The 56,991-nt window shown below is 66.6% G+C and carries 54 protein-coding genes (2 of these 54 cut by a window edge); 10 read left to right on the forward strand and 44 right to left on the reverse strand.

The window, feature by feature from the left end:
* Positions 1-979 carry the 5' portion of a DNA repair protein RadA gene (radA, locus tag BLR29_RS01450; protein ID WP_092134056.1) on the reverse strand. Its footprint begins 389 nt before the window's first position, so only the first 979 of its 1,368 coding nucleotides appear in the window; it begins with the start codon at positions 977-979; its stop codon lies beyond the left edge, outside the window.
* Between the two features lie 39 nt (positions 980-1,018).
* Positions 1,019-2,128, reverse strand: coding sequence for an alanine racemase (alr, locus tag BLR29_RS01455; protein ID WP_092134058.1), 1,110 nt, complete (start codon positions 2,126-2,128; stop codon positions 1,019-1,021).
* 464 nt (positions 2,129-2,592) lie between these two features.
* Here alr and lplT point away from each other — a divergent pair, with 464 nt between their 5' ends.
* On the forward strand, positions 2,593-3,912 hold the full coding sequence (gene lplT, locus BLR29_RS01460; protein WP_092135364.1) for a lysophospholipid transporter LplT: 1,320 nt from the start codon (positions 2,593-2,595) through the stop codon (positions 3,910-3,912).
* Between the two features lie 178 nt (positions 3,913-4,090).
* Here the strand turns inward: lplT and BLR29_RS01465 are convergent, their stop codons facing one another.
* From BLR29_RS01465 to tsaB, 4 genes are read right to left on the reverse strand one after another with little or no spacing between them, the layout of a single operon-like run.
* The gene (locus BLR29_RS01465) at positions 4,091-5,203 is read right to left on the reverse strand and encodes a DUF1853 family protein (RefSeq protein WP_092134060.1); all 1,113 of its coding nucleotides are present in this window, start codon (positions 5,201-5,203) and stop codon (positions 4,091-4,093) included.
* Positions 5,184-6,161: a uracil-DNA glycosylase gene (locus BLR29_RS01470; protein ID WP_092134062.1), complete on the reverse strand. Its 978-nt coding sequence runs from the start codon at positions 6,159-6,161 to the stop codon at positions 5,184-5,186. Before BLR29_RS01470 ends, BLR29_RS01465 begins: the two co-directional genes overlap by 20 nt.
* Positions 6,158-6,643 (reverse strand): ribosomal protein S18-alanine N-acetyltransferase, encoded by a 486-nt coding sequence (gene rimI, locus BLR29_RS01475; RefSeq protein ID WP_092135365.1) that lies wholly within the window; start codon positions 6,641-6,643, stop codon positions 6,158-6,160. Before rimI ends, BLR29_RS01470 begins: the two co-directional genes overlap by 4 nt.
* Positions 6,644-6,696: 53 nt before the next feature.
* Positions 6,697-7,461 (reverse strand): tRNA (adenosine(37)-N6)-threonylcarbamoyltransferase complex dimerization subunit type 1 TsaB, encoded by a 765-nt coding sequence (gene tsaB, locus BLR29_RS01480; RefSeq protein ID WP_092134064.1) that lies wholly within the window; start codon positions 7,459-7,461, stop codon positions 6,697-6,699.
* A gap of 167 nt (positions 7,462-7,628) precedes the next feature.
* Between tsaB and BLR29_RS01485 the strand changes: the two genes are divergently transcribed.
* Positions 7,629-7,898 carry an acyl-CoA-binding protein gene (locus BLR29_RS01485; protein WP_092134066.1) on the forward strand — a complete coding sequence of 90 codons (270 nt, stop codon included), beginning with the start codon at positions 7,629-7,631 and terminating at the stop codon, positions 7,896-7,898.
* Positions 7,899-7,949: 51 nt separating this feature from the next.
* On the opposite strand, the gene BLR29_RS01490 is transcribed toward BLR29_RS01485, so the two are convergent.
* The gene (locus BLR29_RS01490) at positions 7,950-9,419 is read right to left on the reverse strand and encodes a DHA2 family efflux MFS transporter permease subunit (RefSeq protein ID WP_255371099.1); all 1,470 of its coding nucleotides are present in this window, start codon (positions 9,417-9,419) and stop codon (positions 7,950-7,952) included.
* A 137-nt stretch (positions 9,420-9,556) separates the two neighbouring features.
* Positions 9,557-10,027, reverse strand: coding sequence for an SRPBCC family protein (locus BLR29_RS01495; RefSeq protein ID WP_092134070.1), 471 nt, complete (start codon positions 10,025-10,027; stop codon positions 9,557-9,559).
* A gap of 97 nt (positions 10,028-10,124) precedes the next feature.
* On the opposite strand from BLR29_RS01495, the gene BLR29_RS01500 reads away from it, so the two are divergent.
* Together BLR29_RS01500 and BLR29_RS01505 are read left to right on the forward strand one after the other, a co-directional pair.
* Complete coding sequence (locus BLR29_RS01500; protein ID WP_092134072.1) at positions 10,125-10,853, forward strand: SGNH/GDSL hydrolase family protein; 729 nt, start codon at positions 10,125-10,127, stop codon at positions 10,851-10,853.
* Between the two features lie 116 nt (positions 10,854-10,969).
* A complete protein-coding gene (locus BLR29_RS01505; protein WP_092134074.1) occupies positions 10,970-11,380 on the forward strand; it encodes a VOC family protein in 411 nt (136 codons plus the stop codon).
* 102 nt (positions 11,381-11,482) lie between these two features.
* On the opposite strand, the gene aceB is transcribed toward BLR29_RS01505, so the two are convergent.
* A complete protein-coding gene (gene aceB, locus BLR29_RS01510; RefSeq protein ID WP_092134076.1) occupies positions 11,483-13,069 on the reverse strand; it encodes a malate synthase A in 1,587 nt (528 codons plus the stop codon).
* 49 nt (positions 13,070-13,118) lie between these two features.
* On the reverse strand, positions 13,119-13,820 hold the full coding sequence (locus BLR29_RS01515; RefSeq protein ID WP_092134078.1) for a haloacid dehalogenase type II: 702 nt from the start codon (positions 13,818-13,820) through the stop codon (positions 13,119-13,121).
* A gap of 84 nt (positions 13,821-13,904) precedes the next feature.
* Here BLR29_RS01515 and BLR29_RS01520 point away from each other — a divergent pair, with 84 nt between their 5' ends.
* Complete coding sequence (locus tag BLR29_RS01520) at positions 13,905-14,933, forward strand: LysR family transcriptional regulator (protein ID WP_369804544.1); 1,029 nt, start codon at positions 13,905-13,907, stop codon at positions 14,931-14,933.
* Between the two features lie 134 nt (positions 14,934-15,067).
* On the forward strand, positions 15,068-15,502 hold the full coding sequence (locus BLR29_RS01525) for a universal stress protein (protein WP_092134082.1): 435 nt from the start codon (positions 15,068-15,070) through the stop codon (positions 15,500-15,502).
* 132 nt (positions 15,503-15,634) lie between these two features.
* On the opposite strand, the gene aceA is transcribed toward BLR29_RS01525, so the two are convergent.
* From aceA to BLR29_RS01695, 34 genes are all read right to left on the reverse strand, one after another.
* The gene (gene aceA / locus BLR29_RS01530) at positions 15,635-16,930 is read right to left on the reverse strand and encodes an isocitrate lyase (protein ID WP_092134084.1); all 1,296 of its coding nucleotides are present in this window, start codon (positions 16,928-16,930) and stop codon (positions 15,635-15,637) included.
* A 603-nt stretch (positions 16,931-17,533) separates the two neighbouring features.
* The gene (locus BLR29_RS01535; protein WP_092134086.1) at positions 17,534-17,959 is read right to left on the reverse strand and encodes a gamma-glutamylcyclotransferase family protein; all 426 of its coding nucleotides are present in this window, start codon (positions 17,957-17,959) and stop codon (positions 17,534-17,536) included.
* 3 nt (positions 17,960-17,962) lie between these two features.
* Entirely contained in the window at positions 17,963-18,463 is a 501-nt protein-coding gene (gene rraA, locus BLR29_RS01540) for a ribonuclease E activity regulator RraA (protein ID WP_092134088.1), read from the reverse strand.
* Between the two features lie 89 nt (positions 18,464-18,552).
* Positions 18,553-19,377: a LytR/AlgR family response regulator transcription factor gene (locus tag BLR29_RS01545; RefSeq protein WP_092134090.1), complete on the reverse strand. Its 825-nt coding sequence runs from the start codon at positions 19,375-19,377 to the stop codon at positions 18,553-18,555.
* A 171-nt stretch (positions 19,378-19,548) separates the two neighbouring features.
* A complete protein-coding gene (locus BLR29_RS01550) occupies positions 19,549-20,712 on the reverse strand; it encodes a sensor histidine kinase (protein ID WP_092134092.1) in 1,164 nt (387 codons plus the stop codon).
* Positions 20,713-21,107: 395 nt separating this feature from the next.
* Positions 21,108-22,055, reverse strand: a complete 948-nt coding sequence (locus BLR29_RS01555) for a CysB family HTH-type transcriptional regulator (RefSeq protein WP_092134094.1) — start codon at positions 22,053-22,055, stop codon at positions 21,108-21,110.
* Positions 22,052-23,170 carry a sulfate/molybdate ABC transporter ATP-binding protein gene (locus BLR29_RS01560; RefSeq protein ID WP_092134096.1) on the reverse strand — a complete coding sequence of 373 codons (1,119 nt, stop codon included), beginning with the start codon at positions 23,168-23,170 and terminating at the stop codon, positions 22,052-22,054. The genes BLR29_RS01555 and BLR29_RS01560 overlap by 4 nt, the downstream gene beginning before the upstream one ends.
* The gene (gene cysW, locus BLR29_RS01565; protein ID WP_092134098.1) at positions 23,167-24,087 is read right to left on the reverse strand and encodes a sulfate ABC transporter permease subunit CysW; all 921 of its coding nucleotides are present in this window, start codon (positions 24,085-24,087) and stop codon (positions 23,167-23,169) included. Before cysW ends, BLR29_RS01560 begins: the two co-directional genes overlap by 4 nt.
* A gap of 1 nt (position 24,088) precedes the next feature.
* A complete protein-coding gene (gene cysT, locus BLR29_RS01570; protein WP_092134101.1) occupies positions 24,089-25,039 on the reverse strand; it encodes a sulfate ABC transporter permease subunit CysT in 951 nt (316 codons plus the stop codon).
* A gap of 152 nt (positions 25,040-25,191) precedes the next feature.
* The gene (locus BLR29_RS01575; RefSeq protein ID WP_092134103.1) at positions 25,192-25,872 is read right to left on the reverse strand and encodes an RBBP9/YdeN family alpha/beta hydrolase; all 681 of its coding nucleotides are present in this window, start codon (positions 25,870-25,872) and stop codon (positions 25,192-25,194) included.
* Positions 25,869-26,741, reverse strand: a complete 873-nt coding sequence (locus BLR29_RS01580) for an EAL domain-containing protein (protein ID WP_176860856.1) — start codon at positions 26,739-26,741, stop codon at positions 25,869-25,871. Before BLR29_RS01580 ends, BLR29_RS01575 begins: the two co-directional genes overlap by 4 nt.
* A 52-nt stretch (positions 26,742-26,793) precedes the next feature.
* The gene (locus BLR29_RS01585) at positions 26,794-27,009 is read right to left on the reverse strand and encodes a TOBE domain-containing protein (RefSeq protein ID WP_092134105.1); all 216 of its coding nucleotides are present in this window, start codon (positions 27,007-27,009) and stop codon (positions 26,794-26,796) included.
* Between the two features lie 90 nt (positions 27,010-27,099).
* A complete protein-coding gene (locus tag BLR29_RS01590) occupies positions 27,100-28,083 on the reverse strand; it encodes an ATP-binding cassette domain-containing protein (protein ID WP_092135368.1) in 984 nt (327 codons plus the stop codon).
* A 17-nt stretch (positions 28,084-28,100) separates the two neighbouring features.
* Complete coding sequence (gene ssuC, locus BLR29_RS01595; protein ID WP_092134107.1) at positions 28,101-28,928, reverse strand: aliphatic sulfonate ABC transporter permease SsuC; 828 nt, start codon at positions 28,926-28,928, stop codon at positions 28,101-28,103.
* Between the two features lie 15 nt (positions 28,929-28,943).
* Positions 28,944-30,107, reverse strand: a complete 1,164-nt coding sequence (gene ssuD, locus BLR29_RS01600; protein ID WP_092134109.1) for an FMNH2-dependent alkanesulfonate monooxygenase — start codon at positions 30,105-30,107, stop codon at positions 28,944-28,946.
* Positions 30,108-30,139: 32 nt separating this feature from the next.
* Complete coding sequence (locus BLR29_RS01605; RefSeq protein WP_092134111.1) at positions 30,140-31,261, reverse strand: sulfonate ABC transporter substrate-binding protein; 1,122 nt, start codon at positions 31,259-31,261, stop codon at positions 30,140-30,142.
* Positions 31,262-31,535: 274 nt separating this feature from the next.
* The gene (locus tag BLR29_RS01610; RefSeq protein WP_092134113.1) at positions 31,536-32,543 is read right to left on the reverse strand and encodes a sulfate ABC transporter substrate-binding protein; all 1,008 of its coding nucleotides are present in this window, start codon (positions 32,541-32,543) and stop codon (positions 31,536-31,538) included.
* A 677-nt stretch (positions 32,544-33,220) separates the two neighbouring features.
* Positions 33,221-35,809, reverse strand: coding sequence for an ATP-dependent chaperone ClpB (gene clpB, locus BLR29_RS01615; protein WP_092134115.1), 2,589 nt, complete (start codon positions 35,807-35,809; stop codon positions 33,221-33,223).
* Between the two features lie 260 nt (positions 35,810-36,069).
* Positions 36,070-36,987, reverse strand: a complete 918-nt coding sequence (locus BLR29_RS01620) for a MaoC/PaaZ C-terminal domain-containing protein (RefSeq protein ID WP_092134117.1) — start codon at positions 36,985-36,987, stop codon at positions 36,070-36,072.
* Positions 36,987-39,131, reverse strand: a complete 2,145-nt coding sequence (locus BLR29_RS01625; RefSeq protein ID WP_092134119.1) for a 3-hydroxybutyrate oligomer hydrolase family protein — start codon at positions 39,129-39,131, stop codon at positions 36,987-36,989. Before BLR29_RS01625 ends, BLR29_RS01620 begins: the two co-directional genes overlap by 1 nt.
* A 107-nt stretch (positions 39,132-39,238) precedes the next feature.
* Positions 39,239-40,792: an acyl-CoA synthetase gene (locus tag BLR29_RS01630; RefSeq protein WP_092134121.1), complete on the reverse strand. Its 1,554-nt coding sequence runs from the start codon at positions 40,790-40,792 to the stop codon at positions 39,239-39,241.
* A 19-nt stretch (positions 40,793-40,811) separates the two neighbouring features.
* Positions 40,812-41,870 (reverse strand): branched-chain amino acid ABC transporter permease, encoded by a 1,059-nt coding sequence (locus BLR29_RS01635; RefSeq protein WP_092134123.1) that lies wholly within the window; start codon positions 41,868-41,870, stop codon positions 40,812-40,814.
* 19 nt (positions 41,871-41,889) lie between these two features.
* Entirely contained in the window at positions 41,890-42,951 is a 1,062-nt protein-coding gene (locus BLR29_RS01640; RefSeq protein ID WP_092134125.1) for a branched-chain amino acid ABC transporter permease, read from the reverse strand.
* Between the two features lie 9 nt (positions 42,952-42,960).
* Positions 42,961-43,716, reverse strand: coding sequence for an ABC transporter ATP-binding protein (locus BLR29_RS01645; protein ID WP_255371062.1), 756 nt, complete (start codon positions 43,714-43,716; stop codon positions 42,961-42,963).
* Positions 43,709-44,488 carry an ABC transporter ATP-binding protein gene (locus tag BLR29_RS01650; RefSeq protein WP_255371063.1) on the reverse strand — a complete coding sequence of 260 codons (780 nt, stop codon included), beginning with the start codon at positions 44,486-44,488 and terminating at the stop codon, positions 43,709-43,711. Before BLR29_RS01650 ends, BLR29_RS01645 begins: the two co-directional genes overlap by 8 nt.
* A 13-nt stretch (positions 44,489-44,501) precedes the next feature.
* On the reverse strand, positions 44,502-45,689 hold the full coding sequence (locus BLR29_RS01655; RefSeq protein ID WP_092134127.1) for a substrate-binding domain-containing protein: 1,188 nt from the start codon (positions 45,687-45,689) through the stop codon (positions 44,502-44,504).
* Positions 45,690-45,758: 69 nt separating this feature from the next.
* A complete protein-coding gene (locus BLR29_RS01660; RefSeq protein ID WP_092134129.1) occupies positions 45,759-46,373 on the reverse strand; it encodes a TetR/AcrR family transcriptional regulator in 615 nt (204 codons plus the stop codon).
* Positions 46,374-46,496: 123 nt separating this feature from the next.
* Positions 46,497-46,877: a fluoride efflux transporter CrcB gene (gene crcB / locus BLR29_RS01665; protein WP_092134131.1), complete on the reverse strand. Its 381-nt coding sequence runs from the start codon at positions 46,875-46,877 to the stop codon at positions 46,497-46,499.
* 16 nt (positions 46,878-46,893) lie between these two features.
* Positions 46,894-47,370 (reverse strand): molybdopterin synthase catalytic subunit MoaE, encoded by a 477-nt coding sequence (gene moaE, locus BLR29_RS01670; protein ID WP_092134133.1) that lies wholly within the window; start codon positions 47,368-47,370, stop codon positions 46,894-46,896.
* Between the two features lies 1 nt (position 47,371).
* Positions 47,372-47,629, reverse strand: a complete 258-nt coding sequence (gene moaD / locus BLR29_RS01675; RefSeq protein WP_092134135.1) for a molybdopterin converting factor subunit 1 — start codon at positions 47,627-47,629, stop codon at positions 47,372-47,374.
* A 26-nt stretch (positions 47,630-47,655) separates the two neighbouring features.
* Positions 47,656-48,897: a molybdopterin molybdotransferase MoeA gene (gene glp / locus BLR29_RS01680; protein ID WP_092134137.1), complete on the reverse strand. Its 1,242-nt coding sequence runs from the start codon at positions 48,895-48,897 to the stop codon at positions 47,656-47,658.
* A gap of 160 nt (positions 48,898-49,057) precedes the next feature.
* Positions 49,058-50,503 (reverse strand): threonine synthase, encoded by a 1,446-nt coding sequence (gene thrC, locus BLR29_RS01685; RefSeq protein ID WP_092134139.1) that lies wholly within the window; start codon positions 50,501-50,503, stop codon positions 49,058-49,060.
* Between the two features lie 12 nt (positions 50,504-50,515).
* The gene (locus BLR29_RS01690) at positions 50,516-51,826 is read right to left on the reverse strand and encodes a homoserine dehydrogenase (protein ID WP_092134141.1); all 1,311 of its coding nucleotides are present in this window, start codon (positions 51,824-51,826) and stop codon (positions 50,516-50,518) included.
* A gap of 51 nt (positions 51,827-51,877) precedes the next feature.
* Positions 51,878-53,107, reverse strand: coding sequence for a pyridoxal phosphate-dependent aminotransferase (locus BLR29_RS01695; protein ID WP_092135373.1), 1,230 nt, complete (start codon positions 53,105-53,107; stop codon positions 51,878-51,880).
* 302 nt (positions 53,108-53,409) lie between these two features.
* Here BLR29_RS01695 and BLR29_RS01700 point away from each other — a divergent pair, with 302 nt between their 5' ends.
* The 4 genes from BLR29_RS01700 to BLR29_RS01715 form a co-directional block, all read left to right on the forward strand.
* A complete protein-coding gene (locus tag BLR29_RS01700; RefSeq protein WP_092134143.1) occupies positions 53,410-53,793 on the forward strand; it encodes an Mth938-like domain-containing protein in 384 nt (127 codons plus the stop codon).
* Between the two features lie 163 nt (positions 53,794-53,956).
* The gene (locus BLR29_RS01705; protein WP_092134145.1) at positions 53,957-54,418 is read left to right on the forward strand and encodes a peroxiredoxin; all 462 of its coding nucleotides are present in this window, start codon (positions 53,957-53,959) and stop codon (positions 54,416-54,418) included.
* 418 nt (positions 54,419-54,836) lie between these two features.
* Complete coding sequence (locus BLR29_RS01710) at positions 54,837-56,534, forward strand: PhoH family protein (RefSeq protein ID WP_092134147.1); 1,698 nt, start codon at positions 54,837-54,839, stop codon at positions 56,532-56,534.
* Positions 56,535-56,709: 175 nt separating this feature from the next.
* Positions 56,710-56,991, forward strand: partial view of a hypothetical protein gene (locus tag BLR29_RS01715; protein WP_176860857.1) — the 5' portion only. 198 nt of this gene lie beyond the right edge of the window; only the first 282 of its 480 coding nucleotides appear in the window; its start codon is at positions 56,710-56,712; its stop codon lies beyond the right edge, outside the window.

Consider the following 56,991-nt stretch of genomic DNA (forward strand, 5'->3'; position numbering starts at 1 on the left):
GGCCCACGGCCAGCCGGCGCGGGTTGGGCACGTTGGCGGTATCGACCAGCGCCTGCACCTCCACCAGCAGCGGCCGCGTGCCTTCCTGCGTCACCAGCACGCAGGAGCCGGCCACCATCTCGTCGTGCTGGGACAGGAACAACGCCGACGGATTGCTGATGCCGCGCAGGCCGCGCTCGGTCATCGCAAACACGCCCAGCTCGTTGACCGCGCCAAAACGGTTCTTGAACGCGCGGATCAGCCGGTGCGACGAATGGGTGTCGCCCTCGAAGTACAGCACCGTATCGACGATATGCTCGAGCACGCGCGGGCCGGCCAGGCTGCCTTCCTTGGTGACGTGGCCGACCAGGATGATCGTGATGCCGGTGCTCTTGGCCACGCGGGTCAGCTGCGCCGCGCATTCACGCACCTGCGCCACCGACCCCGGCGCGGAGGTCAGCGCTTCCGAGTACAGCGTCTGGATCGAGTCGATCACCGCGACCTCGGGTTTTTCCGCCTCCAGCGTGGCCTGGATCTTCTCCAGCTGAATCTCGGGCAGCAGGCCCAGCGACGGGCTTTCCACGCCCAGCCGCTGCGCGCGCAGCGCGATCTGCGCCGCCGACTCCTCGCCACTGACATAGAGCACGCGGCGCGTGCCGGCCAGGTTGGCCAGCGTCTGCAACAGCAGCGTGGACTTGCCGATGCCGGGATCGCCCCCGATCAGCACCACCCCGCCGGCCACCAGGCCGCCGCCCAGCACGCGGTCGAATTCGTCGATCTCCGTGGAAAAGCGCGGCACATCGGCGGCGTCGATCTCGGACAGCTTGCGCACCACGGCGGAGGACGCCAGTGGCTGGAATCGCCGCGCGGCCGGTGACCCGGAATCCGCCACGGTTTCCACCAGCGTGTTCCAGGCATTGCATTGCGGGCACTGGCCCGCCCAGCGCGGTGCCGTGCCGCCGCATTCGGTGCACGTATAGACAGTCTTGGTCTTGGCCAAACCCAGTTCCTTTTTCTTGTGAGGGCGCCGGGTCCGGCGTCAGGCCGCGTCGTCGGCCGTGGTCAGCGTGGCCACCGAGGTCGGCACACGCGGCGCCAGCGCGCACATCAGCTCGTAGCCCACCGTGCCGCTGGCCTCGGCCACATCGTCGATCGGCAGGCCGTGGCCCCACAGCGTGACCGGCGTGCCGACCCTGGCCTTCGGGCAGGGGGTCAGGTCCACGCAGATCATGTCCATCGACACCCGGCCGACCAGCGACGTGCGCACGCCGTCGACCAGCACCGGGGCGCGCTTGTCGCCCCAGCCCGCCGCATGGCGCGGGTAGCCGTCGGCGTAGCCGCAGGCCACGACGCCGATGCGCATGGCGCGGTCCGCCGTGAACATCGAGCCATAGCCGACGGTATCGCCAGGCTGCAGGTCCTGGACGGCGATCAGCTCACTGTGCAGGGACATGGCCGGTTGCAGGCCGGTCTCGGCGATATCCGCCGACAGGCCCGTCGGCGAGCCGCCATACAGGATCACGCCCGGACGCACCCAGGCGCGATGGGCCTGCGGGTGCCAGAGCACGGCGGCCGAATTCGACAGGCTGGCCTCCCCCGGCAGGTTGGCGGTGGCGGCGTCGAAGGCCTCGATCTGGTGGGCGATGCCGCGCGGGCTGTCGGCATCGGAGAAATGCGTCATATGGACAATGCTGCCCACGCAGGACATCGTGCGGGCGCGCTCCCAGGCGGTGCGGTAGTTGTCCGGCCGGAAGCCCAGCCGGTTCATGCCGGTGTTCAGCTTGAGCTGGATCGCCAGCGGCCCCCTGGGGCGGGCCTGCTCCAGCATGCGAAGCTGCTCCTCGCAATGAATGGCCGTGGTGAGTCGATATTGTTCCAGCAGGGGAATATCCTGTGCCTGGAAGAATCCTTCCAGAAGCAGGATGGGGCCCTGCCAGCCCAGGTCGCGCAGCAGCACGGCCTCGTTGAGGTCCAGCAGGCCGAAGCCATCGGCGGCACGCAGGCCGGCAAAGGCGCGGCGGATGCCGTGCCCGTAGGCGTTGGCCTTGACCACCGCCCAGACGCGGGCGTCCGGCGCGTGGCGGCGCACCACATCGAGGTTGTTGGCCAGCGCGGGCTGGTGGATAACGGCGTGAATCGGTCTGGGCATGGTGTGGCTTCTTGGGGGACTGCCGATCCGGTCTTGCACCGGATCAGGGAAAGCCCGGTCGGCAGCCCGCGAAAATTGGGCGTTGATGCTGCAAACACTGTGCCGGGGCCGGCACGTGAGCGGTGGCCGGCAGCCCGCGCGCGGCAGCATCGCGCAGATGATATTTGAACACATCCGGGTACGGGTTCCGGGAATCCCCCGGGACGCGGACTGTCGAACAGCCCGTCCGCCGGTGTGCTGAAATGTCGCTGTTTCGTGATATAAAGCCGGACGCTCCGGCCATGTTTTAAAAGTGAAGCAATATGTCAATGACGGTCAGGCAAGCCGAAAGGCGCGCGAAAGTCGCGCAACCGCCCCACTTTGACAAGGCCGTCGCGCCAGGTTCCCTGCAAGCCGCGATGCTGCCGGCCGGCGCGCCCCTGCCCGCCGTGTCGGGCGTCCGCGATGGAGACAAAGTCGACAGTATGAAGAAGGGTTTCTATACCATCATGGCCGCGCAGTTTTTTTCGTCGCTGGCCGACAATGCGCTGCTCATCGCAGCCATCGCCCTTCTTACCGAGTTGCATTCCCCGCAGTGGATGACGCCGCTGCTCAAGCTGTTCTTCGTGCTGTCGTACGTGGTGCTGGCGGCCTTCGTGGGCGCCTTCGCGGACTCGATGCCCAAGGGCAAGGTCATGCTGATCACCAACGCCATCAAGATCGTTGGCTGCGCCATCATGATGTTCGGGCTGCACCCCCTGCTGGCCTACGGCGTGGTGGGATTTGGCGCGGCGGCCTACTCGCCGGCCAAGTACGGCATCCTGACCGAACTGCTGCCCCCCGAGAAACTGGTGATGGCCAACGGGTGGATCGAAGGGCTCACCGTCGGTTCGATCATCCTGGGCACGGTGGTCGGCGGCGCACTGATCTCCGTGCACATCTCCGAGATCCTGCTGCGCTTCGACATCCCCTACGTCGACACCGGCATCAACACCCCGGCCGAGGCCGCGATGGTCGTGATCATGATCTGCTACGTGATCGCTTCCGTCTTCAACCTGTTCATCCCGGACACCGGCGCACGCTATCCCCAGCAGGAAAAGAACCCCATCAAGCTGATTGCCGAATTCGGCGACTGCTTCATCGCCCTGTGGCGCGACAAGCTGGGCCAGATCTCGCTGGCCGTGACCACCCTCTTCTGGGGCGTCGGCGCCACCCTGCAGTTCATCGTGCTGAAGTGGGCGGAAAAATCACTTGGCCTGAACCTCTCGCAGGGCGCGTTGTTGCAAGCCGTGGTGGCCGTGGGCGTGGCCGTAGGCGCCATCATGGCCGCCGCCCGGATTCCGCTGCGCCGCTCGTTGTCCGTGCTGCCGTTCGGCGTGGCGATGGGCGTGACCGTGATGCTCATGGCGTTCTATACCAAGGACGCCATGCCTGCCGTGACGCTGGATCTGCTGGGCATGCACATGCCGCTGTACATGGCCATCGCCTATGTGTTCCTGATGATCGTGGGCGCCATGTCAGGCTACTTCGTGGTGCCGATGAACGCCCTGCTCCAGCACCGTGGGCATGTGCTGCTTTCCGCCGGCCATTCGATCGCCGTGCAGAACTTCAACGAGAACGTGTCGGTGCTGCTGATGCTGTGCCTGTACGCGCTGCTGATCAAGCTGAATGCGCCGATCGGTTTCGTGATCGTCGCGCTCGGGCTGTTCATCGCCGTCACGATGCTGCTGGTGATGCGCCTGCACAAGCACAATGTGAAGATGTACAACTCGCTGGCCATGATCGGCGAGGACAAGCACCACTGAGGGATGTCGACGGCGGCCGGCCACGGGCCACGCTGCCTTCTGGAGCACCTTCTGGAGCAAATCGGACTGCTGCGGACCACACCGGACCGCACCGTCCAAGGCAAAGGCAAAGGCCACCCTCGGGTGGCCTTTCTGCTGTCTATCTGCTTCTGATTGCTGTATTCGGAATCCGGGACGTTCAGGGCACCCGTGCCCGCTCTCTCGCGCGGTCTTCCCACCCCTGCGGCACCACGAAGCCGCGTGAGCGTTCCTGCCAGATGCCGGGATATGCGGGCCCGGCCGGCTCGAGTTCGCACAGCATGACCGGGGCCTCGCGGCGCCAGCTATGGGCCTGGTGCGGATCGGCAAAACGCTGCGCCAGGGTGGCCTGCAGCGATTCCGCGGTCTCGGTGTCGGCCTCCGCAACGCGCGCCCCGGACAGCCAGTTGGCACGCGGCAGGCGGCACCAGCGCACGGCCCCCGGATCGGCCAGATGCGCGCTGCGCGCCGCCCAGTCATCGAGCGTCGACCACCAGCCATGCAGATGGTCGGGGGCGATGCCCAGCGTATCCAGGCCCGCCGGCAACCGGCCATCGCGATAGAACAGCCAGCCCAGCAGGTAGACCTCGCTGCGATCGATCGCGTGGCCCAGCACGGCGCGCGCCTCGTCCGTGCGGCCAAGCGGAAGCTGCCGGCGCACGATGTGCTCGAGCTTGTCGCCCAGCCGGTCCACCAGGTTCGGTCCGACGAAGGCGCGCCGGTCGGGGGCCCCAGACTGCTCGCTTTGGGGATCGACCATCAGGTAGAACTTGGCGGCCATCTCCCAGTGGACAATCTGGCCCCTGGCCGGATCGCGCCAGATCACATCGAGTTCGCCCAGGGTCTGGATGCCGTGGCCGTTCGCCCGCCGGATCGGGACATTGGCGGCCAGCAGCTCGATCCCCTCCGCCCGTTGCAGGGCAAAGTGCAGCAGCCGCTCGGCATGGCGGCCCAGCCGCAGGCTGCGGCTGCCGGTGGGGTCGGGGTGGCCGCTCAGTTCGGCGATGGTTTCGGGCAGCGTGGCGGGATCGGCCGTCTCCAGCCAACGCTGCCATGCCGCGCGCGTGCCGGCCGGCCACTGCGCCAGCCCGGCGGCGGTGCCATATTCATCGGGAAGGCGAGATAACAGCGGCGGGGACAGCGAGCACCACGCGAGGTCGCGCGCGCGTTGCGAGGCGGCGCGGCACCACGGCGCCGCCTGCCCGTCGGCGCCGGTCAGGACCGGCCCGCCCGGACGGATGGCTTGCGCGGGGTCAGGCTTGAGCTCCCGCACGGTCGTGTACCTCGCGCGCCAGGCAAAGATCTTCCCAGGCGCGTGCCTTGTCGGTCAGCGTTCGCAGCAGGTAGGCCGGATGGTAGGTCACCACCACCGGGATGCCCTCGTACGCATGGACGGTCCCGCGCAGCTTGCCGATCGGCGTGGTCGACCGCAGCAGCGACTGCGCCGCGAAACGCCCGAGCACCACGATCACCTTCGGCTTGATCAGCGCGATCTGCCGGCGCAGGTAGGGTTCGCACTGCGCCACCTCGTCCGGCTCGGGATTGCGATTGCCAGGTGGCCGGCACTTGAGAACATTGGCGATAAAGACGTTGCGCCCGCGCGCCAGCCCCAGCGCGCCGAGCATGTTGTCCAGCAGCTTGCCAGCCTGGCCGACGAACGGCTCGCCCTGCAGGTCTTCGTTCTCGCCCGGCGCCTCGCCGACAAGCATCCACTCGGCTTGCGCATCGCCAACGCCGAAGACCGTCTGGGTGCGCGTCGTGCAGAGGCCACAGGCCGTGCATCCGGCGACGCTCGATTCCAGCGCCGGCCAGTCCATGGCGGCAATGGCAGCGTGGCGGGCGTCCTGATCCGGATGCGGCGCCTTGCGCAGCGGCGATGTGTCGGATTGAAAATCGGATGGAGAATCGGATGGCGGTTGGGAAACCTCGCGTGACGCCGGCCGGGCTTCCTGCTCCACAGGCGCAAATGCCTCGACCATGGCGACCGCATCCGCTGCCTCCGCCGCATCCGCGAGAGAGTCGGCATCGAAGGCTTCAGCCGTCTCGACCACCCCGGCCACCTTGACCGCCCCGACGGGCGCGTCGACAGTCGCCTGCGCCATCGCCTCCCACTGCGCTTCGGCAGCGGCAACGTCGACCGCTTCCGGCACCCCGGCTGGGTCCGGCATGCGGCGCGGCACCCATTCGGTCGGGATCCCGAGCACTTCCAGGAACTGGCTGCGGCGGTTCATGCGGACTCCTTGTCAGCTGGCCATGCGCGGCGCAGCACCAGCGCATCCTCTCGCCCGTTGGCGGGCCCCGGATAGTAACCCTTGCGCCGGCCGATCTCGATGAAACCCGCCTGCTGATACAGCACCAGCGCGCCGATATTGGACGGACGGACTTCCAGCAGCATCGTGTTCAGGTTGTGGTCATGCGCGGTGGCCAGCGCGATGGCCAGCAACAGCCGGCCGTGGCCCTGCCGTTGCCGGCGCGGATCCACGGTGATATTGAGCAGGTGCATTTCGTCGACCACCGGCATCAGCACGGCGTAGCCGACCAGATCGTTCGCGGGGTCGCGCAGCGTCAGCCCAAAGTGGCCGGCCTTGAGCGAATTCTCAAAATTGCCGCGCGTCCACGGATGGCTGTAGGCACGATGTTCGATCTCGGCCACGGCGTGCAGGTCCAGCGCGCTCATGCGGCCAAGCGTCCAGCGGTCCGGAAGCGCGGGCATCGCCGGCACCTCTGGCCAGGGGCGATCGTCCGGAAAGATCTCCGGTGCGGCGCTCACGCCGGGCCTCCTCCGCTGGCCAGCGCGGCAGCCTTGGCCGCGGCGATGGCTTCGCGTTCGACGATGGTCTGCGCAACCTTGTCGCGCACGTAGATCGGCATGGCGTGTGCGGCATCGATGGCCTCGCCACGCGACAGCGCACGCAGGCCGATCGCGACCAGCGCACGCGCGTCCGGCATGGCATCGGGCATCACGCGGCTGGCTTGCGCCGCGACGGACAGGCGGTCGCCGAACACCGTGGCCGCGTTGCCGGCCAGCCAGAAATCCCCCTCGGGACGCGCCACGGATTCGGGCGCGCTGACCTGCATCGGGCCTTCCATCACCCATTCGCCGGCCGCCGGGTCCCGACGGAACGTGGCGACATAGGCCTCGTCCATGCGCGCGTCGAGCGCGACCAGCACACGTGTGCCCGCGGGCAGCGGCGGCTCGCCGGAGGCGGCGCTTTCGGCACAGGCCATCAGCACATTGACGGGAATCACGGGCAGGCTGGCGCCGAAGGCCAGCCCCTGCGCCACGCCGCACGCGGTACGCAGGCCGGTAAACGACCCCGGGCCCGCGCCGAATGCGATGGCGGCACAATCCGCCAGGCGGATGCCGGCCTCGGCCAGCACTTCGGCGACGGCCGGCAGCACGCGCGCCGACGAGCGCGCGCCAGTATGCTCATGACGGGAGAAACACTCGACGGCGCCGTGATCGGCGGCGCGCCCGAGTGCGACGGAACACCACTCTGTGGAGGTCTCGACAGCAAGAATCCAGGACATGGCGCGATTGTATCCGGTGGCGGGGCAAAGCTGAATTGGTGTGCTGCCCGGAGCGACCCCATCTGGCGGCTTCGACCGAAGGCTTCTTCGGTTTTTTCCGGCGCAAACGGGCAATGCCGGCGGCTATCATCGCCACCTGACTTGCCCTTTGCCACACTGGAGACACCATGAGCGACCTGCAGGCCCGTTTCGACCAGGCCCAACTCGACGTCAAGACCTTGTCCGAGCGCCCCAACAACATGACCCTGCTGCGTCTGTACGCGCTGTACAAGCAGGGTGCCGAGGGCGATGCCCACGGCGACAAGCCGGGCATGACCGATTTTGTCGGCCGCTACAAGTTCGAGGCCTGGGAAGCACTCAAGGGCACCAGCCAGGACGAGGCCAAACAGAAGTACATCGAGCTCGTCGGCGAACTGCTCGCTGGCACCGCCAGCTAGGCAGCACCCGTCGCGAAGCCCCGCCCGCCCGGCAGCCGGCCAGCCGCGAGGTCAACCCTCCGGCGCCGGCTTCGGGCGGATCCGCCAGGCCGCGAGGATCGCGGTGGCAATCACCACACCCACCGCCAGGAACGTCTCGTCGAACGCGTGAATCCGCGCTGCCTGCGCGGCGGCGTCGCCACCCTGCCCCAGCACCGTGCCGTGCTCCGCCAGCCGCCATTGCAGCCCGACGCCGGCGAGGCTGACACCAATCGCCCCGCCCAGCTGACGCAGGAAGTTGATGCAGCTTGAGCCCTGCGCGATCAGCGAGAAGTCCACGCCACGCATCGACCCAAGCGTCAGCGATGGCAGGATGCACCCCAACCCGATCCGTCCGATCACCGCGAACAGCACCAGCAGCAGGTACGGCGTGCCCGCCGATCCCGTCGCCATCAGCAGGAATGAAGCGGCCAGCAAGGCCAGTCCGAACGAGACTTGGCGGTGCGGCAGGACGCGATCGGTCAGGCGGCCCGCCACGGCGATCGTCAGCGCCAGCACGATCCCGGCCGGCATCAGCACGATGCCGGCGCGCGACGGCGTATAGGCCAGCGCCATCTGCATGTAGACCGGCAGCAGGTAGGTGGACCCGAACAATCCCGCGCCATAGATAAAGGCAACGATCGCCCCGGCGGAGAACTGCCGGTAGCTGTAGAGGCGCATGTTCATCAGCGGGTGCGGCGCGCGCAGTTGCCAGGCGACGAATCCCGCCAGCACCGCCACGCCAAACCCGGCCAGCGCCAGCCCGGCCGGCACGCTGTTGCGCATCTCGACGAGTCCGTTGAGCAGGCTGACCGTTGCCACGCCGGCCAGCATCAGGCCGCGCCAGTCCAGCGGCTTGCGCTCGCCCATCATCGCGGAATCCACCGCCATGTAACGGCGCGCCATCCACAGGCCGATCAGCGTCAGCGGCACCACCACGAAGAAGATCGACCGCCAGCCGAAGGTCTCCACCAGGAAGCCGCCGAGGCTGGGCCCGATGGCCGGCGCCAGCACCACCCCGAACCCGAACAGCGACAGCGCCTTGCCCTGCTCGTGCTCCTCGAACACGCGCAGGATGAAGATACTTGGCAGGGGCTGCATGATGCCCGCGGCCACGCCCTCGGCCACGCGCATGGCCAGCATCACGCCGAAGGTTGGCGAGAACCCGCCGAACAGCCCGCCGCCGCCCAGCAGCACCAGCGCGCCGACAAAGGTCCTGCGCAGTCCGTAGCGGTTGAGCAGCCACGGCGTCAGCAGCATCGACAACGTCATGGCGATCATGAAGCTGGCCGCGACCCATTGCGCGCGCTCCTGGCCCAGGCTGAAATGCCGGCTGAGGTCCGGAATCGCCACGTTGACGATGGTGGACGACACGATGGACGACATCGTGCCAAGCATCAGCGCGACCAGGATCAGCCAGCGCAGGCGGTCGCCGTAACGCGCGCGCAGCTCGGCGCGGGTGGGACCTCGCGGTGTCGCGGGAGTCCCCGGCCCTGCCGCCACCGCGTTCACAGGTGCCGCCGCCGCAGTCTCAGGTGACGCCGCCGCGGCGTCGGGCACATTCCCGGCCGCGTGGCTGGCGCTGTCTCCTCCGTTGGCATCCCCGCCGCCGATACGTGCCGGCGCAGTGGATTCGCGGCTCACCCCAGCCGTCCGGTATGTGCGATTTCCCGGATCTTCCGCACCGTATCGAGGTCGGCCTCGTGATAGGCGGACTTGACGATCTCCGCGTAGCGGTCGTCCCCGCTGTCATCCACGGACGGCATCGTGGTCTCGTAGATAAAACGCACCAGCAGCGCCACGGGCGTGGGCGTCTCGATGATCATCGACAGCGTGCCGCCGGCGTGCTCGTGCGTGGCGGCCGTTTCATAGCGCACCGCGTGGCGCGGCTCGAAGACCACGCGATCCCGCACGCTGGCCGGCCCGAAATGGAGCACACGCTCGACCCAGCCATCGCCCCGATTGACGATCTCCGCGCTATCCAGCCCCAGGACGAACAGCTCGGGCGATTCGGCGCGCAGCACCAGCCCCTGCCAGAGTTGCTCCGGCGTGAGGGGCTCCAGTGCGGGGTTGCCTGGGTCATTGATTTCCACCAGGTGTTCGAAACGCAACTTGAATCTCCAGTCTCGTAAATATCCGTATTATGGGGGCTCGCACGCGCGACGCGCTGGCCCCGCCGGGCTTTTTCAGATAGCTCTCATACTCGCCATGCAGCCGATCGATGACCCTGTGCAGGTGCTGGTCTACGCCGATTCCTTGTCGTGGGGCATCGTCCCCGGGACACGCCGTCGACTCCCCTTCCCCACACGCTGGCCGGGCCGGCTCGAGCACCGCCTGAATGCCGCCCGCGGCGCCCCGGCCAATGCTGGCCGGCCGCCGGTACGGATCCTGGAGGACTGCCTGAACGGCCGCCGCACGGTCTGGGACGATCCCTTCAAACCCGGCCGGCGCGGGCTGGATGGACTGGCGCAGCGCATCGAGATGCATTCGCCGCTGGCACTGGTGATCCTGATGCTGGGCAGCAACGATTTCCAGTCGATGCATCCGCACAACGCCTGGCACGCGGCGCAGGGCATCGCCACGCTGGTGCAGGCGATCCGCGCCGCGCCCATCGAGCCCGGGATGCCAGTGCCGCAGGTGCTCGTAGTGACGCCGCCCCCGATCCGCGTGGTCAGCGGCCCGGATGTCGATCCGTGCATGGCGCCGAAGTTTGCGGGTGGCGCGGACAAGTGCGTGGGGCTGGAAGCCGCCTATGCCGAGGTCTGCAACACCCTGGGCTGTGCGCGGTTCGATGCCGGCACGGTGATCCGCTCGAGCGACGTCGACGGCGTGCACCTCGACGCCGAAGCCCATCTGGCACTGGGCGACGCGCTGGCGCCGGTGGTCGCCAGCCTGCTGACAGAGGCAGGCACAACAGGCGCATCGCATCACTCCTGACAGCTCTTGTCAGGAGCCTCGGCGCACAATGCCTGCCCGGTGTTTCAGTTGCGTCAGGAGCCGTCAGGAGCGGCGGCCTCGCCTGTCCCTCACCGGACAACGCTCAGGAGGCTCGCATGGAGTTGCTGATCAATATCGACGTCGATGACCTCGAACACGGCATCGGCTTCTACGAAGCAGGACTTGGACTACGGCTGGGCCGCCGGCTGTTTGACGGCACGGTGGCGGAAATGCATGGCGCCTGCGCGCCGATCTACCTGCTGGCCAAGGCGCCCGGCACGGTGGCCACGGCCCGGGCCGACGCGCGGCGCGACTATGCCCGGCACTGGACGCCGGTGCACCTGGATTTCGTCGTCGAGAACCTGGAAGCGGCGATCGACCGGGCGATGCGGGCCGGCGCCGAGATCGAGGACTGGCCGCAGGACTTCGACTGGGGGCGCCAGGCCAGGCTGTCCGATCCCTTTGGCCACGGGCTTTGCTTTATCGAATGGAAGGGAGAAGGCTACGGCGCGGCAATGCGGCCATAGGACCGGCGCCCCACTCCGGCAGCTCGCACAAACAAAAACCCCATGGCGCAAACCATGGGGTTTTCTCGTTGGCGACGGGCACCGGAAGGTGCCCGGTCAGCCTCAGACTTCCTCGTACAGCGGCAGCGTCAGGAATTCGGCGAAATCTTCCGACGTCGACATCTGCTCGAAGATCTGCGCGGCGCGGTCGTAGGTGCTGGTGTCGCCACCAACCTCTGCCTTCACCTTGGCCAGCTCTTCCGGAATCAGCGCGCGCACCAGCTCGGCGGTCACCTTGCGGCCGTCTTCCAGCTTGCCCTTCGGCGAGCGGATCCACTGCCACACCTGCGAGCGCGAGATTTCGGCGGTCGCGGCATCTTCCATCAGGTTGTGGATCGGCACGCAACCGTTACCGGCCAGCCAGGCGCCCAGGTAATGGATGCCCACGTTGATGTTCATGCGCAGGCCGTGCTCGGTGATCGGCGCTTCCGGCTTGAAGTCCAGCAGATCGGCACCCTTCACGCTGACGTCCGGACGTTGCTTCTCGAACTGGTTGGGCTTGTCGCCCAGCACCGCGACGAATTCCTTCATGGCCGGTTCGACCAGACCCGGGTGGGCCACCCAGCCGCCGTCGTAGCCGTCGGTGGCGTCGCGACGCTTGTCGCTGATGATGCCTTCCATGGCGATGGCGTTCTTCTCCGGATCGTTCTTGATCGGGATCAGCGCGCTCATGCCGCCGATCGCGGGCGCGCCGCGCTTGTGGCAGGTCTTCAGCAGCAGCAGCGCGTACGAGCGCATGAACGGCGCCGTCATGGTGACCTTGGCGCGGTCGGCCAGGCAGAAGTTCTTGTCCACCTTGAACTTCTTGATGCACGAGAAGATGTAGTCCCAGCGGCCGGCGTTCAGGCCCGCGCTGTGGTCACGCAGTTCGTACAGGATTTCTTCCATTTCGAACGCAGCCAGGATCGTCTCGATCAGCACCGTGGCCTTGATCGTGCCTTGCGGCAGGCCCACCTCCTTCTGCGCCATCACGAAGACGTCGTTCCACAGGCGCGCTTCCAGATGGCTTTCCATCTTCGGCAGGTAGAAGAACGGGCCGGCGCCACGGGCGATCTGCTCCTTGGCGTTATGGATCAGGAACAGCGCGAAGTCGAAGATGCCGCCCGAAATGCGCTTGCCGTCGATCGTGACGTGCTTCTCGTCCAGGTGCCAGCCGCGCGGACGCACCTGCAGCGTGGCGATCTTGTCGTTGAGCTTGTAGACCTTGCCCTTGGATTCCAGCGTCAGCGTGCGGCGCACGGCGGCCTTCAGGTTCACCTGACCCTGCATCTGGTTGTGCCAGTTCGGGGTGTTGGAATCCTCGAAGTCCGTCATGTAGCTGTCAGCGCCCGAGTTGAAGGCGTTGATCACCATCTTGGCCTCGACCGGACCGGTGATTTCCACGCGACGGCATTCCAGCGCCTTCGGCACCGGGGCCACCTTCCAGTCGCCTTCGCGGACGGATTTGGTTTCCGGCAGGAAATCGGGGATTTCGCCGGCATCCAGGCGCTTGGCGCGTTCCACGCGCGCGGCCAGCAGTTCCTGGCGGCGCGGCTCGAAGGCGCGGTGCAGCTTGTCGACCAGGGCCAGGGCTTCCGGCGTGAGGATGTCTTCGTAAGCCGGCAGGATTTCGCCGGTAATCTTCATGCCCGCGGGCAGCGTGATAGCCATCAGTCTTCTCCTGTGTATGCGATGGTGTGTTGAGGGATGGCCTGGCTCGTCAGACGGCTACGCCGGAGGCGGCAACGAAAGCGAGCAGGTCGTTCATGTCGTGCCCGGTGCCGGTGGGCGCCACGTCCAGGCGCTCCGCCGGATGGCCGGCACGGTTGATCCAGAAAGTGGTGTAGCCATACCAGGTGGCGCCGCACGCGTCCCAGCCGTTGGAGGAAACGAACAGGATGTCGCCCGCGGGCAGGTCGAAGGCCTGCGGCCCCAGCGCATAGGCGGCCGGCGCGGTCTTGTACTGGCGCACCGCATCGACGGACAGCACGTGATCGAACAACCCGTGCATGCCGGCGCTCTTGACCGAGATATCCAGCATCTCCGGGTTGCCGTTCGACAGGATGCCCAACGGCAGCCCCGCGCGGCGCAGGCGCTTGATCGCCCCGAGGTTCTCCGGAAACGCGGACAGGCACGCGTACTCCTTGAGCAGCTGCGATTCCGTGGTGTCGTCCAGGCTGAGCGCCAGCCGGTCCGCCGCGTAGCGTAGCGCGTCCACGGTCAGCGCCCAGAACGGCTTGTAGCGCGAGCCGTCCGGTGCGGCCATCGTGCGCAACCGCGTGTAGTCGATCTGTCGTTCGCGCCACAGCAGCGCGAGCGCCTCTCCCTTGCCCGGGAACAGCTGTTCCGCGCGCGCCGTCACCGAATAGACGTCGAACAGCGTGCCATAGGCATCGAAGACGACTGCGCGAATCTTGTTCATGGAAGGACTGAATAGGCTTGTACACCGTTGAATGCATCGGATTGTAGTCAGTCGTTGCAGTGCGGCAAAGCCGCGGTCAGTCACTTGATCTTTTACTTTTGCCCCACTAATCTTGCCCAACCAGACCAGGACTCATGTACCAACCGGCGAACATTCGTGGATCATTTCAAGCAATTGGAGACTTTTGTATCGGTTGCATCACGTGGCAGCCTGTCTGCCGCGGCGGCCGCCGAAGGGGTGGCGCCAGCGATCATCGGGCGCCGCATTGATGCGCTGGAAGAACGACTCGGCGTGAAACTGCTGGTGCGCACCACGCGCAAGATCAGTCTCACATTCGAGGGTTCCGCCTTCCTCGAAGATTGCCAGCGCATCCTCAACGACCTCCACAACGCCGAGGCCAGTGTGTCCGCCGGCGGCGTCAAGGCCAGCGGGCACCTTCGCATCACCGCGCCGGCCGGCTTTGGCCGCAAGCACGTGGCACCCGTGGTGCCGCTGTTCATCGAATCCCATCCCGACGTCACCCTCACCCTCGATCTCTCCGACCGCGTCGTCGACCTCGTCAACGAGGGCTTCGACTGCGCGATCCGCCTGGGCGACCTGCCCGATTCCAGCCTGGTCTCCATCCGTCTGGCGGAAAACCGCCGCGTGGTGGTGGCGTCACCGGAATACCTCGCACGGGCCGGCACGCCGAAGCTGCCGGAAGACCTGGCGCGCCACAACTGCCTGGCCTTCGGCGCAAGCGCCAACGTCCAGCGCGGCTGGGTATTCCAGCAGGACGGCCGCCCCGTCACCGTCAAGGTCGGCGGCACCATGGAATGCACCGACGGCGCCGTGCTCCATGCCTGGTGCCTGCAAGGCCATGGCCTGGCGTGGCGATCCTGGTGGGAGGTCGGCCAGGAAATCGCGAGCGGCCGGCTGGTGACCGTGCTCGATGACTTCCAGGCGCCGCCCATCGGCATCCACGCCGTGTTTCCGCAACGCAAGCACCTGCCACTGCGCGTGCGACTGTTCATCGATCACCTGAAGAACACCTACGGCAACCCCGCCTACTGGCGCCGCGCCGAACAGGCCCCGACGAGCGCGGCGGCCGAGGCCTCCGCAGCCATGGCGTAATACCGCCCGACAAAGTTCCGTGGTCCACCGCACGCGTTGATATTTCGCAATGACGGACACTGCACCCTGACTACAATCAATTCAGACAGGCGCTCTCCGGCCTGCCCCCGTCCACTCGTGAAAGGAGGTCCGGTATGTTCAAACACATCCTGCTGCCCACTGACGGTTCGGAGCTGTCCAAGAAAGCCATCGACGGTGGACTGGAACTGGCAAAGGTGATCAACGCACGCGTCACCGCCTACGTCTGTCTGGAGGAATATCCGTACACGCCCTTCAGCGAGATCGTCGTGGAGGCGCCGCAGGCCTTCAAGGACCGCATCGAGAACCAGGCCCGGCTCTATCTGAAGGAGATCGAGAACGCCGCCGTGGCGGCCGGACTGCCGTTCGATGCCGACATGACCACGTTCGCCGTGCCCTACCTCGGCATCATCGACGCCGCCGAGCGGCATGGATGCGACGTCATCTTCATGGCGTCCCACGGCCGGCGCGGCCTGTCCGGCCTGCTGCTCGGCAGCGAGACCCAGAAGGTGCTCACGCATACGGATATTCCCGTCATCGTCTATCGCTAGACATTCCTCGTTTCACGCTCCCGGCAGCATCTCTCCCAGTAAAAAACCGCGCCGTGTTCTGAAGAGAATACGGCGCGGCGCCTAAGGGGCAGCGCGTCATGGTCACGCGCCGCCAGATATGTACCCGGAGAGTCAGGCCACTTTCTTGTCGAAGAATTGCTCGTCTTCGGTCGAGCCCTTCAGCGCGGTCGTCGACGACTGGCCGCCTTCGATGGTCTGCGTCACGGCGTCGAAGTAACCCGTGCCGACTTCGCGCTGGTGCTTGACGGCGGTGAAGCCCTTTTCGGCAGCGGCGAACTCGTTTTCCTGCAGTTCCACGAACGCGCTCATCTGGTTGCGGGCGTAGCCATAGGCCAGGTTGAACATCGAGTAGTTCAGCGAGTGGAAGCCGGCCAGCGTGATGAACTGGAACTTGTAGCCCATCGCGCCCAGTTCCTTCTGGAACTTGGCGATCGTGGCGTCGTCCAGGTTCTTCTTCCAGTTGAACGACGGCGAGCAGTTGTAGGCCAGCATCTTGCCCGGGAACTTGGCGTGCACGGCTTCGGCGAACTTCTTCGCGAATTCCAGATCCGGCTTGCCGGTTTCGCACCACACCAGGTCTGCCACTTCCGCGTAGGCCAGCGCGCGGGCGATCGACTGCTCGATACCCGGCTTGGTGCGGTAGAAGCCTTCCACCGTGCGCTCGCCGGTCAGGAACGGCTGGTCGCGCTCATCCACGTCCGAGGTCAGCAGGTCGGCGGCTTCGGCGTCCGTACGGGCGATCACCAGGGTCGGCACACCCGACACGTCGGCAGCCAGGCGGGCAGCGGTCAGCTTGGCCACCGCCTCACGCGTCGGCACCAGCACCTTGCCACCCATGTGGCCGCACTTCTTCACGGAGGCCAGCTGGTCTTCGAAGTGAACGCCGGCGGCGCCCGCATCGATCATCGACTTCATCAGTTCGAACGCGTTCAGCACGCCGCCGAAACCAGCCTCCGCATCGGCCACGATCGGCGCGAAGAAATCGGTGTCGCCCTTGCCTTCGCTCCACTGGATCTGGTCAGCGCGCTGGAACGTGTTGTTGATGCGCTTGACGACCATCGGCACCGAGTTGGCCGGGTACAGCGACTGGTCGGGGTACATTTCGCCGGCCAGGTTGGCATCGCCAGCGACTTGCCAGCCCGACAGGTAGATGGCCTTCAGGCCGGCCTTGACCTGTTGCATCGCCTGGTTGCCGGTCAGGGCGCCCAGCGTGTTGACGAACGGCTCGGTGTTCAACAGGTGCCACAGCTTTTCAGCACCGCGGCGAGCGATCGTATGCTCGATCTGGATGGAACCGCGCAGGCGCACCACGTCTTCAGCGGTGTAGTGACGGTCGACACCCTTCCAGCGCGGGTTGGTATCCCAGTCCTTTTGGAGGGCATCGATTTGTTGTTGGCGCGAAGTCATGTTCACTCTCCTGGTAGCAATTGGCGATTGGCTTTGAAATTTGTGACACCGCCCTTTCGGGGACCGCGGCGCTGTGTTTCCGGCGTCTCAGGTCATGTGTCTTATATAAGAGTGTAGGGAACTGTCCCGCGTCGCAACAAGCAACGAATGCCATCCTGACTGAGTTTTTTATCCTTTACAAATCAATACGTTGCATAAAAAATTTCACGATGCGGCACGTGATCTTTCATCATGAGAAATGGCCGTTGTGCCACGCACCCATGCATTTTTGCGGATCAAAACGACTTTCCGCATCGTGAAATTTTGGCCGCCTCCGACGCTACACGCACCGCATCGCGGCGATTGGCGGCTGGGGCACCTACCGGATGGTCGACGAATCTGCACGGATTTGTCGCCATCGGCTGCGGAGCGGCGAGCGACATCGGCGAGCCTCGGCCAATGCCAGGGCTTCCGGTGCCTTTCGGGCGACTTGGAAACGGTGTACGGGAAATGGATGAGGCGCCGCGTGGCTGCCACACCGCGCGAGCGAACGTCGCGCCGCGGATCTCGCCGCCGCGATTCACGCGGCGGTGTTTGAAACAGGATCAGACGAGGTAGAACAGATCAGGCCGGCGTCCGGGCGGACGACTGGCGCGCGTGCCGATAGGCAACCCAGTCGCCGCCGTCAATGCGTTGCAGCCCGGCGACGGCCGCATCGGCCACCGGGTAAAGCAGGCAGTCGACCAGCGCGCCGTTGCAGGTGACCGCCCGGGTCTCCCGCACGAATAGCGTCGCCTGACCCGGATAGACCTCCTCGATCTCGTCGAGCACGGGCAGCAAGGCATCGGGGATGTCATAGATGTCCCCGATCACGTCCCCCGCCCCGGCGTCGAGCACCAGTCCCGGATAGGTCCCGAAGTCATAGAGCCGGCCGGCGATCGTCCCCGTGCCGACCAGCGCCGGCGCGGCGATGCCGTGGCGCGCGGCGGCGTGGTTGAGATCGTTCACCTCGCCGGCGCGCAGTGTGCCGTAGACAAATACGCGTGGCATCGCTCAGGCCTCAGGCAGCTTGTCGTCGGACACCAGCACGCCGTCCGCATCGGCGTAGATCCAGTTGCCCGGCCGCACCACGGCGCCCGGCATCTGCACCGACACGTCCTGCTGGCCGATATTGCGCTTCTGGCTTTTCTGCGGATGCACGCCAAGCGCGCGGATGCCCACGTCGCAGGCATTCAATTCTTCCGAATCGCGCACGCAGCCGTTGACGACGATGCCGGCCCATCCGTTCTTCTCGGCCAGCTCGCCCAGCAGGCCGCCAACCAGCGCGCACCGCATCGAGCCTCCGCCGTCGACCACCAGCACGCGGCCCTGCCCCGGCGACTCCAGCAAGGTGCGCACCAGCGAGTTGTCTTCGAACACCTTGAGCGTGGCGGCCGGGCCGGCGAATGCGACGCGCTTGCCGAAGTGGCGGAACCCCGGCGTCAGCACGCGCAGGGAACCGTCGGCCAGGCGCGGTTCGTTGGCGTCGCACAGATCGGTAGTGACGGGCTTCATGGGATGGCTCCTCAAGATGGGATCAGACGATGGAAACGAGGCAGCCATCTTAGAGGAAAACCGCCGGTTCGCAATGCCGGCGGGGACGTCTACATCTGCTTGAAGAGATGCGCGTACTGGCGCGCCACCGGCAGCGATTCCGGCCGGTTGCGCAGCCGCAGGGACAGCCTGCCCAGCGACTGATTGACCGCGCTGGCCACGCAGTCGATGTTGACCACCGTGCCACGATGGATCTGCCAGAAACGATCGGGGTCCAGTTGCTGCGTCAGTTCGCGCAGGCTGGTGCGGATCAGCGCTTCGCCGCTCGTGGACACCACGTTGACGTACTTGTCCGTGGCCTCCAGGTAGACCACCTCGTCCACCGGGATGATCCGCACTTCCTGGCCCACCAGCGCCTTGATGAAGCGCAGGTACTGCCCGGCGGCACGGGCAGGCTGCTGATGCTCCAGTGCTTCCAGACGGTTCAGCAGCTGGGCGAGGCGGTCGGTGTCGAGCATCGAGCCGATGCCCGGCTCGGCACCCTCTTCCGTCGTGGCGGCCTTTGCTTCCATGCGTGCCTTGAGCCGGCCGACGGTCGCTTCCAGACGTTCGTGCTGCACGGGCTTGAGCACGTAGTCGACCGCCGCCCGCTCGAAGGCCTCCAGCGCGAACTGGTCATACGCCGTGACAAAGACCACCAGCGGCGGGTTGTCGAGCTCGATGAGTTCGCGGGCCACATCCATGCCGCTCATGCCTGGCATGCGGATGTCGAGGAAGGCCACATCGGGCTGGTGCGTGCGTGCCGCCTCCAGCGCGGCCACGCCGTCGTGCACCACGGCCACGATCTCGGCCTCCGGCCAGAGACTGGTCAGTTCGGATTCCAGCACGCGGGCAAGCAGGAGCTCGTCGTCAGCGATCAAGAGGGTCGGAGACATGGGGGCGACTATCAGGGGCGTCGGTCGGAAGGTTATCGGATTCAGGTTGCGGGCGTTGTCCGCGGGCCTCGCTGTGGACCTCAGGTGCGCGCTTCAGGTCAGGCCGTCAGACGAGCGATGCGCGGGGCCTACATTTCAGGCACTCGATTCAGGCACTCGATCCGGTGGCCATCAGCCGCGTGAAATCGCCGGCGTGACCGCGGCAGGCGTCGGGCGCGACACTTCGGGCACCGGCCGCGCCGGCGCGATGGTCGGATCGTTCGGGCGCACCAGCGGCAGCGTCAGTCGGACTACCACGCCGCGCGGCGTGTTCTCTTCCATCTGCATCGTCGCCGCCGCGCCAAAGATCCGCGCCAGCCGCTCGCGCACGTGGGTCAGGCCCAGGCCGGAGCCCTTGCTGTTGCCCTGGCAGAAGCCCACGCCGGAATCGGTGATGCTGACCTGCAGCGTGTTTTCGCCGAGTTCGCGCGCGGACAGGATGATCTTGCCGCCGCGCATGCACGGCTCGATGCCGTGCGTCACCGCGTTTTCCACCAGCGGCTGGATCAGCATCGGCGGAATCTCGGCCTCCGCCAGCGCGGGCGGCAGGTCGATTTCGTATTCAAGCCGCGCGCCAAACCGCATGCCCTGGATTTCCAGGTAGCTGCGCAGCAACTCGAACTCCTGCTTCAGCGTGCAGTGCTCCGCACGCGTGTGGGACAGCGACATGCGCAGGAAGCCGATCAGCCGCTGCAGCAGTTTCCGGGCGGCACGCGGGTCGGTGGCGATCAGGCCATCGAGGTTGGCCAGCGAGTTGAACAGGAAGTGCGGCTCGATCTGGGCCTGCAAGGCCATCAGCTGGGCGCGGACCAGTTGCTTCTCGGCTTCTTCCCGCTGCAGCGCATCCAGCGCGGCCTGGCGCTCGAGGTAGGCCAGCTTTTCCCGCGACCAGTAGAAGTAGATCATGCTCGCCGACGCGAGCATGCCGACGATCAGGCACATGCGCAGCATGTCGCCGGTCTCGGCCTGCGACTTCACCGGCAAGTTCAGCAGTTCCCGGGTGCACCAGCTGCCCACTACCACGCCCAGCGGTACGGCCACCACGGCCAGGCACATGAATGGCCACCGGCGCGGGCGATCATTCCACCAGATCAGCACGCGCGGCACATCGATCAGGAACCAGATGGAGAGGCCGATGAGCTGGCTGTAGAGGAAGTTCTGGCCCAGCGATCCGCCGGTCTGGAATCCGTAGTTGAGACTGACCGCGATGACCGTGTTCATGCAGAGCACGAACAAGAGGTCACGGCCAAGAATATTGATCCGCGACGGGATCGCGGTAGAGAGGCAGCGCTTCATGGGCGGACCGGTTGCGTCTGCACGGCACGGGGGCGCGCCGGCTGGATCAGCAATGCGGGGACAATCCAACCCCTTCCAATACGGTGTAGCCGCATGGTTTCTCCCTCCTCGTGGTCTTGCCTTCGTCCGCGTGCACATCTGTGATGCACTGCAGCATACGCGTCGCCGGAATGCTCGGACGCACTCGCCGACTGCGTGAAGGGGACTTTACGCCGGACGCGCGGAGGAAGGAAGCGCCGTGCGACGAAATGACGGCACACGGCGCGAGAGGTGCGGCAGGCGGACCGGAGCGCGGACTGTCCACATCGACGCGCGCCCGGACCGAACGGTCGTTTGAGGCACGGCTTGAGCCGCCGCCCGAGCCACAACCCGGGCGGCCGCCCGCGTGGCGCCGGTCAGGCGGCCAGCGCCTGCCGGCTGGCGGCGTCGACCAGCGCCGACGACACCGTGTCGCGTGACAGATGCGGCGCGAACATGTTGATGAACGCGTGGGCATAGCCGCGCAGGTAGGCCCCGCGACGCACCGCCACGCTGGTCGTGTTGGGCTCGAACAGGTGGTCGGCGGAGATCCGCACCAGCCCCGCGTCCTTGCGCGCATCGTAGGCCATCGAGGCGATGATCCCCACGCCCAGTTCCAGCTCCGCATAGGTCTTGATCACGTCGGCGTCCATGGCCGTCAGCACGATCTCGGGCTGGAGCCCGGCTTCGGCAAACGCGCCATCGATCTTGCGGCGGCCGGTGAAGCCGGCGTCGTAGGTAATGATCGGGAAGTTGGCCAGGTCTTCCAGCGTCGGCTCGGGCAGCCGCGTCAGCGGATGATCGGGCGAGACCACCAGCACGTGCTGCCAGCTATAGGCCTCGAACGAGGTCAGCCCGGCCTCGCTGGCCACGGCCTCGGTCGCGATGCCGATGTCGGCCTGCCCGGTCAGCAGCAACTCCACGATATGGGCCGGCGACGCCTCTTGCAGCGCAAGCGTCACATGCGGATATTCGCGGCGGAAGCTCTGCACCACCTTCGGCAAGGCATAGCGCGCCTGCGTGTGGGTGGTGGCCACGGTCAGCCGGCCGGTGTGGCGGCCCGCGAACTCGTCTCCCGCCTGGCGCAGGTTCTCGGCCTCCAGCAGCAGGCGTTCGACGATGCGCACGATCTCGCGGCCAGGCTCCGTCAGGCCAGTCAGGCGCTTGCCATAGCGCTCGAAGATCTCGACGCCGAGTTCCTCTTCCAGTTCGCGGATCTGGCGCGAGACGCCCGGCTGCGACGTATAGAGGGCGTTGGCGACTTCCGTCAGGTTGAACTGGCGGCGCACCGCCTCGCGAATGGATCTCAGTTGCTGGAAGTTCATCGTGCCGGTCCTTGTGATTTTGCGGCGGGCGTGCCGTTTGTACGTCCGGGGGTGAAGACGCGCAGCTGCCGCGGGCGCACCGCCAGCAGTTCGCCCTCGCGGAAACCCGCATGGCGGAAGCGCTCGAGCGGCAACGCCACCTCGATCACGTCCTGGTTGTCCTCGCGTTCCAGTTCCAGCTGGGCGACGGGGCCCAGCGTCAGCGCGCGGCGCAGCGTCACGGCGATGCCGTCGGTGCCCGGGGCGTAGCGCTCCAGGTCCAGGTCGTGCGGGCGGACGTAGGCCACCGCGTCGCCGGCGGTCTCGTGGCCGCTGCCCACCACGGGCAGCACCGCCTCGCCCGTGTGCAGCAGGCCGCCGCTGTCGCCCACCTCCAGCCTGCCGTGGAACAGGTTGACGTTGCCGAGGAAGCCGAACACGAACGGCGTGGCCGGATGGTTGTAGACCGCCTCCGGCGTGCCGAACTGCTCCACGGTGCCGTGGTTCATCAGCACGACCTGATCGGCCACTTCCAGCGCCTCTTCCTGGTCGTGCGTCACGAAGACGCTGGTCACGTGCAGCTCATCATGCAGACGACGCAGCCAGCGCCGCAGTTCCTTGCGGACCTTGGCGTCCAGCGCGCCGAACGGCTCGTCGAGCAGCAGCACGCGCGGCTCGACGGCCAGTGCGCGGGCCAGCGCGATCCGCTGCCGCTGGCCGCCCGAGAGCTGCGTCGGATAGCGGTCGGCCAGCCAGTCCAGCTGCACCAGCTCCAGCAGCGACTTCACCTTCTCGCGAATCTTCGCCTCGGAGGGACGCTCGGCGCGCGGCTTCACCCGCAGGCCGAAGGCCACGTTCTCGAACACGCTCATGTGCTTGAACAGCGCGTAGTGCTGGAACACGAAGCCCACGTTGCGCTGGCGCACGTGCTGCGCCGACGCATCCTGCCCGCCCAGCACCACCTGGCCCGCGTCGGCGCGCTCCAGTCCGGCGATGATGCGCAGCAGCGTGGTCTTGCCGCAGCCCGAGGGCCCCAGCAGCGCGGTGAGCTCGCCTTCGTCGAAGTCCAGCGAGACGTTGTCCAGCGCCACGAAGTCGCCAAAGCGCTTCTCTACGTTCCTGACCTGAATGCTCATGATGGCTGCCCTTGCAGTGTTGCCGTGGGCCGCTCGATGGCGCCCTCGTCGTGTTCCTTGCCGGCGCGAATCTCCACCAGCGTCTTGATGCCCAGCGTGACCAGTGCCAGCAGCGTCAGCAGGGACGCCACCGCGAACGCGGCCGCGAAGTTGTACTCGTTGTAGAGAATCTCGACGTGCAGCGGCATCGTGTTGGTGAGACCCCGGATGTGGCCCGAGACCACCGACACCGCGCCGAATTCGCCCATCGCCCGCGCATTGCACAGGATCACCCCGTACAACAGGCCCCAGCGGATGTTGGGCAGCGTGATGTGACGGAACGTCTGCCACCCCGAGGCGCCCAGCACGATGGCGGCCTCTTCCTCCTCGCTGCCCTGCGCCTGCATCAGCGGGATCAGCTCGCGCGCCACGAAGGGAAACGTCACGAAGATGGTGGCCAGCACGATGCCGGGCACCGCGAACATGATCTTGATGTCGTGCGCTTCCAGCCACGGGCCGAACCAGCCCTGTGCACCGAACATCAGCACATAGATCAGCCCCGAGATCACCGGCGAAACTGAGAACGGCAGGTCGATCAGCGTGATCAGCAGGTTCTTGCCGCGGAAGTCGAACTTGGCGATCGCCCAGGCGGCCGCCACGCCGAACACCACGTTCAGCGGCACGGAGATCGCCGCCACGGTCAGCGTCAGCTGGATCGCCGACACGGCGTCCGGCTCCGTCAGCGCGACCAGGTAGGTGTCGACGCCCTTCCTCAACGCCTCATAAAAGACCGAGGCCAGCGGGATGAACAGGAACAACCCCAGGAACACCACCGCGATGGCAATCAGCGTATAGCGGACCCACGGCGATTCGCCGGTGGCGTCGTACGGAGAGGGGGACGCCTGGCGGGCGCCCAGTCTGGATACTGCACCGGCCATGTCAGTTCACCTCCGCGTTGCCGTCCGGCAGCGCCGCCGCGCGCACACCGGTCTGGTGGCGGCGCGTCCAGGCCTGCAGCAGGTTGATCAGCAGCAGCAGTGCGAACGAGATCACCAGCATCACCACGGCCACGGCGGTGGCGCCGGCGTAGTCATACTGCTCCAGCTTCGAATAGATCATCAGCGGGGCGATCTCGGAGACCATCGGCATGTTGCCGGAGATGAAGACCACCGACCCGTACTCGCCTGTGCCCCGTGCGAACGACAAGGCAAAGCCCGTCAGCAGCGCCGGCAGGATGGCCGGCAGGATCACGCGCCAGAACGTTTGCAGGCGGCTCGCGCCCAGGCTGGCGGCCGCTTCCTCCAGTTCGCGTTCCACGTCTTCCAGCACCGGCTGCACCGTGCGCACGACGAACGGCAGGCCGATAAAGGTCAATGCCACCACGATGCCCAGCGGGGTGAAGGCCACCTTGATGCCGTGTGGCTCCAGGTATTTGCCGATCCAGCCGTTGCCGGCGTACAGCGCCGTCAGCGCGATGCCGGCCACCGCCGTCGGCAGCGCAAACGGCAGGTCAACCAGCGCATCGATCAGGCGCTTGCCCGGAAAGCGGTAGCGCACGAGCACCCAGGCAACGACCAGGCCAAATACGGTATTGATGATGGCCGCCACCAGCGACGCGCCGAAACTCAGCTCGAGCGACGCCACCACGCGCGGGTTCGTGACGGTGCTCCAGAACGCCGCCCACGTCATCGTGAACGTCTTCAGGAACGTGGCCGACAGCGGAATCAGTACGATCAGCGTCAGGTAGAAGATCGTGAAGCCGAGCGACAGGCCAAAGCCCGGCAGCACGGTGAATCGCTGACTGGCGGTGCCGTTGGGTCGGCGCACCGTGTCTGGCGCGCGCGGCGCCGAGGGCGGCGGCGCGTCCGCCAGGGAAAGGGAGGGAGGCATGTCGTCTCGTCTGATAAGGGCCGGGGCCGGCTGGCTCGCCGTGCCCGGGGGCGTTCTTATGAAGCCGGCGCATAAGGCACCGGCCTACGAGACAAATTCTGCAGATGCGCCCTTATAAACAGAACGAATCTTTCCGTATGTCTTTAGACGGTTTAGATATAAGGAACGGCCGAGGTGACCACGGCAGAGGCTTCCCAGGTATCCGATCCATCACCTGAGGCCGACACCTGACCTGCGGAATCGATCCGCTGCAGCAATGTGTCGAGCAAGGCGAGACCTTCAGGCCACTCGCCAAGACCGGAATCGGCATTGATATGACCGAGCGTGCCCGCATCGACCAGTTCGCTGCCCCACAGCGTGCCCCAGCTGAACGCCGTGCGCTGATGCATCCACGGATCGTCCTGACTGGCGACGAGAATTGTCGGAAACGGCAGCCGCCAGGTGGGCAGCAGCGCCCCCACGCCAAATTTGTCCGGATCGGCGGGCGCCACCAGCAGCGCTCCCGCGATGCCGACCGGGTCCAGTGAGGCCTGCCGGAGCGTGGCCAGGCAGCCAAAGCTGTGGGCAACCAACACCGCGCCGCGCGATGCCACGCGCTGCGCGCGCGAGATGCCTTCCGAGATACGCTCCGCCCACAGATGCAGGCTTGGGCGTCCCCAGTCATGCTGTTCGATGCGCTGCCAGTCCGGATGCCGCGCCTCCCAGCGGCTCTGCCAGTGGGCCGGGCCGCTGCCGTGCAGGCCTGGCGCGGTCAGGATCTGCAACCCGCGCGGCACGGACAGCCGTGGCGCGGCGTGGCTCTCGGTCGAAAAAGACAGAATGGTTGCGGTCATGCGGGCTCCCTGGGCGTCGTCGCCGGTGCGTACGCGTGCAGGTGGCGCGCCGGCACCGGGCCGCCGGCCACGCCGACGCCCTGCCCCAGCACAATCCCCGCGTTCTGCAAGCGCTCGACGGCCACGTCGTCCTGCAGCCTGCGGCCAATCAGCGTCACGCCCGCGCCTTCCGCGCTGGCGCGCAGGCCGGCCAGCTGGCGGTCGGTCCAGGTGCGGCGCATATCCAGCTTGAGCCAGTCCGGCAGCGCGTGCGCCATCAGCGCACCGGCTTCGGCCGGATCGGAGGCCTGCAGGCTCACGGCAAACCCGTTGCGCCGGTAGTTGCCCACCACATGCAGCAGCAGCGGCAGGTCGTCATTGGCGCTGGCCGGCACCTGGATCACGAATCGATCGATCGGCAGCCCGAGCGATTCCAGCGCGCGCCGGAACGCCGCGCCGTGATCGTCGGCCACGGCGGCCAGCAGCCGGTTGTGCACGTTAAGCACCAGCTTGTGCGTGCCCGCCGCCGAGAAGTAGTTGATGGCGTGCACCAGGCGCGACAGGCGGTCCAGCGACACCAGCGACGCGTCGTCGGCGGCCATCGCAAACAGCTTCCATGCCGCCAGCCCCACGCCGTCCTCGGCATAGGTGCGGATGGTTCCTTCATATGCCACCACTTCGCGCTCCGCCAGGGTCACGAGTGGCTCGAACGCACTGGTCAGCGAACAGTTGAAGTACTGCCCCTGCACCTGCCCATGCGCATCGCGCCACAGCTCGCGGCCGGGCACGGGTTCACGGGGCAGGGATTCCAGGTAACGTTCCAGCGCTGCCGAAGTGGCCAGGCTGGTGGCCGTCCGGGCCGGTGCATGGTGGGACGTCGAGGTGGTCATGGGTGCGTGCGTATCAGGGTCGTCAGGCCCGCCGAGGCGGGCCGGGCGAGATTCAAAGCTTGGCGAGCGACACTTCCGTCGCCTTCACCAGCGCCACGACCTCGCTACCGGGCTTGAGTCCGAGGTCCTTGATGGAACGTGTGGTAATGACCGAGGTGACGATGCCGGCCGGCGTCTCCACATCCACTTCGGAAACCACGGGGCCTTCGATGATGGCGGCAACCTTGCCGCGAAACTGGTTACGAACGTTGATCGCCTGAATGCTCATGATAGAAGCTCCTTTGCAGAGGGTGAATGAAGATTCCGTAATGTCGATGTGCGGTGGTGTAAGCATCGCGTCATCGGGATGAAACGCGTTTCAGACTGCCCAAGCCACCTGCTCGACCGTGCGCCCGCGCGACCAGTCCGCGGTGGCGGTGTTCTCTCGCCACGCGTCGGGCAGATCGCGCACATCACGCACATCGCGCGTATCGGATAGATCGGCCTCGTTGGCGGTGTCGATGGCATCGGCCCCGCCCGGCGCGGACGCGTGCCGCATCACTCGCCGCAGCACCGCTTCCTCCAACTGCGCGAACGCGGCGTCGCCACGCTGACGCGGCCGCGCCAGGGTCACGGGCTGGTCGAGCGTGATGCGGCCATCCTCGATCAACACCACGCGGTCGGCCAGTGCAATCGCCTCCGACACGTCATGCGTCACCAGCAGCGCGGTGAATCCGAGTCGCCGCCACAGCGATTCGATCAGCCCTTGCATCTCGATGCGCGTCAGCGCATCCAGTGCGCCGAGCGGTTCGTCGAGCAGCAACAGACGCGGGTGATGCACCAGCGCGCGGGCCAGGGCCACGCGTTGCCGCTGGCCGCCGGAAAGCCGCGCCGGCCATTCGCCCGCACGTTCGGCCAGGCCGACCTGCGCCAGCACCGCCGCCGCATCGTCGCGTCGCGCACGCGGCAGCCCCAACGCCACGTTGTCCAGTACGCGCTTCCACGGCAGCAGGCGCGAGTCCTGGAACATCACGCGGATGTCTTCCTGCAACGCGCGGCCGGGCTGGCTGTCGAGCGTGACGGCGCCGCCGTCGGTGTCTTCGAGCCCCGCGACCAGTCGCAGCAGCGTGCTCTTGCCGCAGCCGCTGCGGCCCACGATCGCCACGAACTCGCCCGGCGCGGCGGCAAGCTCGATGCCGTGCAGGACCTCGCGGCCGTTGTAGCGCTTGACCACCTGCTCCACGCGCAGCGCCAGCCCGCCCGTGGGGTGCGTCGGCCGCGCGGCGGGGCGCGATGGCGCGCGCGCGGCGAGGCCGGCTTCGAGGTAGGCCAGCGCGGCCTGTTCCACCGGATGGGTGTGCATGGTGTTCTCCGTGTTCATCATGAGGCCTGGTAGCCCGGGTGCCAGCGAAGCCAGAACCGCTCCAGCGCGCGCGACAGCACATCGGCCAGCTTGCCCAGCAGCGCATAGAGCAGGATGCCCACGAGCACCACATCGGTTTGCAGGAACTCGCGCGCGTTCATCGTCATGTAGCCGATGCCGGACTGCGCCGAGATGGTCTCGGCCACGATCAGGATCACCCACATCAGCCCCAGCGAAAACCGCACGCCCACCAGGATGTTGGGCAGCGCACCGGGCAGGATGACCTCGCGATACAGGCGCCAGCCGGACAGGCCATAGCTGCGCGCCATCTCCACGAGCCCCGGGTCCACGGCACGGATGCCGTGATAGGTATTGAGATAGACCGGGAAGAACACGCCCAGCGCCACGAGGAACAACTTGGCGGTCTCGTCGATGCCGAACCACAGAATCACCAGCGGAATCAATGCCAGCGTGGGGATGTTGCGGACCATCTGCAGCGTGCTGTCGAGCAGCGTGGCGGCGGTGCGGAACGTGCCGGTCAACAGGCCCAGCACGAGACCGAGCCCGCCGCCCACGGCCAGCCCGACCACGGCGCGCCATGTACTGACCCAGACATGCCGCCACAGCTCGCCGGAGGCAGCCAGCGTCCACGCGGCCTCCACGACGGCCAGCGGCGCCGGCAGGACGCGGTTCGACAGCCAGCCCAGTTGCGAGGCCGCCTGCCAGACCACGATCAGCAGCACCGGCACGATCCACGGCGATACCGCGCTGGCGATGCGCCGCCAGTCGATCCGGCGTGGCGCGGCGGCAACGGGCGGGCTGGCGTGGTGAATGGGAGCGGACATGATGCGACCCTCCCCTTAGCTCTGCGACGCGCGCGGCACGATGCCCGTCGCCATGACTTCGCCAAACGGGCCGGACAGCACCTGCCCCGGCAGCTTGTCGCGCACGGTGCGCGGCAGCAGCGGGAAGACCAGCTCGGCAAAGCGATAGGCCTCTTCCAGGTGCGGGTAGCCGGACAGCACGAAGGTGTCGATGCCCAGCGCCGCGTATTCCTCGATGCGCGCGGCCACGGTCTTCGGGTCTCCGACCAGCGCCGTACCCGCGCCGCCGCGCACCAGGCCCACGCCAGCCCACAGGTTCGGGCTGATTTCCAGCGCCTCGCGCGTCCGCCTTGCGCCGCCGGCATGCAGGGCCGCCATGCGGCGTTGCCCTTCCGAATCCATCTTGGCGAAGACGGCCTGCGCACGCGCCACGGTCTCGTCGTCCAGGCGGCTGATCAGGTCTTCCGCCGCAGCCCAGGCGGCGGTATCGGTTTCGCGCACGATCACATGCAGGCGGATGCCGAACTTCACCGTGCGCCCATGCTTCGCGGCCCGGGCACGCACGTCGGCCAGCTTCTTCGCGACGTCGGCAGGCGGCTCGCCCCACGTCAGATAGGTATCGACCTGTTCGCCGGCCAGGTCGTGCGCGGCTTCCGACGATCCGCCGAAATACACGGGCGGGTGCGGTCGCTGCACGGGCGGGTACAGCACGCGGGCACCCTTCACGGTCAGGTGCTTGCCGCTGAAATTGATCTCGCCGCTGTCGTGGCTGGCCGCCAGTACGTCGCGCCAGATGCGGATGAACTCCGCCGACGCCTCGTAGCGCGCCGCGTGATCGAGGAACAGCCCGTCGCCCTCCAGCTCGGCCACATCGCCGCCGGTGACGAGGTTGACCAGCAGCCGGCCACCGGACACGCGGTCGAACGTGGCCGCCATGCGCGCGGCGAGCGTCGGCGTCATCAGTCCCGGACGCACGGCCACGAGGAACTTGAGATTGCGCGTGACCGCCGCCAGCGCCGATGCGGCGACCCACGGGTCTTCGCACGAGCGGCCGGTGGGAATCAGCACGCCCTCATAGCCGAGCGTGTCGGCGGCCACGGCCACCTGCCTGAGATAGTCGAAGCTGACCTCGCGCGCGCCCTCGGATGTGCCAAGGTAGCGGCTGTCGCCGTGGGTGGGAATGAACCAGAAGACTTGCATGTCGTGTGCCTTGTTGCCGGAGGTGTTTGGGGTCAGCGCCGGGCCTGCTCTGACGCTGCGGGCGATCCCGTCGACGAGATTGACGTGGGCGACGCGGGCGGCACCCACGCGGCATCGGCCACCCGGATCGGCTTGGGAATCAGGCGGAGCGTCTGGAAGGCATCGGCGATACGCTGCTGTTCGGCCAGCACGTCGGCCGTCACGGGCTTCGCGCCGTAGGAGAAGCGCGACACGGCCAGTTCCAGCACGGCCGGGTCGAGGCCGGTTTCGCGCGTCAGCACCGCGGTGGTCTCCTTCGGATTCTTTTCCGCCCACGCGCCCAGTTGCGCGAGTTCGTCGAGGATCGTCGTCACGATGTCTGGCCGGGCCTGCGCGTAGGGGCGCGAGGCCAGATAGAACTGATGGTTACTGACCACGTTCTTGCCGTCGGCGGTACGGCCATCGGCCAGCACGCGCGCGCCCAGCTGCTTTTCGGCGGCCGCCAGGAACGGGTCCCAGATCACCCACGCGTCCACGGCGCCGCGCTCGAAGGCGGCACGCGCATCGGCGGGCGGCAGATACACAGGTTGAATCTCGCTATAGGCCACGCCGGCGCGCTCCAGCTGGCGGACCAGCAGGTAGTGCACGTTGGAACCCTTGTTCAGCGCCACGCGCTTGCCGCGCAGGTCCGCGACGGTTTTCAGGCCGGAGCCCTTCGGCACGACGATCGCCTCGGCGGTCGGCGCGGGCGGCTCATTGCCGATGTAGGCCAGTTGCGCGCCGGCAGCCTGCGCAAAGATCGGCGGGGCCTCGCCCACGGTGCCGAAATCGATCGCGCCCACGTTCAGCCCTTCCAGCAATTGCGGGCCCGCCGGGAATTCGGTCCATTTGACGGTGATGCCCTGCGGCGCCAGGCGCTTTTCCAGCGTGCCACGCGCCTTGAGCAGCGTCAGCGTGCCGTACTTCTGATAGCCGATGCGCAGCAGCTTGGGATTGACGGTCTGCGATTGCGCCTGCACCGGCGTGGCCAGCAGGCCATAGGCCAGTCCGGTGGCGATCACCAGTGCGCCGAGCAGCAGGCGGCGGCGCAGCGATGTCGTGGCAGGCAGCTTGACGGCACGGTGGCCGGTATCGGGTGGGGTCAGTGCGGACGGGGTCAGCGTGGGCGATGTCATGCGAGATTCCTTGAATGCGGTCCGGGAGAAGAATCGGGTTCGGCGGGCAACACGGGGCCCTGCCGGCGGCGCGGTGCATGTCAGTGCATCGTGGCGCGGCAATAAGCGTCAGCGGGTTACCGGGGAGCGCGTCGCGATCAGGCGCGGCGGCGCAAGGGATTCAGGTCAGACGGGACATCGCCGGCAGGCAATGCGAAACAGGATGGCGGACATCGAGGGCTCCCTTCATCAGGTGGGCGGGGGCGCTGCGCCTGGCAACACCCCCGCGCCGGATTTACTTCTTGCCCGGCTGGTAGACCTGGTCGAACGATCCGCCATCGGCAAAGTGGGTCTTCTGGGCTTTCTGCCAGCCGCCGAATGCTTCATCGATCGTGAACAGCTTCACCTTCGGGAAGCTGGCCGCGTACTTGGCGGCAATCTTTTCGGAAATCGGACGGTAGTAGTTCTTGGCCGCGATTTCCTGACCCTCATCGGTGTACAGGAACTGCAGGTAGGCTTCGGCCGCCTTGCGGGTGCCCTTCTTGTCCACGACCTTGTCGACCACGGCCACGGGCGGCTCGGCCAGGATCGAGATCGACGGTGCGACGATGTCGAACTTGTCCGGACCCAGTTCCTTGACGGCCAGGATGGCCTCGTTTTCCCAGGCGATCAGCACGTCGCCAAGACCACGCTCCACGAATGTGGTGGTGGCGCCGCGCGCGCCGGAATCCAGCACGGGCACGTTCTTGAGCAGCGCGCCGACGAATTCCTTGGCGCGGGCCTCGTTGCCGCCCGGCTGGCGCAGCGCGTAGCCCCACGCGGCCAGGTAGTTCCAGCGCGCGCCGCCCGAGGTCTTGGGATTCGGGGTGATGACCTGCACGCCGGGCTTGACCAGGTCGTTCCAGTCCTTGATGTGCTTGGGGTTGCCCTTGCGCACCAGGAACACGATGGTCGAGGTGTACGGCGAGGCGTTGTGCGGCAGGCGCTTCTGCCAGTCGGGCTTGAGCAGGCCTTTCTCCGCGATGGCGTCGATGTCGTAGCCGAGCGCCAGCGTGACTACGTCGGCGTCCAGTCCGTCGATCACCGAACGGGCCTGCTTGCCGGAGCCGCCATGGGACTGGCGGATCGTCACGGCGTCGCCGCCCTGGGCCTTCCAGGCCTTGGCAAAGGCGGCGTTCACGTCGACGTACAGTTCACGCGTCGGATCGTAGGACACGTTCAGCAGGTTGGTATTGGCCGAGGCGGTCTGGGCGGCGCCGAGTGCGGCAAGTACGGCGAGGCCGATGGCCAGCTTGCGAATCATCTTGTCTTGCTCCCGTCAGGTGTCGTGAAATTTGCGCGGCTTTCTGTGGCGGGCCGCGATGTTGGCCGGCCCCGCGCAGAGGCAGGGCTTCTGTCAGGCTTAGAGACTACCGACGGGGGTATCTGAACGGAACGAATGGTTTCGCCGATCCAAGCACGAAATTTGCATAAGATCGGACGGGAATATGCACATTCCCACTGGCCGGGTCATATCGGCAGGCTGGCAGGCGTGCATGTTGGGGAGAGGGCGGGGAAATATGGTGCGGACCGGGGGCCCCAACTGGCGCCAAGGGGTCAAGGGGCCGAAGGCTCAAGGCCCATAACGGGGACCCACAACGGGGGCCTATAACGCCGGGCCCAAAAGAAAAAACCCGCGACACTGGAGAAGTGTCGCGGGTCAAGTTTCCATCCGGAAACGGGTAGACAAGTCATGAAGAGCGCCCCCGCATCTCCATGACGTTTTGGATATTAGCCAGTGACCTCCGCCCCCGGATTGACCCATATCAACCGGCGCAGAACGGGTGACACTTCGGTACAAAGTCGGGCGATAACCCCGGGCCAGGGGCTGCGCCCAAGCGCATCAGGCGTGGCTTTGATGGCGCCGAACCCCGCAAAAAACCCCCGGAGGGCATCCGCCCTGCGGGGGTGTTTCAAACGGCCGGTGCCGGTTTCTGGACTTCAGTGCGTCGCGCCGCCAAATGTGAACTCGCCGTCCACGTAGTCCACTGGCACCATGTCCTTCGCCGCGAACCTGCCCTCCAGGATGGCCTTGGCCACCGGATTCTCGATCTGCTGCTGGATCGCGCGCTTCAGCGGCCGTGCGCCGAACACCGGATCGTAGCCCGCGCTGGCGATCTTCTCCAGCGCGCGATCCGTGACTTCCAGCGTCATGTCCATGCGCGCCAGGCGCGACTGCAGACGTTGCAGCTGGATGCGCGCGATGGACTCGATATGCTTCTGGTCCAGCGCGTGGAACACCACCACTTCGTCGATACGGTTCAGGAACTCCGGCCGGAAATGCGTGCGCACTTCCTGCCAGACCGCGCCCTTCACCACGTCCTGCGGTTCGCCGGCCATCGACTGGATCAGGTGCGAGCCCAGGTTGGACGTCATCACGATCACCGTGTTCTTGAAGTCCACCGTGCGGCCCTGCCCGTCCGTCAGGCGGCCATCGTCCAGCACCTGCAGCAGCACGTTGAAGACATCCGGGTGCGCCTTCTCGACTTCATCCAGCAGGATCACGGAATACGGCTTGCGACGCACCGCCTCGGTCAGGTAGCCGCCTTCCTCGTAGCCAACGTAGCCCGGGGGCGCGCCGATCAGCCGGCTGACGCTGTGCTTCTCCATGAACTCGCTCATGTCGATCCGGATCAGATGATCCGCCGAATCGAACAGAAACTCGGCCAGGGCCTTGGTCAGCTCGGTCTTGCCGACGCCGGTCGGCCCCAGGAACAGGAACGATCCGTATGGCCGGTTCTCGTCCGACAGGCCGGCACGCGAGCGGCGGATGGCGTCGGACACCAGCCGCACGGCCTCGTCCTGCCCCACCACGCGCGCATGCAGGCGGTCTTCCATCTTCAGCAGCTTCTCGCGCTCGCCCTGCATCATCTTGGCGACGGGGATACCCGTGGCGCGGCTTACCACCTCGGCAATTTCCTCGGCGCCCACCTGCGTGCGCAGCAGCCTGTTGGGCTGCTTCTGCTCGCTGGACTCCGCCTTGGCGGCGGCCTGCATCTTGCCTTCCAGCTCCGGCAGCTTGCCGTACTGGAGCTCCGCCACCTTGTCGAGCTTGCCCTCGCGCTGCAGGCGCGTGATCTCGACCTTGATCTTCTCGATCTCTTCCTTCAGCGCGGCCGCGCCCTGAGCGGCGCCCTTCTCCGCACGCCAGATCTCGTCGAGGTCCGCATATTCCTTCTCCAGCCGGACGATTTCCTGCTCGATCAGCTCCAGCCGCTTGCGCGACGCCTCGTCGCTTTCCTTCTTCACGGCCTCCCGCTCGATCTTGAGCTGGATCGTGCGGCGCTCGAGCTTGTCCATCGCCTCCGGCTTGGAGTCGATTTCCATCTTGATGCGCGCCGCGGCTTCGTCGATCAGGTCGATGGCCTTGTCCGGCAGGAATCGATCCGTGATGTACCGGTGCGACAGCTCCGCCGCCGCGACGATGGCCGGGTCGGTGATCTCCACGCCGTGGTGCAGTTCGTACTTTTCCTGCAGGCCGCGCAGGATGGCGATGGTCGCCTCCACGGTCGGCTCATCCACCAGCACCTTCTGGAAGCGGCGTTCCAGCGCGGCATCCTTCTCGATGTACTTGCGATACTCGTTGAGCGTGGTCGCGCCGATGCAGTGCAGCTCGCCGCGCGCCAGCGCCGGCTTGAGCATGTTGCCGGCGTCGATCGCGCCCTCGGCCTTGCCCGCGCCCACCATCGTGTGGATTTCGTCGATGAAGACGATGGTCTGGCCCTCGTCCTTCGCCACGTCATTCAGCACGGCCTTCAGGCGTTCCTCGAATTCGCCGCGATACTTGGCGCCCGCCAGCAGGCCGGCCATGTCCAGCACCAGCACGCGCTTGTTCTTCAGGCTCTCCGGCACTTCGCCGTTGACGATGCGCTGCGCCAGGCCCTCGACGATGGCGGTCTTGCCCACGCCGGGTTCGCCGATCAGGACCGGGTTGTTCTTGGTGCGGCGCTGCAGGATCTGGATCGCGCGACGGATCTCGTCGTCACGGCCGATCACGGGGTCGAGCTTGCCCGCGCGGGCGCGCTCGGTCAGGTCCACGGTGTACTTCTTGAGCGCCTCGCGCTGCGATTCCGCATCGGCGCTGTTGACGTTGTCGCCACCGCGTACGGCGGTGATGGCGGCCTCGAGCGACTTGCGCGACAGGCCGTTTTCGCGGGCGATACGGCCCGCCTCGCCCTTGTCGTCGGCCACGGCGAGCAGGAACAGTTCGCTGGCGATGAACTGGTCGCCGCGCTTGATCGCTTCCTTCTCCGTGGCGTTCAGCAGGTTGTTCAGGTCGCGGCCGACCTGAACCTCGTTGGTGCCCTGCACCTGCGGCAGCCGCTTGATCGCGGCGTCCAGCGCGGTTTGCAGCCCGCTGACGTTGACGCCGGCGCGCGACAGCAGCGTCCTGGCCGCGCCGTCGTCCTGGGCCAGCAAGGCACGCAGCAGATGCTGGGATTCGATGTACTGGTTGTCGTTGCCCAGCGCCAGGCTTTGCGCGTCAGCCAGCGCTTCCTGGAACCGGGTGGTGAATTTATCAAGTCGCATTAGGAGCCCTCTCTCTCGGAAAGTGTGTCCTGCTGCGGGGCGCGGCGGTCAGGTCGGCTGACCGCGCGCAAATGCCCTGCCGGACACGTTACTTCCGAAAGATAGGGCTTTGTCTTGCCATTTCAAGGCACGAATGTTGCGGTGCGTGAGCCGTCGGGTGGAGATCGCCACGCCGGACGAAAAGTGCCGGAAACTGTACCTGACAGGACGGCGGGCCCGGCGGCCGGGCAACGCTCGGGGCCGGAAGCCGGCCCGGCCGCTCAGGCGGCGCGGACGATACCCTTGTCTTCGAGGTTGCGCACCAGCACGAGCGCCTCGCCGTGCACCACCACGCGGCCGTCGCCGCCGGTGACGACGGTGGCCAGGTTGACCAGGTCCTTGTCCGCCCGCAGCCGGACGATGCGGACGGCGGCCGTCAGCGGCTCGCCCAGCCGGGCCGGCGAGCATAGCCGCAGCGACTGTTTCATCCAGCCGGTGCCGCGCCCCGGCAGCTGGGTGCCGAGCAGGTCCGAGAACATGCCCGCGAGCAGCGGCAAGGGCACGATGGCGCCCTCGAAGCCCCGGTTGCGCGCGAACACCGGGTCCGTGTAGTAGTCGTTCTCGTCATCGGTCAGGGAGACGTAATCGTCGATATCGGCCGCGCCGAAGGTCCGCGCGGCCGCCGCCTCCTGCCCGAGGCTCAGGTGATAGAGCGAGATTTCCCCGCCATCGGCGCCGTGCCCGGCCGTGGCCGGCACCGGCACCGGACGCGGCTGGTCGGCCAGCATGCCGGCGTCGGCATCCACCAGCAGGCGGGCCTCGCCGTGGGCGGTGACGTACTCGGAAGACTCGGTGAAACGCTCCCGCCCGCGCTGCACGCACCGGATCGCCGCATCCAGCGCGATCTGGTGCGGCCCCGGCGCGTCCAGCATGCCCAGCGTCGCCGCCACGCCGTCACCGACATAGGTCGGGCGCGGGAACATCAGCGTCTGCGCCACCGGCAGAACCGGACGCGGATGGCTGCGTTGCATCTGCGCGCACAGCAGCGCGTAGAGGAACATGCCATGCGCGACCGTGGCGCCGAAGTGCGTGGTGCGGGCGAAATCCGGATCGCAATGAATCGGGTTGTCGTCGCGCGAGAGTGCGGCAAAGCGGTCGAAATCCGCCTGGACCAGCACGCGCGGGCGGGAAGCGTTCATCAGTTGGGCACCTCCACGGTTGAGCCGCTGACCAGGATCATATCGCCCACGAGCGGCGTCGCGGTGATGGCCGGCACGTTGGACGGCAGGATCTGCGGCGCCGGAGACGCCGTGCCACCCCGCTTGACCGTCCGCACCACCTGCGACGGCGGCAGCGGCGTGTTGTTGCGCAGGTTGGCGTAGACCGCATCCAGCGCCCGGTTCACGTACACGTGCAGCGGGATGAAATTGTTGGCATAGCCCGGCAGCACGTCGATGAACGCGTCAAAGTGCTGGCCATTTTCCACCTCGATATACGACAGCTTGCTGGCGCTGCCCTCCGTTACCTTGTTGAAGCCCAGGTACGGACGCGAGGTGTGGTTGACCGGCAGCAGGCCATCGCTGCGGCCATGCACGATCATCGCGGGCTTGCCGCGCAGGTTGCCGTTGCGCAGCGTCTGCGAGATGCCGGTCTGCAGCGCCAGTGCCTGGGCCGAGGTACCGGTCAGCAGGTCCCGCAGGCACAGCGCGCCCGGCGTGTTGGCTTCCTGCACGTTGGTGCCCGCCGTGATCGACACAAAGTCGCGCGTCGGACCGCCCACGGCGCTCTCGTTGATCAACGTCACACCGCCGCCCGGCGGCACGCCATTGCCGGTGGAGAACATCACGTTCAGCGTGGCCGGGGCGATCGTCAGCGGCACGATGCCCCCGCCGATTGCCGCATAGCTATAGCCGCAAAGCTTGTCGGTCACGCTGGCGCGCGCATACGCGTTGGCGTAGGTCGCCGAGATCGCACTGGCCACTTCCAGCGACGACAGCGAGGCGTGCAGCACGTCCGATTCCGGCTCCCAGCCGGCCAGATGCAGCTTCGCCAGCGCATCGGCGGACTGCGCCGCGATGGTTCCCCCCGTCACCTTGCCGGCCGAGGCCAGCGCGGCGCAACGGTTGCCGCCTTGTGGCGCCACCCCTGCCGCGAATGGCACCGGTAGCGTCACCTGGCTCGCGCACAGCGACAGCAGGTTGGCCGTCGTGGTGTAGTCGTACAGATGCTTGCCCGACGCCGCCACCTGCACGCCGCCGCGCTTGACCGTGATGCCGGCGGTCGGCGGCAGGTTCACATTGGGTTCGCCCACGGCCACGCCGTCGATCAGGCCCGTGGTGTCCTGCTCCGCGGCGGCGATGGCCGCGCCGCCGCCGTTGGAAACGGCCGAGGCAATCACCAGGATCTTGTCCTTGGTGAGCGATGCCTGCCGCGTGCCGTTGATGCTGGTCGCGCCGAACTTGTCATTGATCGCAAAGATCGCAAACTCGATGGCCTGCAGCGTGTTCTGGCCCCAGTTGGCCTCCGGGTTCTGCTTCGAGTGCGCGTGCTTGAACGCCAGCCGGTGCGGATTGGCCGTGGTGAAATCCGCCAGCGACATAGCGCCCGGCTGCGCGGCGAACTGCGCCAGCTTGCCAGCGGCGCTCCGCGTCTGGCGCGTGCCGTCGATCAGCGGCACGGTATCGGTATCGAGGTCGTGCGGCGCGGCCCCGGTGCCCTTGTCCGTATAGGCCACCGCGCAGCCATGCTTGAGCCCCCATTCGCCCACGGCGATGCCGCCATAGACGCCGCGGGACCCCGACGACGTCGCCGAGATCAGGCAGGGATTGGCCGGATCGAACGAATTCGGGATCTGCGCCATCAGCGTGACGTTCTGCTGGCCGGAGCCATCGTCGGCAAACGCCAGGTACTCCGTGCCCGCGATCTTGCCCTGCCCGGTTGTCACATTGCCCTGCGCGTCCACGTTGGGGCCGTAGAGCGTGCCGTAGCCGCCCAGCGGATTGGTGTCGACGATCGCGCGGTAGTTGTTGTAGATCGCGTAGCGGCGCAGTTCCGCCGCCGTGGGTGCGGCCGGATTGGCCGGCACCGGCGCCGTGGCGCTGCCGATGCCGTCCTTGCCCAGGCCGGCGGTCAGCAGGTCGTCAGACGTGCCGTCGTAGCTCTGGATCTTGACGGTGCCGACCACGAATGCCGGGCTCTTGTTCGGGTTCGATCCGTTGTCGTTGTTGCTGTTGTTGTCGTCGCTGCCGCCGCACGCCGCGGCGAGCAGGGCCGCGGCCGCGGCGGCAATGACGGTGCGGCGCCGATGGCGCCTGGGAACCTGCGGGGTGTGACGGGGTTGCATGACATGTCTCCTGTGGGTACCGCAACAACCATGGATTGCTGATAACGGGATGAGACAAACGAACTGCAACTGCGAACTGCCGAAGGGAAATCGGGATGCTTCGGGTGCTACCGCGTGCCGGCCTGCGCGCGCAGCTTGTGCTTTTCGACCTTGCCGGATGGCGTGCGGGGCAGCGCCGGCAGGAACCGCACGTGGCGCGGCACCTTGTAGCCGGCCAGGTGGGCGCGGCAATGCGCGATGACCGCGTCGGCATCCAGCGTCATGCCGGGCCGGACCACCACCAGCGCCATGCCGACTTCGCCCCAGCGCACGTCCGCCATGCCGATCACGGCGACTTCCGACACCGCCGGCAGCTGGAACAACACGTTTTCCACCTCGGCCGGATAGACGTTCTCGCCGCCGGAGATGTACATGTCCTTGGCGCGGTCGACGATGTAGTAGTCGCCCTCCTCGTCCATGTACGCGATATCGCCCGAATACAGCCAGCCATCGCGGATGGCCGCGGCGGTGGCCTCGGGCAGGTTCCAGTACCCCGGCGTCACGCCCGGGCCCTTGATCAGCAGCTCCCCGCGTTCGCCGGGGCCCACGTCGCGCCCCAGCGGATCGACGATGCGCGTGAGCATCGACCCGACTGGCTTGCCGATGGTGCCGATCTTGCGGCGCGCGGTGGCCTCGTCGGTCACGAAGACGGTGGGGCCGGTCTCGGTCATGCCAAAGCCGAAGCAGATGGTCACGCCCTTGGCCAGGTACATCTCCAGCAGCGGACGCGGCACCGGCGATCCGCCGGCCGCCATGTTGCGGATGCCCGAAAAATCGGTCTGGCCGAAGCCCGGATGCTGGCTCAGGAACAGGTAGATCGCCGGCACCGCGAAGAACATCGTCACGCGGTCTTCCGGGGCCGCGCGGCTGTCGAGCTGGCGCAGCGTCTGGCCGGCGTCGAACTGGCGCAGGATATGGACCGTGCCGCCCGCGTGCAGCACCGGGTTGGCATACAGGTTCAGCCCGCCCGTATGGAAGAACGGCAGTACCGACAGGAAGACGTCGTCGCGGCTCAGGCGGTTGGCCAGCATCGCGTTGACGGCGTTGCAATAGACCATGCCGTAGGTCTGGATCACACCCTTTGGCCGGCCCGTGGTGCCGGACGTGTACAGCAGGTGCCAGACCTCGTGCTCGTCGCGGCACGGCATTTCCATGGCGCGGCCGGAGGAAGCAGCGAGCACCGCCTCGTACTCGGTCCAGCCGGTCGGCACGTCGGCGGATTCGTCATCGGCCAGGTGCAGCACGGCCTTCAGCGGCACGGTGGCCTGGAGCTCGGCGGCCACGCACAGGAAGCCGTCGCCGGCCACCAGCACGTCCGGCGTGCAGTCCTCGAGGATCGGCACCAGTTCCGCAACCGGCAGCCGCCAGTTCAGGCAGACCATGACCATGCCGGCCTTGGCGCAGCCGTACAGCATCTCAAGGTAATCGGAACTGTTGTGGGCCAGCACGGCCACGCGCGCCCCGGACCGGAGCCGCAGGCGGCCCGAGAGGTATTCGGCGAAGCGGCTCGCGCGCTCGTCGAACTGGCGCCAGGTCACGCGGCGGCCACTCTCCACGTCCACCAGCGCCACCTTGTCCGGATGTCGCCGGGCGTTCTTGTGCAGCCAGTCGATCACATACATGGCGCGCGTCCTCCCCTCGTCAGGCGGCGCGTCCGCGCAGGCGGCCCACCACGCCCTGCGGGAAATAGTAAACGCTCAGCACGAACAGCAGGCCCAGCCAGAGCAGCCAGCGGTCCGGGTGCAGCAAGCCTGACACCAGCGGCAGCGCCGCCGTGGACTCGCTGGCCAGCTTCATCACGTCCTGCAGGTAGGTCTGCGCCAGCAGGAACAACACCGTGCCGATCACGGAACCGTACAGCGTGCCCATGCCGCCGATCACAACGATCAGCAGGATGTCCACCATGATCTCGAACGACAGCGAGGTGTCCGGCCCGTTGTAGCGCAGCCAGAGCGCCATCAGTACGCCGGCCGCCGTGGCGAACAGCGCCGACAGCACCGTGGAAACCGTCCGGTAGACGACGGTGCGATAGCCGATGGCCTCCGCCCGGAAATCGTTCTCGCGGATGGCCTGCAGCACGCGGCCAAACGGAGAATTGACGATGCGCAACAGCGCCAGGAACAGGGCCACGGCGCAGAGGAACACCAGGTAATAGGTCACCAGCTTGCCGTTGAGTGGCACGCCGAACCACTCGGCATCGCCCAGACTGAAGCCGGGCGTCAGCACCTCGGGCACCTTGAAGGTCAGGCCGTCTTCGCCGCCGGTCCAGTCGGAGAGCTGCGAGACCAGCGTGGCGAATGCGGTGGCCACGGCCAGCGTGATCATCGCAAAGAAGATCGCCCGCACGCGCAGCGAGAACAATCCCACCAGGAACGCCAGCAAGGCGGAGACCGCCAGCGCGCAGAGCGTGCCGACGGCCAGCGCGCCCCAGCCGGGCGTCATGTTCGACATTGCGATGGCCACGCCATAGCCGCCAATGCCGAAGAACATGGTATGCGCGAACGACACGATGCCCGTGTAGCCCAGCAGCAAGTCGTAGCTGGCCACCAGCACCACGAAGATGCAGATCTTGGCGGCCGTGTTCAGCGCGCGGGCGCCGGGGAACGCAAACGGTGCGCAGGCCAGTGCCAGCAGGACGATGAGCAGCAGCACGGTCAGTACGCGGCTGCGCGGCAAGTCGCCGGAAAGGAGTCGGATCATGACGTGGGCATCCTTCCGTTCAGCGCCGTGCCACCGGGTAGAGGCCTTGCGGCCGCCACAGCAGGATCAGCATCATCAGGCCGATGTTGGAGAAGAGCGCCACCTTGGGCGCCAGGAAGCCGGTGTAGTTGGCCATCAGTCCCACCAGCAACGCGCCGACGAAGCAGCCCGTGGTGGAGCCCAGTCCACCGATGATGATGACGATGAAGATCAGCACGTTGACCTGCGCGCCGATGGCCGCCGTGATGTTCTGCTGATACAAGCCCCAGAGCACCCCGCCCAGGCCGGCCAGCGCGGCGCCCGCCATGAACACGCCGATGAACAGGCGGCGGATCCGGTAGCCGAGCGATTCGACCATCTCGCGGTTTTCCACGCCGGCGCGAATCAGCAAGCCAAGGCGCGTGCGGTTGAGCACCAGCAGCATGGCGACGAAGACCACAAGGCCGATCACCACGGCGATCAGGCGGTATTTCTCGATGGCGGCATCGCCCAGCAGCACGGCGCCGCGGAACGTGGCGGGCGTTTGCAGCGCGATGGTCTCCGGGCCCCAGATCGCCTTGATCAGCTGCTCGGCGATGATCATCCCGCCCATCGTGATCAGGATCTGTTTCAGGTGCTGGCCATAGACCGGGCGGATGAGCACGCGCTCGAAGAACAGGCCGACGGCACCGGCGGCCACCATCGCGGCGACGATGGCCAGCGCGAAGACGGCGAGGTTCAGCATCAGGCTCGGCGCCTCCACCCATGCGCCAAGCGGCAGGAGCACGGAGGCGGCCACGTAGGCGCCCAGCGCGATGAACGCGCCGTGGCCAAAGTTCAGCACATCCATCAGGCCGAACACGAGCGTCAGGCCGGAGGACACCACGAAGATGATCATGCCCATCGCCAGACCGGCAATCGTCAGCGTGAGCCACGTGGACGGACTGCCGACCAGCGGCAGCGCGGCTAGCGCCAGCACGGGCGCCAGCGCCAGCGGAGTCCAGTCGAGGCGGACCCTGGGGAGGTCGGCCGGGGTCGCGGCCGTGGCGGTGGCTGGAGAATTGGCCGGCGAGGCGTCGGAGGCGGTGGTCGTTGTCGTCATGGTCCCTCCCTACTGATGCGCCGCCAGCGACAGGCCCAGCAGCCGCTGCTGCAGCGCCTCGTCCGCGGCCAGGGCCGCCATCGGGCCCGCGTGCATCGTGCGGCCGTCGTCCATCACGACAACGGTATCGCCCACCGCCCGCGCCATCTGGAAGTTCTGCTCCACCAGCAGGATCGATACATCGGTCTGCTTGAGCTCGCGGAAGACGGCAATCATGTTCTGGATGATGGCCGGCGCCAGGCCCTTGGTCGGCTCGTCGACGATCAGCAGCTTGCGCGGCTCGATGATCGCGCGTGCCACCGACAGCATCTGCTTCTGCCCGCCGGACAGCACGCCCGCGCGCTGGTGCCAGAACACCTTCAGCGCCGGAAACATGCGGAACACCCAATCCAGCCGTTGCGCATCGATGGCGCCGGTGCGCGCGGCCAGCCGCATGTTCTCCTCCACGGTCAGGTCAGCAAACACGCTCATGTTCTCCGGCACGTAGGCGATGCCCGCCTGCGCGATGGCCGGCGTGTCGCGGCGCGTGATGTCGGCACCGTCGAACTCGATCTTCCCCGCGCTGGCCCGCCACAGGCCCATGATCGTGCGCAGCGTGGTGGTCTTGCCCGCGCCGTTGCGGCCCAGCAGCATCGTGACGCCGCCGCGCGGCACCTCCAGGTTCACGCCATGCAGGATGTGATACGGGCCGATGTGCGTCTGGACATCGGCGAGTTTCAGGATCGGCGGAGTCGGTGGAATCGACGCCGGCATGGTGTCAGCCATCGACGACCTCCGCTTCCGGCTCCGCCACGCCGAGGTAGGCCTGTTGCACGATCGGCGAGGCGATCACCTCGGCCGGATCGCCGTCGGCCATCAGCGTGCCGTTGTGCAGGACGATGATGCGGTCGGCCAGCGACCGCACCACATCCATCTTGTGTTCCACCAGCAGCACGGTCTTGCTCCGGTCACGCCGGATTTCCTGGATCAGATTCAGGATCACCGGCACTTCGTCCACGCTCATGCCGGCCGTCGGTTCGTCGAACATGAAGACGCGCGGTTGCAGGGCCAGCAGGATGCCCACCTCCAGCTTGCGCTGGTCGCCATGCGGCAGCGCGGCCACGGGCTGGTGGCGCTTGTCGGCCAGCGCCACGCGCGCGAGGCACTCCTCGGCCTCGCGCTGCACGGCGCCGTGGCTGGACCACATCGAAAACAGGTCGATGCCGCGCTGGCGGCGCGCCTGCACGGCCAGCCGCACGTTTTCCAGCACGGACAGGTTCGGAAACAGGCTGGTCAGCTGGAACGCCCGGCCAATGCCGCGACGAGTCTTGTGGGAGACCGGCAGCCGCGTGACATCCTGGCCGTCCAGCAGGATGGTGCCCGACGTCGGTGGCAACTGGCCGGAAATCAGGTTGAAGAAGGTGGTCTTGCCCGCACCGTTCGGGCCGACGATGCATGTCAGCTCGCCCGGCCGGAAAACGCACGACACCGCGTTGACGGCCACATGGCCGCCAAAGCGGATCGTCAGATCGCGGGTTTCGAGCGCCACGTCCGTCACGGCGGCACTCCTGTCAGCGCTTGTTGCGGATCGGCACGTTCATTTCCTCCGGCTTGATCTCGCGGACCAGCTCGGGCACGCCCCATGCAAAGGCCGGATCGACCTTGATCTTGAAGTGATACATCGACTGCAGGGCCTGGTGGTCTTCCTTGCGGAAGGTCATCTTGCCCTTGGGCGTATCGAACGACATGCCTTCCATCGCGGCGATCAGCTTGTCGGAGCCGGTGTCGCCGCTGGTCTTCTTCAGCGCCTCCACCACCGCGATGCCGGACGCCATGCCACCGGCGGTAAAGAAGTCTGGCGGCGCCTTGTACTTGCTGTAGTGGTTGGCCACCAGCCACTCATTGGCCTTGTTCTTCGGAATGCCGAAGTAGTAGTACGTGGCGCCTTCCATGCCCGGGAAATTCTTGTAGCTGGCCATGGCCGGCAGGATGTTCCCGCCGGTGGCGATCTCGATGCCGTAGCGCTTCGGATCCAGGTCGGCAATCTTGAACGGGTTGCCCGCCCCGGCCCAGATGATGAAGATCACCTTGCGGCCCGGCTTGTCCTTGAGCGCGTCGAACAGCCGTTGCGCCCCGGCGGTGAAGTCCGTGGTGTTGGTCGGCAGGTATTCCTCGTGGACGATCTTCGCGTTCTTCAGCGCGCCCTTGAACGCCTTGACGCCATCGCGCCCGAACGCGTAGTCCTGCGCCAGCGTGGCGATCGTCACGCCGGGCTTGTCCAGCGCCACCGCATTGGCGATGGCGTCCTGCGACGAATTGCGGCCGGTGCGGAAGATGTAGCGGTTCCATTTGTCGCCGGTAATTGAATCGGCCACGGCGGGTTCCACCAGCAGCACCTTCTTGTATTCCTCGGCAACCGGCAGCATCGCCAGCGCGGTGCCGGAGGACGTCGGGCCAACGGCGATATCGGCGCGGTCGTCGCTATAGGCCGCCGCCAGCTGGGCCTTGGCCACATCCGGCTTGCCCTGCGTGTCTTTCTCGATCACCACGAGCTTGTTGCCGTTGACGGTCATCGTGCCATTGGTGGCGTAGTCCAGCCCCATCAGCAACCCGATCTGCGTCTGCTTGGCATAGGCTTCCAGCGCGCCAGTCTTGTCGTAGACGTGGGCGATGCGGATGTCCTTGGCCAGTGCGCCGGTGGCTGCCGATGCGGCGGCCACCGCCAGGCCGATCGCGCAGGCGCGTTGCGTGAATGTCATCGGGTGTCTCCTCTCTCTACGTTGTTTTGCTTTTGTATGGGGGTCCGGAAGACGGGGTTGCGGCGCTGGCTACCGCCCCGCCAGCCCGTGTGTGATCAGGTCGAACGCCGAATCCACCACTTTGTCCATCGACGCCGGCCGCTTCCACAACGCGTACCGCATGCCCAGGAAATTGCTGATGCCGATCAGGCACCAGGCGCGCACCTCGGCATCGCCCGGCACGATCTCCCCGGCCTCCTCCGCCTTGGTCAGGCGACGGCTGTAGAGATCGGCGAAGACCTGGAAGTAGCCGATATAGAGCGATTCATCCACGGAGTACGAATCGAGCACGATCCGGTACAGGTTCTTGTGCCGCGCCACGAAGGTCAGGAACGCCCGCAGGCCCAGGCGCTCGGCCTCGATCTGGGTGGCGGCCGGCGCCACGTGCTTGCGCACGTGCGCACGCACCAGTTCCAGCATGTGCTGGACCAGCGCGCGGAACAGTTCTTCCTTGTCCTTGAAATAGAGGTAGAAGGTGCCCATGGCCACCTGCGCCTCCTGCGTGATCTCGGAGATCGAGGCGGCGTGATAGCCCTTTTCGCCGAAGACCTTCTCGGCGGCGCGCAGCAGCGCCTCCCGGGTCTTCTGGCCGCGGGCAGTCTTGGGCGGGGTCAGGCTGGCAATCGCGGTTCCGGACGGGGGCATCGGCTCGGGGCCCTTTCTAGAAACATGACAAGTGATTCATGTTTCATCCTATAAAGGGCCGGACGGCGCTGTCAATTGGTGACTTACCCGTACCTCGCGCGTGCGATGACGATCAGGAGGGGATCAGGAGAGGACCCGGTATGTCCAGATGCCGAGGGCGGTGAGCACCAGCGACCCGCCCAGGTGCAGCGCCACGTGGGCCAGCGCCCAGCGGTAGTCGCCGGCCAGCAGGTTGCCGATGACCTCGCTCGAGAAGGTGGAAAACGTGGTCAGACCGCCCAGGAAGCCAGTTACAGCCAGCAACCGCCACTCCTGTGGCAGCGCGGCGTGCGTGTCGAAGAAGGCCACCGCGAGGCCAATCAGGTAGCCCCCGACCAGGTTGGATGCCAGCGTGCCGTAAGGCAGCGCCGGATTGGCGGCATTCCACAGCACCGAAAATCCCCAGCGCAGCCACGCGCCCACGGCGGCGCCGACGCCGACCGCGACAAACCCCAGCGGACCCATTCAGTCGTCCTTGTTGTTATTTTTCGTCTGCATTAAACGATTCGATGCCCCAGCGCCGCAGCGCCGCATCGTCCGAGACGCGCGCATCGACCCAGCGGGCGCCCTCGGGCGTGGCCTCCTTCTTCCAGAACGGGGCCTCGGACTTCAGGTAATCCATGATGAACTCGCAAGCGGCAAAGGCGTCGCCGCGATGGGCGGACGACACCACCACCAGCACGATCTGGTCCAGCGGCTGCAGCAGGCCGACGCGGTGCACAATGGTCACGCCGAGCAGCGGCCAGCGCTCGCGCGCGGCGGCCTCGATCCGGGCCAGCGCCTTTTCGGTCATGCCGGGATAGTGCTCCAGCTCCATCGTGCTGACGCTGCTGCCGCCGCTGACATCGCGCACCGTGCCGACAAAGCTGGCGACCGCGCCCACGGCGGGATTGCCGGCGCGCAGCGCGGCCACTTCCGCGCCCAGGTCAAAGTCCTCGTGCTGTACGCGCGCGGCCATCTCAGCCTCCGGTCACGGGCGGGAAGAACGCCACCTCGCAGCCATCGGCCAGCGGGGTGTCGGCACGGGCCACGGCATGGTCCACGGCCATGCGCAGCGCGCGGCCCTCGGCCAGCGCCTCGGCCCAGCTGCCGCCACGGGCACGCAGCCAGCCGCGCAGGTCACCGACCGTACGGACGTCGGCAGGGACCTCGGCACGTTCGGCGCCCTGCCCTACCTGCTCACGTACGCTTGCGAAATATCGAAGTTCGAGTTGCATGATGATGTCGCTTGCCTCGCCGGCACTCAGGCCAGCAGGCCGTCAAACGAAATGAACTGGACGATGTCGCCGCGCCGGATCGCCTGGTTCGGAGGATTGTCGATCAGCCCGTCGCCCCAGACCGTGGACGTCAGCACGCCAGAGCTCTGGTTCGGGAACAGATCCAGCCCGCCCGCATCGTTGATGCGCGCACGCAGGAATTCGTTGCGGCGGTCACCCGTCGGCAGGTCGAAATCGGCCCGCAGCGGCAGGCGGCGCGGCGTCACGTCCGCCACGCCCTGCAGGCGCAGCAGGAATGGCCGCACGAACAGCAGGAATGTCACGAAACTGGATACCGGATTACCGGGCAGACCCAGGAAGAAGGCCGGCGCCGCCGTGCCGTTGGCGACTTGCCCGAAGGCCAGTGGCTTGCCCGGCTTGATCGCGATCTGCCACAGGTCAAGCCGCCCTTCGGCGGTGACCGCCGGGCGGATGTGGTCTTCCTCGCCCACCGACACGCCGCCTGACGTGATGATGAGGTCGTTGCCTTCCGCCGCGCGGCGCAGCGTGTCGCGCGTGGCGTCCAGGGTGTCCGGCACGATGCCGAAGTCGCTCACCTCGCAGCCGAGGTTTTCCAGCAGGCCGCGCAACGTGAAACGGTTGGAGTTGTAGATGGCGCCCGGCTTGAGCGGTTCGCCGGGCATAGCGAGTTCGTCGCCGGTGAAGAACACGGCCACCCGCACCCGGCGGATCACGTCGAGCTTCGCCTGCCCAACGGATGCCGCCAGCCCCAGCGCCTGCGGCGTCAGCCGCGTGCCGGCGGGCAGGATCTCGCTGCCGGCCTCGATGTCCTCGCCGGCGCGGCGAATCCATTCGCCCGATGCCGGCACGTGGTTGACGACCACGGCATCCCCGTCCGCCACGCACTGCTCCTGCATGACCACGGCATCGGCGCCGGGAGGAATCAACCCGCCCGTGAAGATGCGTGCGGCAGTGCCGGCGGCCAGCGCGCTGCCCACGTGGCCAGCCGGAATCCGCTGCGACACCGGCAGGCGCGTACCGGGCGCGGGCACGTCGGCGGCGCGCATGACGTAGCCGTCCATCGACGTGTTGTCGGCAGGCGGCACACGCAGCGAACTGGTCACCGGCGCAGCCAGCACGCGGCCGTTGGCTTGCAGCGTGTCGACGGTCTCGGTCTGGGCAATGGGGCGAACCCCGGCCATCAGGGCCTCGAGGGCCTGGGCCATGGTCAGCATCGGGGGACGGTTGGGCGCGGCAGCTTGGGTCATGTGATCGTGGCTGGTAACAGGTTGGCCCCATGAAAAACAGCCCCCGGCGGAACGCCTGGGGGCCGTGGCAGCGGGCCCGGCAAACCCGATTGTAGCGAGTTGACGCCGGACCGGCGGGCAGAAGCGCCGGGCGACCGTGCCCGGCATGACAGGCCCCTGATTACAGGCCCGTGTGACGGGCAATGTACGCCTTGACCGTGTCGGCGCTAGCCGGCATGACCTCGAAGCGCTGTGGCAGCTTTTCGATGCCGTCGAACGCGGCCGGCCGCTCGGGCTCGTGGCCCAGCGCCTCGCGAATCGTGTCGGCGAACTTGGCCGGCAGTGCCGTTTCCAGCACGACCATCGGCACGCCCGCGGACAGGTGCTCGCGCGCCACCTTCACGCCATCGGCGGTATGGGTGTCGATCGTCACGCCATAGCGCTGGTTGACGTCGCGGATCGTGGCCAGGCGGTCGTCATGCGTGCTGCGGCCGGAGACAAAGCCGAACTGGCGGATGCGGTCGAATTCCGGCGTGCCGGCCAGGTCGAAGCCGCCCTGGCCATCCACGTCGCGGAACAGCGCCGTCAGCTTGCCGGCATCCTGGCCCAGCAGATCGAACACGAAGCGCTCGAAGTTGGACGCCTTGGAGATGTCCATGCTCGGGCTCGACGTGTGGTACGTCTGCGCCGAGGTGCGCACGCGGTACGTGCCGGTGCGGAAGAACTCGTCGAGCACGTCGTTCTCGTTGGTGGCCACCACCAGCTTGTCGATCGGCAGGCCCATCATGCGCGCGATGTGCCCGGCGCAGACGTTGCCGAAGTTGCCGGACGGCACGCAGAACGACACCTTCTGGCCGGGGCCATCGGTCGCCAGCAGCCAGCCCTTGAAGTAGTACACCACCTGGGCCACCACGCGCGCCCAATTGATCGAATTGACCGTGCCGATGCGCTGGCGAGCCTTGAACGCGTGATCGTTGGAGACGGCCTTGACGATATCCTGCGCGTCGTCGAAAACGCCTTCGATGGCGATGTTGAAGATGTTCGGGTCCTGCAGGCTGAACATCTGCGCAGTCTGGAACGCGCTCATCTTGCGATGCGGGCTCAGCATGAATACGCGGATGCCTTCCTTGCCGCGCATCGCATATTCGGCCGCGCTGCCGGTGTCGCCCGAGGTGGCACCCAGGATGTTGAGCTTCAGCCCGGCCCGCTTCAACGCGTACTCGAACAGGTTGCCCAGCAACTGCATCGCCATGTCCTTGAAGGCCAGCGTCGGGCCGTTGGACAGGCCCAGCAGTTGCAGCTTCGTACCGCCCTCCTCGCCCAGCGTGCGCAGCGGCGTGATGTCGGCGGTGTTGTCGCCCGTGCGCGCGTTGCAGTACACGTCGGCCGTGTAGGTCTTGCGCGTCAGCGCGCGCAGGTCCTCGGCGGGAATGTCATCGCAGAAGCGCGACAGGATCTCGAACGCAAGGTCCGCGTACGGCAGCTTGCGCCAGGCCTCCAGTTCCTCGGCCGTGATTTGCGGGTACTGCTTCGGCAGGTACAGGCCGCCATCCGGCGCCAGGCCACCCAGCAGGATCTCGGAGAACGATTGCGGCACGTCATGGCCGCGCGTCGACTGGTATTTCATGGATACGGCGTCTTAGTTCAGTTCTTCCATGCGCAGGCGCGTCACGGCGGACAACACGGTCGACAGCGACTCGATGCTGCGGATGGCGGCGTTGACCTGCTTTTCGCGGGTCAGGTGCGTCAGGATGATGATGTCGGTCTGCGGCTCGCCTTCGCGCGATTCCTTCTGCAGCATCGCGTCGATGCTGATGCCGGCTTCGGCCAGGATGCGGGTGATCTCGGCAAGCACGCCGGTCTCGTCGGACACTCGCATGCGCAGGTAGTACGAGCTCGTGACTTCCTCGATCGGCAGCACCGGCACGCTCGACAGCTCGTCCGGCTGGAACGCCAGGTGCGGCACGCGGTGATTCGGGTCCGCGGTGTGCAGGCGGGTCACGTCGACCAGGTCGGCGATCACGGCCGAGGCGGTCGGCTCGGCGCCCGCGCCCTTGCCGTAGTACAGCGTGGCGCCCACGGCATCGGCCTGCACGAGCACGGCGTTCATCGCGCCTTCCACGTTGGCGATCAGGCGCGAGGCCGGCACCAGCGTCGGATGCACGCGCAGCTCCACGCCCTCTTCCCGGCGGCGCGTGATGCCCAGCAGCTTGATGCGATAGCCCAGTTCCTCGGCATACTTGATGTCGATCGCGGACAGGTGCGTGATACCTTCCACGTGCGCGCGGTCGAACTGCACCGGCATGCCGAAGGCGATGGCGCTCATCAGCGTGACCTTGTGCGCGGCGTCGATGCCCTCGATGTCGAACGTCGGGTCGGCTTCGGCATAGCCCAGTTGCTGGGCTTCCTTCAGCACGGTGTCGAAATCCAGACCCTTGTCACGCATCTCCGACAGGATGAAGTTCGTCGTGCCGTTGATGATGCCGGCGATCCACTGGATGCGGTTGGCGGTGAGGCCCTCGCGCAGCGCCTTGATGATGGGGATGCCCCCGGCCACGGCCGCTTCGAAGGCGACGATCACGCCCTTCTTGCGCGCGGCTTCGAAGATCTCGTTGCCGTGCAGGGCCAGCAGCGCCTTGTTGGCGGTGACCACGTGCTTGCCGTTCTCGATCGCCTTGAGCACGAGCTCGCGGGCGATGCCGTAGCCGCCGATCAGTTCCACGACGATGTCGATGTCCGGACGCGTCACCACCTCGTTCGCATCGCTGACCACATCCACGGTGCCACCGGTCAGCTCGCGGGCGCGCTCGGTGTTGAGGTCGGCGACCACCGCAATCTCAATGCCGCGGCCTGCACGACGACGAATTTCTTCCTGATTGCGCTTTAGCACGTTGAACGTGCCGCTACCGACGGTACCGATGCCGAGAAGGCCGACTTTGATGGGATTCATGGACGTCTGACTCTGGGTTGCTTGATGCGGGAAATGGGGCGCCCCGGCGGCCTAGGCCGTGCCGTGACGTTTGCGATAGGTTTCCAGGAAGCGGCCCACGCGGCCAATCGCCTCGCGCAGGTCTTCCTCGTGCGGCAGGAACACGATCCGGAAGTGGTCCGGCGCGCCCCAGTTGAAGCCGGTGCCCTGCACCAGCAGCACCTTCGATTCCTGCAGCAGTTCGTAGATGAATTCCTGGTCGTCCTGGATGGGATACATCGACAGGTCGAGCTTGGGGAACAGGTACAGCGCCGCCTTGGGCTTGACGCAGGTGACGCCGGGGATCTTCGTGATCAGCTCGTAGGCCAGGTCGCGCTGGCGACGCAGGCGGCCACCTTCGCCCACGAGGTCGTTGATGCTCTGGTAGCCGCCCAGCGCGGTCTGGATGGCCCACTGGCCCGGCACGTTGGCGCACAGGCGCATCGAGGACAGCATGTTCAGGCCCTCGATATAGTCCTGCGCGGGACGCTTGTCGCCCGACACCACCATCCAGCCGGCGCGGTAGCCGCACGAGCGGTAGTTCTTGGACAGCCCGTTGAAGGTCACCGTCAGCACGTCGGTGGACAGCGAACCGATCGACGTGTGCGTGTGGCCGTCGTACAGCACCTTGTCATAGATCTCGTCGGCAAAGATGATCAGGCCGTGCTCGCGCGCAATGACGACGATCTCTTCCAGCAACGCATCCGAATACAGCGCCCCGGTGGGGTTGTTCGGATTGATGATGACGATGGCCTTGGTGTTCGGCGTGATCTTGCGGCGGATGTCTTCGAGGTCCGGCATCCACTCGTTGGCCTCGTCGCAGACATAGTGCACGGGGGTGCCGCCGGAGAGGCTCACGGCGGCCGTCCACAGCGGATAGTCCGGGGCCGGCACCAGCACCTCGTCGCCACCGTTGAGCAGCGCGTTCATCGCCATCACGATCAGCTCGGACGCGCCGTTGCCGACGTAGATGTCATCCAGCCCCACGCCCTGGATCTTCTTTTCCTGGGTGTAGTGCATGATCGCCTTGCGCGCGGCGAAAATGCCCTTGGAGTCCGAGTAGCCCGCCGAGTTGGGCAGGTTGCGCATCATGTCCTGCTGGATCTCTTCCGGGGCGTCGAATCCGAACACGGCCAGATTGCCGATGTTCAGCTTGATGATCTTGTGCCCTTCCTCTTCCATCTGCTTGGCCTTTTCCAGCACCGGGCCGCGGATGTCATAGCAAACGTTCTGAAGCTTGTTGGATTTCTGGATGGGTTTCACGATGCGGATGTCAGGGCAGGCTGGCCAGTCTGGCGTGGCAGCGGTCTTGGGAATCTTCTGGAATGTCCTGGGCGTCAGGCGGCGCGTCCGCTGCAATGCAACGCGAACGTGGCAGACAGGGAGGCAAAAGCTATAATTTATCGGATTATGACAGACTTCGGCATGGATTCTTGCATTGCAGCGACCGATTCGGACGGCGCGCGCACGATCCTGCCACCAACCCGTCGCCAGCCCCCGCTGCGGCCCCTCCCGCAGCCGGGATGGCACGCATGGCCCGGCCCGGCGGCACAGAGGTCCCTCCCTTGAGACTCCACGCCGACAAACCCCAGAATCTGAATACCGTGACCTCCTATGGTCCGGGCTATATCGAAATCAACCTGGTCCGCCACGACCAGTCCGTCCTGGTCATGCCGGAGGGCGAGATCGAGCCGTGGCCCGTCAGCCGCTTTGAAGACCTGGAACCAGCCCACTTCGAGGCGCTGCTGGAAAAAGGCCCCGAAGTCGTGCTGCTGGGCACCGGCGACCGCCTGCGCTTCCCGCACCCCCGCCTGACCGCCGCGCTCTCCCGCCGTCACATCGGCGTGGACGCCATGGACTTGCAGGCCGCATGCCGCACCTACAATATCCTGATGGCCGAAGGCCGCAAGGTGGCCGCCGTGCTGCTGGTGGAGCCCGCCGCCGGCTGAGCCCCGGCCTGCCGAACATATCGTCCGGAAATTTGCCAAGTTGAGCCGGCGCCACGCTTGAAGTCCTGCGGACTGCCCCAATCTGCACCCGCCATGGCACAAGCCCAGTGCAAAAAGGGCCGCCGTCACCGATGATGCACCGCCATCCAGGAGAGCCACCAGCATGACCGTCAGTCTCAACAAGGCCGTCCCCGACTTCCAGGCCCCCGCTACCGGCGGGGACTTCCGGCTTGCCACCCAGCATGGCAAGACCGTGGTGCTGTACTTCTACCCGAAGGACAACACGCCGGGTTGCACCACCGAGGCCATGAACTTCCGCGACGAGTACGCGGCCTTCGAGAAGGCCGGCGCCGCGGTGTTTGGCATCTCGCGTGACAGCATGAAGTCGCACGAGAACTTCAAGGCCAAGCTGGAGCTGCCATTCGAACTGATTTCCGATGGCGACGAGGCCATCTGCAATCTGTTCGATGTCATCAAGATGAAAAAGATGTATGGCAAGGAGGTCCGCGGGATCGAGCGCAGCACATTCATCCTCGACAGCAAGGGCATCCTGCGACACGAGATGCGCGGCATCAAGGTACCGAATCACGTCGACGAGGTGCTGGAGATCGTCAAGGGGATGTAGTCCGGCCGGCCGCCGGTGCAGTGACGAGACAGAGACGCAACACTGGCTCGATCGTCTGTCCGGCAACCAATTGCCAAACGGAAATCGTTCGGATACATTGGGCCGTAATGCGTTCAGATCCCAGTTGCCACGCTGCTGTACCGTACCGGCCCAGGCGCCTCAGTCCCCGGGCTGGTAGCGGACCTGCCGCGTCTCGGGTCTGCGAAAGAGCCGCCACACCTGTACACCAGGCATGGCGGCTTTTTTGTTTGTGCGCTCCCGCTTCACCCACTTCCCGTCGTACCCGTGTTGTCAGCTTGTCCGCACCGGTCGCCGCGCGCATGCCCGTCGGCCCCGGTCGCCATCGTTCCGTCGTGGTTGCGGAGCGAGGCACGGACGTTTTCGCCCCCCGTTCGTCCCACTGAAAGGAAAGCCAAGCATGCCGCTGCCTACCATGCCCGCCAAGCCTGCCCAACTGCTGGACCCGAGCGAATTCGCCCCGGTCACACTGCCCAAGGCCAATGCCGCGCAGGGTAAGAAACCTGTGCCGGTCCTCGAGCGTGTGGCATTGCTCGAGACCGGCGACACCCAGACGCCCGCCACCCGAGCGCGCGCAGGCAGCTCAACCCGGGCCAAGACCACCGACGCCCCGGCCCCCGCCACCACGCCGGCGGCCTCTCCGTCCGTCAGCCTGGTCAAGCCGGCCGCCGGCCCGACCCGCCGTGCCCGCAAGACCGAAGGCCCGAGCAAGCTGTTCGTGCTCGACACCAACGTGCTGATGCACGATCCGAGCTCGTTGTTCCGCTTCGAAGAGCACGACATCTATCTGCCGATGATGACGCTCGAGGAACTGGACAACCACAAGAAGGGCATGAGCGAAGTCGCGCGCAATGCCCGCATGGTCAGCCGCACACTGGATTCCCTGGTGGGTGGCACCGACGGCGTGCTCGACGAAGGCCTGCCGCTGGCCAAGCTGGGCAACCGCGACGCACAGGGCAAGCTGTTCTTCCAGACCCGCCTGAACGACATCAAGCTGCCCGAGGGCCTGCCCCAGGGCAAGGCCGACAACCAGATCCTGGGCGTGGTGAGCGCCCTGCAGCAGCAGTACCCGGAGCGCCAGGTCGTGCTGGTGTCGAAAGACATCAACATGCGCATCAAGGCCCGTGCGCTGGGCCTGCCCGCGGAAGACTATTTCAACGACCAGGTCCTGGAAGACAAGGACCTGCTCTACGCAGGCGTGATGCAGCTGCCCAACGACTTCTGGGCCAAGCACGGCAAGGGCGTGGAAAGCTGGCAGGATCCCAAGTCCGGCGCGATGTTCTATCGCCTGACCGGCCCGCTGGTGCCGTCGTTCCTCGTCAACCAGTTCGTCTACCTGGAGCCGATGGATGGCAGCCTGCCGCTCTACGCGCAGGTCAAGGAGATCAACGGCAAGACGGCTCTGCTGCAGACGCTGAAGGACTACACCCACAACAAGAACAATGTGTGGAGTGTGGTCGCCCGCAACCGCGAGCAGAACTTCGCGTTGAACCTGCTGATGAGCCCGGACATCGATTTCGTCACCCTGCTCGGCCAGGCGGGTACCGGCAAGACGCTGCTGGCGCTGGCATCCGGCCTGGAACAGGTACTGGACCAGAAGCTGTACAACGAGATCATCGTCACCCGCGCCACGGTGCCGGTCGGCGAGGACATCGGCTTCCTGCCCGGTACGGAGGAAGAGAAGATGCAGCCGTGGATGGGCGCGTTCGACGATAACCTCGAGGTACTGCAGAAGAGCGACGACAGTGCCGGCGAATGGGGTCGCGCGGCGACGCAGGAACTGATCCGCTCGCGCATCAAGGTCAAGAGCATGAACTTCATGCGCGGACGAACCTTCGTGAACAAGTTCGTGATCATCGACGAAGCGCAAAACCTGACGCCGAAGCAGATGAAAACGCTGGTCACGCGAGCCGGCCCCGGCACCAAGATCGTCTGCCTGGGCAATATCGCGCAGATCGACACGCCGTACCTGACCGAGGGTTCGTCGGGCCTGACCTACGTGGTGGACCGGTTCAAGGGCTGGAGCCACAGTGGCCATGTCACGCTGGCCCGTGGCGAACGCTCCCGACTGGCCGACCACGCCGCCGACGTTCTTTGATGTCGCCCGCCCTTCGGGGCGGGTCTTCGTCTCCCTTTTATCCTGGCACGCACCCCGGCATACGGGCGTGCGCTCGCCGCATGCCGTCCGCCTGGCGCGTCAGGCATTTGCTGACAGCCAACGCAATGCGGTACGGCTATGATGCCTGGATGTTCATGCCGATACGGAGGCGTCGATGAACAAGCAACAGCCATTCAACCACTATCTGTCCGGCAACCGGACCCTGTTTTCGCGCAATGCCCGCCCGGCACGGCGCCGCCGCATGCTCGTGGCGACGCTGATCTGCGCCACGGTGGTCATCGCCGCAGCCTGGCGCCCGGCGCGCGCCGCCGACGAGATGGTGATCCGTACCATGGGCCCCGTCAGCTATGTCTGTGGCGGTGTAGCCGAGGACGAGCGCGCCAGCCTGGCGGAGCAGGAGAAGAATTTCAACATGGGCATACTCTTTACGCAGGGT

The organism is Cupriavidus sp. YR651, assembly GCF_900101625.1.
In the GTDB taxonomy this organism is placed as follows: Bacteria; Pseudomonadota; Gammaproteobacteria; order Burkholderiales; family Burkholderiaceae; genus Cupriavidus.

Coding starts and splice junctions, on each gene's coding strand:
- BLR29_RS01635 (WP_092134123.1), bottom strand. CDS start 41,870: ATGATCCGACTCCTTTCCGGCGACTTGCCGCGCAGCCGCGTACTGACC.
- BLR29_RS01575 (WP_092134103.1), bottom strand. CDS start 25,872: ATGACCGCAACCATTCTGTCTTTTTCGACCGAGAGCCACGCCGCGCCA.
- crcB (WP_092134131.1), bottom strand. CDS start 46,877: ATGGGTCCGCTGGGGTTTGTCGCGGTCGGCGTCGGCGCCGCCGTGGGC.
- BLR29_RS01505 (WP_092134074.1), top strand. CDS start 10,970: ATGGAGTTGCTGATCAATATCGACGTCGATGACCTCGAACACGGCATC.
- clpB (WP_092134115.1), bottom strand. CDS start 35,809: ATGCGACTTGATAAATTCACCACCCGGTTCCAGGAAGCGCTGGCTGAC.
- BLR29_RS01560 (WP_092134096.1), bottom strand. CDS start 23,170: ATGAGCATTCAGGTCAGGAACGTAGAGAAGCGCTTTGGCGACTTCGTG.
- BLR29_RS01625 (WP_092134119.1), bottom strand. CDS start 39,131: ATGCAACCCCGTCACACCCCGCAGGTTCCCAGGCGCCATCGGCGCCGC.
- BLR29_RS01645 (WP_255371062.1), bottom strand. CDS start 43,716: ATGGCTGACACCATGCCGGCGTCGATTCCACCGACTCCGCCGATCCTG.
- moaE (WP_092134133.1), bottom strand. CDS start 47,370: ATGGCCGCGCGCGTACAGCACGAGGACTTTGACCTGGGCGCGGAAGTG.
- BLR29_RS01610 (WP_092134113.1), bottom strand. CDS start 32,543: ATGATTCGCAAGCTGGCCATCGGCCTCGCCGTACTTGCCGCACTCGGC.
- ssuC (WP_092134107.1), bottom strand. CDS start 28,928: ATGTCCGCTCCCATTCACCACGCCAGCCCGCCCGTTGCCGCCGCGCCA.
- rraA (WP_092134088.1), bottom strand. CDS start 18,463: ATGAAGCCCGTCACTACCGATCTGTGCGACGCCAACGAACCGCGCCTG.
- BLR29_RS01620 (WP_092134117.1), bottom strand. CDS start 36,987: ATGAACGCTTCCCGCCCGCGCGTGCTGGTCCAGGCGGATTTCGACCGC.
- BLR29_RS01590 (WP_092135368.1), bottom strand. CDS start 28,083: ATGCACACCCATCCGGTGGAACAGGCCGCGCTGGCCTACCTCGAAGCC.
- BLR29_RS01605 (WP_092134111.1), bottom strand. CDS start 31,261: ATGACATCGCCCACGCTGACCCCGTCCGCACTGACCCCACCCGATACC.
- thrC (WP_092134139.1), bottom strand. CDS start 50,503: ATGAAATACCAGTCGACGCGCGGCCATGACGTGCCGCAATCGTTCTCC.
- BLR29_RS01545 (WP_092134090.1), bottom strand. CDS start 19,377: ATGTCTCCGACCCTCTTGATCGCTGACGACGAGCTCCTGCTTGCCCGC.
- alr (WP_092134058.1), bottom strand. CDS start 2,128: ATGCCCAGACCGATTCACGCCGTTATCCACCAGCCCGCGCTGGCCAAC.
- BLR29_RS01580 (WP_176860856.1), bottom strand. CDS start 26,741: ATGACCACCTCGACGTCCCACCATGCACCGGCCCGGACGGCCACCAGC.
- aceA (WP_092134084.1), bottom strand. CDS start 16,930: ATGACTTCGCGCCAACAACAAATCGATGCCCTCCAAAAGGACTGGGAT.
- BLR29_RS01585 (WP_092134105.1), bottom strand. CDS start 27,009: ATGAGCATTCAGGCGATCAACGTTCGTAACCAGTTTCGCGGCAAGGTT.
- lplT (WP_092135364.1), top strand. CDS start 2,593: ATGAAGAAGGGTTTCTATACCATCATGGCCGCGCAGTTTTTTTCGTCG.
- BLR29_RS01705 (WP_092134145.1), top strand. CDS start 53,957: ATGACCGTCAGTCTCAACAAGGCCGTCCCCGACTTCCAGGCCCCCGCT.
- BLR29_RS01515 (WP_092134078.1), bottom strand. CDS start 13,820: ATGAACAAGATTCGCGCAGTCGTCTTCGATGCCTATGGCACGCTGTTC.
- BLR29_RS01485 (WP_092134066.1), top strand. CDS start 7,629: ATGAGCGACCTGCAGGCCCGTTTCGACCAGGCCCAACTCGACGTCAAG.
- BLR29_RS01690 (WP_092134141.1), bottom strand. CDS start 51,826: ATGAATCCCATCAAAGTCGGCCTTCTCGGCATCGGTACCGTCGGTAGC.
- moaD (WP_092134135.1), bottom strand. CDS start 47,629: ATGCAACTCGAACTTCGATATTTCGCAAGCGTACGTGAGCAGGTAGGG.
- BLR29_RS01640 (WP_092134125.1), bottom strand. CDS start 42,951: ATGACGACAACGACCACCGCCTCCGACGCCTCGCCGGCCAATTCTCCA.
- BLR29_RS01630 (WP_092134121.1), bottom strand. CDS start 40,792: ATGTATGTGATCGACTGGCTGCACAAGAACGCCCGGCGACATCCGGAC.
- BLR29_RS01660 (WP_092134129.1), bottom strand. CDS start 46,373: ATGCCCCCGTCCGGAACCGCGATTGCCAGCCTGACCCCGCCCAAGACT.
- tsaB (WP_092134064.1), bottom strand. CDS start 7,461: ATGTCCTGGATTCTTGCTGTCGAGACCTCCACAGAGTGGTGTTCCGTC.
- glp (WP_092134137.1), bottom strand. CDS start 48,897: ATGACCCAAGCTGCCGCGCCCAACCGTCCCCCGATGCTGACCATGGCC.
- rimI (WP_092135365.1), bottom strand. CDS start 6,643: ATGCCCGCGCTTCCGGACCGCTGGACGCTTGGCCGCATGAGCGCGCTG.
- BLR29_RS01710 (WP_092134147.1), top strand. CDS start 54,837: ATGCCGCTGCCTACCATGCCCGCCAAGCCTGCCCAACTGCTGGACCCG.
- cysT (WP_092134101.1), bottom strand. CDS start 25,039: ATGCCTCCCTCCCTTTCCCTGGCGGACGCGCCGCCGCCCTCGGCGCCG.
- BLR29_RS01655 (WP_092134127.1), bottom strand. CDS start 45,689: ATGACATTCACGCAACGCGCCTGCGCGATCGGCCTGGCGGTGGCCGCC.
- BLR29_RS01550 (WP_092134092.1), bottom strand. CDS start 20,712: ATGAAGCGCTGCCTCTCTACCGCGATCCCGTCGCGGATCAATATTCTT.
- aceB (WP_092134076.1), bottom strand. CDS start 13,069: ATGGCTATCACGCTGCCCGCGGGCATGAAGATTACCGGCGAAATCCTG.
- BLR29_RS01500 (WP_092134072.1), top strand. CDS start 10,125: ATGCAGCCGATCGATGACCCTGTGCAGGTGCTGGTCTACGCCGATTCC.
- cysW (WP_092134098.1), bottom strand. CDS start 24,087: ATGGCCGGTGCAGTATCCAGACTGGGCGCCCGCCAGGCGTCCCCCTCT.
- BLR29_RS01470 (WP_092134062.1), bottom strand. CDS start 6,161: ATGAACCGCCGCAGCCAGTTCCTGGAAGTGCTCGGGATCCCGACCGAA.
- ssuD (WP_092134109.1), bottom strand. CDS start 30,107: ATGCAAGTCTTCTGGTTCATTCCCACCCACGGCGACAGCCGCTACCTT.
- BLR29_RS01555 (WP_092134094.1), bottom strand. CDS start 22,055: ATGAACTTCCAGCAACTGAGATCCATTCGCGAGGCGGTGCGCCGCCAG.
- BLR29_RS01525 (WP_092134082.1), top strand. CDS start 15,068: ATGTTCAAACACATCCTGCTGCCCACTGACGGTTCGGAGCTGTCCAAG.
- BLR29_RS01535 (WP_092134086.1), bottom strand. CDS start 17,959: ATGCCACGCGTATTTGTCTACGGCACACTGCGCGCCGGCGAGGTGAAC.